The organism is Streptomyces sp. NPDC026377 (genome assembly GCF_055567715.1).
This window is the reverse complement of sequence record NZ_JBVHPV010000007.1, coordinates 278,520-334,994: the sequence shown is the minus strand read 5'-3', so window position 1 is coordinate 334,994 and position 56,475 is coordinate 278,520. Positions and strand designations below refer to the sequence as shown.

Sequence of the window (56,475 nt, the reverse complement as noted above, 5' to 3'; positions counted from 1 at the left end):
GCGGCCGGGTTCACGCCCGAGCCCGCCGAGGCCCTGATGGTGGCCGAGGCCGGGGACCAGCTCCACGACGTGACCCTGCCCGAAGGGGTGGAGCTGGTGCCGGTGACGGACGCGGCGGGAGTCGCGCTGATGGCGCTCGTGCACGAGCGGGCGTTCGGCGGCGACGCCTCCAGGCTCGCCAGGCGCATGGAACTCCAGCTCGCCGAGGCCCCCGAGACGCTGGTCGCGGTGGTGGCGCTGGCGGACGGGGTGCCGGTGTCCGCGGCCCGGATGGAGCTGATCCCGGGGACGCCCTTCGCGGGCCTGTGGGGCGGCGGCACCGCCGAGGCGTGGCGGGGCAAGGGCATCTACCGGGCCCTGGTCGCCCACCGCGCCCGCGTCGCCGTGGAGCGCGGCTACCGCTTCCTCCAGGTCGACGCCTCCGACCGGAGCGAGCCGATCCTGCGCCGGCTGGGCTTCGCCCGGCTGAGCACCACCACCCCGTACGTCCACCGGGGCGCGCCCTCTCGCCGGGGGCCCGGCCGACCCGCACACTGAGGGCCATGGCCGTGAAACGCAGCGCGGGACTCCTCCTCTACCGGACCGTACCGGCCGGCGTCGAAGTGCTGATCGGGCACATGGGCGGCCCGTTCTGGGCCGGCCGGGACGAGGCCGCCTGGTCGATCCCCAAGGGCGAGTACGACCCGGAGGAGCTGCCCCAGGCGGCGGCCCGGCGGGAGTTCGAGGAGGAGCTGGGCCTGCCCGCCCCCGAAGGCACCCAGGTGCCGCTCGGCGAGGCGCGGCAGGCGGGCGGCAAGGTGGTGGCGGTCTGGGCGGTCGAGGGCGACCTCGACCTGGCCGGTGTCGTGCCCGGCACCTTCACCATGGAGTGGCCCCGGGGCTCGGGCGTGCACCAGGAGTTCCCCGAGATGGACCGGTTCGCCTGGCTCGCGCCCGAGGAGGCGTCCGCCCGGCTGGTGGCGGGGCAGCGGGTCTTCCTCGACCGGCTGGCCGCGCACCTGGACGGGGCCGGGCGGACCTGACGGTTCAGGCCGCGCGCGGGGCGCGGCCCAGGTGGTCCGCGATGATCTGCGCGTAATGGCGTCCGCTGCCCTTGACCGTGCGCTTCTGGGTCGCGTAATCGACGTGTACCAGGCCGAACCGCTTGTCGTAGCCGTACGCCCACTCGAAGTTGTCCAGCAGCGACCAGGCGTAGTACCCGGCGAGCGGGGCGCCACGGCGGGCGGCGCGGGCGCAGGCGGCCAGGTGCTCGCGCAGGTACCGCACGCGTTCGGGGTCGTGGACGGTGCCGTCGGGAGTCACGGCGTCGGGGTAGGCCGAGCCGTTCTCGGTGACGTGCAGGCGCCGGGCCCCGTAGTCGTCGGTCAGCCGCATCAGCAGGGCCTCGATGCCGCTCGCGTCGATCTCCCAGCCCATACCGGTGCGCGGCAGCCACGGGCGCGGGACCTGGCGGGCGAAGGGCAGGGGCCCGTGCGGGTCGTCGGCGACGCGCACCCCGAAGTAGTAGTTCAGGCCCAGCCAGTCCAGCGGCTCGGCGATGGCGTCGAGGTCGCCGGGGCGCTCGGGCAGGTCGACCCCGTACACCTCCCTCATGTCGGCGGGGAAGCCCCGGCCGTGCACCGGGTCCAGCCACCAGCGGTTGACGTGGCCGTCCATCCGGCGGGTGGCGGCGAGGTCGGCCTCGGACGCGGAGTCGGGCTCGACGGTCGAGAGGTTGTTGACGATGCCGACCTGGGCGCCGGGGGCGGTGGCGCGCAGCGCCCGGGTGGCCAGGCCGTGGCCGAGCAGCAGGTGGTAGGAGGCACGGACGGCTGCCGCGATGTCGGTCAGGCCCGGCGCCATCCGCCCTTCGAGGTGGCCGATCCAGGCCGAGCACAGCGGCTCGTTGAGGGTGGACCACAGCGGGACGCGGTCGCCCAGCTCACGGGCCGCGACCGACGCGTACGCGGCGAAGTGCTCGGCGGTCTCCCGCACGGGCCAGCCGCCGCGGTCCTGGAGGGCCTGGGGCAGGTCCCAGTGGTAGAGCGTGGCGTTGGGGGTGATCCCGGCCTCCAGGAGGGCGTCGACCAGGCGGGAGTAGAAGTCCAGTCCCGCCCGGTTGACCGGTCCGTCGCCGCCGGGCAGGATGCGCGGCCACGCGAGCGAGAAGCGGTACGAGGTGACGCCGAGCTCCTTCATCAGCGCGATGTCCTCCCGCCACCGGTGGTAGTGGTCGCAGGCGGTGTCGCCGTGGTCGCCGCCGTCGATCTTCCCGGGGGTGTGGGAGAAGGTGTCCCAGATCGAGGGGGCTCGGCCGTCCTCGGCCACCGCCCCCTCGATCTGGTACGCGGAGGTGGCCACGCCCCAGGCGAAGTCCTCCGGCAGGGCGGCGAGGTCGATGGGCTCGGTCACGAAAGTCCTTTCGGGCAGGCGGGATTGACGGCTCGTCACTTCACGGCTCCGGCGGTGAGCCCGGCCACGAGATAGCGCTGGAGCAGCAGGAAGGCGGCGACCACCGGCACGCTGACCACCAGCGAGGCGGCCATGACCTGGTTCCAGTACACGTCGTTCTGGGTGGCGTAGCCCTGGAGGCCCACGGCGAGGGTGCGGGTGGTGTCGTTCGTCATCACGGAGGCGAACAGGACCTCGCCCCACGCCGTCATGAACGCGTACACCGCGACCGCAACGATGCCGGGAACCGCCGCCGGGACCACCACGCGCAGCAGCGCGCCCAGCGGCCCGCAGCCGTCGACCATCGCCGCCTCGTCGAGGTCGCGCGGCACGGAGTCGAGGTAGCCGATGAGCATCCAGATGGAGAAGGGCAGCGAGAAGGTGAGATAGGTGAGGATCAGTCCGCCGCGCGAGCCGTAGAGGGCGACACCGGTGGCGTTGCCGACGTTGACGAAGATCAGGAACAGCGGCAGCAGGAAGAGGATGCCGGGGAACATCTGCGTGGACAGCACGGTCACGGTGAACACCCGCTTGCCGCGGAAGCGGTAGCGGCTCACCGCGTACGCCGCGAGGACCGCGACGACGACGGACAGGACGGTCGCCGCGCCCGCCACGATCAGCGAGTTCACGAAGTACCTGGCGAGCGGGACGGTCTTCCAGATGTCGAGGTAGGGGCGGACGGTGAGGCCGCTGGGCAGCCAGCGGAACCGTCCCGACACGTCCTGCAGCGGCTTGAGGGAACTGCTGGCCATCACATAGACGGGCAGCAGCACGAATCCGGTGAGCAGGGTGAGGAAGACCCGGCGGGCCAGGACGAAGGAGCGGGGCACGGCGGTGGGGCCGGCGCTAGACATCGGCGGACTTCCTTCCCCGGGAGGTCAGCAGGAGGTAGACGGCCGTCACCGCGAGCAGGAAGAGCAGCAGCAGGACCGACATCGCGGCGCCGGTGCCGAAGTTCCAGGTGACGAACGAGGACTGGTAGATGTGGATGGAGATGAGGTCCGCGGCCTTCGGCGCCGAGCGTCCGAACAGGACGTACGGCGTGTTGAAGTCGTTGAACGTCCACAGGAACAGCACCAGCACGAGGACCTGGTTGACCGGCCGGAGCGAGGGCAGGGTGATCCGGCGGATCCGCTGCCACATCCCGGCGCCGTCGATGGCGGCGGCCTCGTACAGCTCCCGCGGGATGTTCTGCAGCCCGGCCGTGACGATGAGGAAGGCGAACGGCCAGCCCTTCCAGACCGAGACGGTCAGCAGGGCGACGAAGCTGTTGTCGCCGATCAGCCAGAAGGAGCGCTCGCCGCCGAGTCCGAGCTGGTCGTACAGGACGTGGTTGACCAGCCCGTTGTCGCGCTGGAACATGAACGCCCAGGTGATGACCGCCGCGTAGACCGGCAGGGCGTAGGGGACGAGGAAGAGGGCCCGCAGCAGGCCACGGCCGCGGAAGCCGTCCTGCATGAAGATCGCCGCGGCCGTGCCGAGCAGCCAGCACAGCGCCACCGAGGCCACCGTGAACAGGCAGGTGGTGACGAAGGAGTCGAGCAGGTCGCGGCCGACCGGCGCGGAGAAGTCGACGGAGATCCCGTAGTTGTCGAATCCGGTCCAGGGCGCGGTGGACCAGTCGCGGATGTAGAACTGGGTGAGCGTCTTGAAGCTCATCACCGCGCCGATGACCATCGGCACCAGATGGACGAGGAGTTCGAGGGCGAGGGCCGGGAGCAGGAGCAGATACGGCAGGCTCGCCCGGCGGACGCGGCCGGGGGCGCGAAAGCCGCGTCGGCCCCGGGCGGGCGACGGCCGTCCGCCGCGCTCCGGCCGCGCCTGCGCGTCGACGGCGAGGGGCGCGGGGGTGGGCGGGGTCACGGGGGCGCTCACTTGGGCATCTGCTGCTGGGCCTTGGCCAGGGCCGCCCTCACGGACTCGGTGGTGACCGCGCGGCCGGCCGCCGCGTCGGCCCACAGGCCCTTGACGGCGGTGCCCACGGCCGTCTCGAACTGGGACTCCTCGGGGACCTGCGGCAGCGGTGCGGCGCTCTTGAGCAGGGTGTCCTTGAGGACGGAGGTGTCGGGGGCGCCGAAGGCGGGGTCCTGCTGGGCGGCCTTGACCGGCGGGATCGAGCCGTACGTCCTGTTGAGGATCTTCTGTTCCTCGTCGCTGGTCATGAACTTCACGAAGTTCAGGGCGCCGTCGCGGTTGCGGGTGTTCTTGAAGACGGAGATGTTGATGCCCGCGACCATCGAGTTGATGTTCCTGGCGGTGTCCGGCGTCCCGGCCGGGACGGGCACCGGTGCCACGCCCCACTGTTCGGGCTTCATTCCCTGGGCGGCGAAGGTGGAGGCGGCGGCCTGCCACAGCACCATGGCGGTCCTGCCGGTGGAGAAGTCGCGCAGCGACTGGTTCTGGGCGTACTCCGCGTTGCCCGGTGCGACGATCTTGTCCTTGGCCATGAAGTCGACGTACTGCTTGACCGCGGCCACCGCGCCGTCCGAGGTGAAGGCGGGTCTGCCGGCCGCGTCGAAGAAGTCGGCGCCGTGCTGCTTGCCCAGGGCGAACACCTGGTGGATGTTGTTGGAGAGGTTGGAACCCTCGGCGCCCAGCCCCCACTTGCCGTCCCTGGAAAGCCGCTTGCCGTCCGCGACGAGCTCGTCCCAGGTCGCGGGCGGTTTGGCTATGCCCGCGTCGGCGAACATCTTCTTGTTGTAGTAGAGCGCGTACGCCAGCGAGTACAGCGGGACGGCCGCCGGGTCCTTGCCCGGGGCCCCGGCCGCGGCGACCGCGGAGTCCGCGAACCGGGCCCGGCCGCCGATCGCGTCGAACGCCGCCCGGTCCCACGGCAGCAGGGCGCCGGTGGCCTGGAGGGAGGCGGACCAGGTGTTGCCGATGTTGAGCACGTCGGGGCCCTGGCCGGAGGTGGTGGCGGCGAGGATGCGGTTGAGCAGGTCGGACCAGGGGACCACCTCCAGCTTGACCTTGATCCCGCTCCGCTGCTCGAACTTCTTCAGCTCGGCGGTCAGGATCTTCTTGTCCGCCTCGATGCTCGGGCCCTGGTTGGACGCCCAGTACGTCAGGGACTTCGGGGAGTCGTTGCCGCCTCCTCCCGTGTCGGAACCGCCGCCGCAGCCACTCGCGGTGGCGGCGAGAGCGGTGACGGTCGCGAAGGCAGCCGCGGCTCGGAGTCTGCGCATGGCGGGATCGCCCCTTTCCGGGGTTCCAGAGGTGGCCGGGTTCAGGTCCTGAACGGACTCACGCCTTAATTTAGGACGTGAGTTAAGACCCGAGAGAAGGTCGCGTCAAGGCCCCGCGCGACGGTATGTTGCACGCAGGGAGGGAGCCATATGGCCATGCCGAACAGACGAACCGTTCGTGACCTGCGGCGCGACAACCGGACCGCGGTATTGCAACGGTTGTATTTCGACGGCCCCACGAGCCGTCAGGAACTCGGCCCCGCCACGGGCCTGAGTTCGGGGTCCATCAGCAACGTGGTCACCGAACTCGCCGCCGAAGGGCTCCTGGAGGACGCGGGCGTCGTCGACTCCGACGGCGGCCGCCCGCGCACCCTGCTCCGCGTCACCCCCGACAGCGGCCATCTCATCGGCGTGGACGTCGGCGAGACCCGGGTCCGCGTCGAGCTCTTCGACCTGGTGATGAGGGAACTGGCCCGCGCCGAACTGACATTGGCGCCCGGCGGATACGACGTGGACCACATCGTGGGGCTCATCCGCGACGGGGTGGCCGCCGTGCTGCGCGACGCGGCCCTGGCCCCCGAGCGGCTGCTCGGCATCGGCGTCGGGGTCCCGGGCATCGTCGACCGCAGCGGCGCCGAGGGCGCGGTGGTGCACGGGCAGACCGTCGGCTGGGACGCGGTCCCGCTGGAGGCGCTGCTGCGCACCGCGCTCGCGGACCGGCTCCCGCCCGGCTTCCGCCTCTTCGTGGAGAACGGCGCCAAGACGCTCGGCCAGGCCGAGATGTGGTTCGGCGGCGGACGCGGCGCCCAGGACGCGGTGATCGTGCTCTTCGGCTCGGGCGTCGGCGCGTGCATCGTCTCCGACGGGCAGATCTACGGGGGCGCGCACAGCAGCGCCGCCGAGTGGGGCCACACCACCGTCCATGTGCGCGGGCGGCGCTGCCGGTGCGGGTCGCCGGGGTGCCTGGAGGCGTACGCGGGCGCGGAGGCACTGGTCGCCCGCTGGCGCGAGGCGGGCGCGGCCCTGCCGCACGGCATCGAGGAGGAGGCGGCGCTGTCGGCGCTGGTGGCCGCGGCCTACCCGGACGGCGCCGGGGCGGACGCCCGTGCCGGCGGGGAACCGGCGGACGGCGCAGGCCGCTCCCCCGACCCCGTGGCCCGGACCGTCCTCGACGAGACCGCGGAGTACCTGGGCGCCGGGCTCTCCGACCTCATCAACCTCTACAACCCCGAGCGCATCCTCGTCGGCGGCTGGGCGGGACTCCAACTCGGCCCGTACATCCTGGAGTCGGTGCGCGCCCACGCCACCGCGTACGCCCTGCGCCACCCCGCCGAGCGCGTGACCATCGAGCTGGGGCGGCTCGGCCCTGACGCGGTCACCGTGGGCGCCGCCACCCTGCCCCTGGCCGACTTCTTCGCGCGCGGCGGCCACCGCGCGCCGGGCGAGTTGGCGCCCGGCGTCCTCCGGCAGCCCGACTGGCGCGCCTCGGTCGAGGAGCGCGCCGCTCGTTGACGACCGCACCGACGCGGCCGCCGGTGCAACGAGGAAAAGGGCTCACCGGATCGCGGCACGGCACCTCGCCGCGCCACGGGAGTGCGTCCCGTGCGCGGACGACGCCGGGCGATGCCACGGGTACACCCCTTGCGCGGCCGCTGCTCCCCCTCGCGAGGCGCCCCGCCGGACCGCGCCCGCCTCCCGGCAGACCTCCCGGGCTCAGCGCTACGCGGACTCCCGCACCACCAGCTCCGGCGCGAAGACGACCGAGGTCACCGGGCGCCCCGGAGTCTCGATGTGCTCCTGGAGGAGCCGCGCCATCTCCGCGGCCATGTCCTCCACCGGCTGGCGCACGGTGGTGAGGCCGAGCCGCCCGGAGGTCGCCGCCGCGCTGTCGTCGAAGCCCACCACCGCCACGTCCTCGGGGATCCTCCTGCCGTGCTCCCCCAGCACCTGGCAGGCGCCCCGCGCCATCACGTCGTTGCCGACGAACACCCCGTCCACGTCCGGGTGTTCGGCCAGGAGCCGCGCCATCGCCTCCTCGCCGCTGCGCTGGGTGAACAGCCCCTCGACGATCGGTACGTACGGCTGGCCCCGAAGCGCCATCGCGTCCCGGAACCCGGTCAGCCGGTCCTGGCCCGCCGGCACGTCCAGCGGACCCGTGATCGTGGCGACCCGACGGCAGCCCCGGGCCAGCAGATGCTCGGCGGCCAGCCGGCCCCCGTCCACGTGGTCGAGGTCGACGTGGGTGAGCGGCACCGGCCGGGCCGGGCGCGCGAAGAGCACGGCGGGCAGCCCGGCGGCCGCCAGCAGCGCGGGCAGCGGGTCCTCGCCGTGCGCCGACACGACCAGGGCGCCGTCTGCGCTGCCCTGGCGCAGATACGCGACGACCTGCTCCCGGTCGGCGGGCGTCTCGGCGAACATCAGCACCGGATGCGCGGAGCGGGGCCGCAGGAAGCCGACGACCCCGGCGACCACGCGCCCGAAGAACGGGTCGGCGAAGACCCGGGCGGCGAACGCGTCCGGCCCGTCGTGTTCGTCGGGCCCGCCGTCCACGCCCGACACCACCAGGGCGATCGTCCCGGACCGCCGGGTGACCAGCGAGCGGGCGGCGCGGTTGGGCGCGTACCCGGTGGCCTCGACGGCCCTGCGCACGGCCTCCTGGATGCCGGGGTCGACATTGCGGACGCCGTTGACGACACGGGACACCGTCGCCCGCGACACCCCGGCGACCCGCGCCACGTCCTCCAGGGTGGGCGCCCCGGTGTGCTCCCGCAGATCTCCGCTCATGACGGAACTGTACGGGGAGAGCGCTCCCCGGGCACGGGCGGCCCGGTCCGTGGACGCTCCCAACAACCGTTCTGTGTACAAGCCTTGACGTGTTCGCATCGCCGGAGAACCATCTGGGGGCAACCGGAGAGCGCTCTCCTGTATCCCCTTGCCCACCCCCACGACCCAGGATCGAGGCTCGATGCACGCTCCCCCCACCGGTTCGCCGGTGCCCCCCGGATCCTTCGCGCACCCTCGCCGGCTAGCCGCCGCCGTGGCCGCCGCCCTGGTGGCCGCGCTGCTCCTGTTCGTCCCCGCGCCCGCCGCCCACGCCGAGCCCCCGCCGCTCTCCCAGGGCCGTCCCGTCACCGCCTCCAGCCAGGAGAACGGCTCCACCCCGGCCGCCGCGGCCGTCGACGGCGACCCGGGGACGCGCTGGTCGAGCGCGTTTTCCGATCCCCAGTGGATCCAGGTCGACCTCGGCGGCCCGGCCGCGCTCGGCAAGGTCGTGCTGAAGTGGGAGGCGGCGTACGCCAAGGCGTACCGCGTCGAGCTCTCCACCGACGGCACCGCCTGGACCACGGCGTACTCCACGGCCAACGGCCCCGGCGGCACCGAGATCCTGCCCGTCTCGGGCACCGCCCGCTACGTGCGGGTCCACGGGACGGTCCGCGCCACCGGATACGGGTACTCCCTCTGGGAGTTCCAGGTGTTCGGCAGCGGCGGGGGCACCCTGCCCGGCGGCGGTGACCTCGGGCCCAACGTGCTGGTCTTCGACCCCTCCACGCCCGACATCCAGGGCAGACTCGACCAGGTCTTCCGGCAGCAGGAGTCGGCGCAGTTCGGCACCGGCCGCTACGCCCTTCTGTTCAAGCCCGGAACGTACAACGGCCTCAACGCCAACCTCGGCTTCTACACCTCGATAGCGGGGCTCGGACTCAACCCCGACGACACCACCATCAACGGCGATGTGACCGTGGACGCGGGCTGGTTCAACGGCAACGCCACCCAGAACTTCTGGCGCTCCGCCGAGAACCTGGCGCTCAACCCCGTCAGCGGCACCGACCGCTGGGCGGTCGCCCAGGCGGCGCCCTTCCGGCGGATGCACGTCAAGGGCGGCCTGAACCTGGCGCCCAACGGCTACGGCTGGGCCAGCGGCGGTTACATCGCGGACAGCAGGATCGACGGCACGGTCGGTCCGTACTCGCAGCAGCAGTGGTACACCCGGGACAGCTCGGTGGGCGGCTGGACCAACGGCGTGTGGAACATGACCTTCTCCGGGGTCCGGGGCGCGCCCGCGCAGAGCTTCCCCAGCCCCCCGTACACCACGCTCGACACCACCCCGGTCTCCCGGGAGAAGCCGTTCCTCTACCTCGACGGCAACGACTACAAGGTGTTCGTCCCGGCCAAGCGCACCGACGCGCGGGACGTCTCCTGGGCGTCGGGCAGCACCCCGGGCAGCTCGCTGCCGCTCGACCGGTTCTACGTGGTGAAGCCCGGCGCGAGCGCGGCGACGATCAACCAGGCACTCGCCCAGGGCCTCAACCTGCTCTTCACGCCCGGGATCTACCACGTCGACCGGCCCATCGAGGTCACCCGGCCCGACACGGTGGTCCTCGGTCTGGGACTCGCCACGATCGTGCCGGACAACGGTGTCACCGCGCTGCGGGTCGCCGACGTCGACGGGGTGCGGCTGGCCGGGCTCCTCATCGACGCGGGTCCGGTCAACTCGCCCGTCCTGCTCCAGGTCGGGCCGCCCGGGGCGAGCGCGAACCACGCGGCGGACCCGACGACCGTGCAGGACGTGTTCGTGCGGATCGGCGGGGCGGGCGCGGGCCGGGCCACCTCCAGCATGGAGATCAACAGCAACCACACCATCGTGGACCACACCTGGCTGTGGCGCGCCGACCACGGCACCGGCGTCGGCTGGGACACCAACCGGGCCGACTACGGCCTGACGGTCAACGGCAACGACGTGCTGGCCACCGGTCTGTTCGTCGAGCACTTCAACAAGTACGACGTGCGGTGGAACGGCGAGCGCGGCCGGACGATCTTCTTCCAGAACGAGAAGTCGTACGACGCGCCCAACCAGGCCGCCGTCCAGAACGGCGGTGTGCGCGGATTCGCCGCGTACAAGGTGGCCGATTCCGTCACCACCCATGAGGGCTGGGGACTGGGCAGCTACTGCTACTACAACGTGGATCCGACGATCGTCCAGGACCACGGCTTCGAGGTGCCGGACCGGCCGGGCGTGCGGCTGCACGACCTGCTGGTGGTCTCCCTCGGCGGGCAGGGGCAGTACGCGCACGTCGTCAACAGCACCGGGGCGCCGACCTCGGGCACCTCGACGACGCCGTCGACGGTGGTCTCGTATCCCTGATGCCGTCCGGAAGGACGCCGTTGGGGAGTGAGGTGTGACGCGCGACTGCGCCGGTGGCCCGCGAGGTCACCGGCGCAGTCGCCACGGGGTGAGCGGGTCAGTGACGGGCCGGGCGCCTGCGGCGCGCGGCCCAGACGATCCCGCCGCCCGCGACGAGCACGGCGCCGCCCATACCGGCGACGAGCGGGGTGGAGCTCGACGAGCCGGTCTCCGCGAGGTTGGGGCTCGGCTGCGGCTGGGGAGCCGCGGGCGCGGACGTGCTCGGCGCCGGAGCGGGCTTGCCGGGCTTGCTGGGCTCGGCCGACGGGGTCGGGGCCGGCTTCGACGGCTTGGACGGCTTGCCCGACGGGGTGGGTTTCGTCGGGGGCACCGTGTCGCAGACGGGAGACGTCCTGGTCTCGTCGCGCGAGTACTGGTCGCCGTCGCCCGCCTTCACGATGAGCCGGAGCGTGAGCTCCTTGTCGTGGGCGGGGAGCTTGAGGTTCTTGTGGAACTCGCCCCTGAACTCCTCGGTGGGGAGCAGGTCCTTGCCGTCCGAGGTCTTGATGGTCACCGTGTTGGTGGCCGAGCGGGAGTAGCTGGTCAGATCGACCGTCACGGCCGAGCAGGTCACCTTCCAGACGGGGGTGTGCGCCTGTGCGGGCAGCGCGCTCAGGCCGACGCCGAGGAGCCCCGCGGCGGCTGCCCCTATCAGCGCTCCACGACGACGCCCCGTTCCTCTGTTTACGGTCACAGAATCCTCCACTGTTCCGTACCGCCCCATTGGCGGTGCGCGCACAGTACCGCTCCCGTCCCACGGCCAAGCAGCGGTCCCCCACTTCACTCCTCTCACCTGTCTTGTTCACGACGGTTCACCCCGCGCCGTACACGCGCCGGGGTCCGGCCCCCGGGGGGAGCCGCCCGGCCCTCGGCTCTCGTACGGTCGAGCCCCATGAACTGGCCCAACGCGGCCCGGCAGGCCTCGGCCGGGTCCCTGGGCGATGCCGACCCGGCCCGGTGCGCGCACACAGTAGGACACCACCGTGCCCCAGGGACCTGGGCCGCCCGCGCCACAGGGGGACGGATAAGGGGGCCTTTCAGGAGCTCAGAGCGTCTCTGTCGGTCCATATCCCGCCTTTTCAGGGAGAGTTGACCATATCTCAACGAATACGGAAAAGGGCGTTCCGCTGCCGCCCCGGCGGGATCCACCAGGAGGACCCCGGGAGAACTTGCGATTCCGTTTCCGGAAGCCGTTGACCGGGTGAACCGTTTCCGGCCGGGCGGCCGAACGCGCCCCTGGAGCGCTCCTTGTCGGACCGCCCGCGGCGAGCGGACGATCGGTCCCCGTTCCCCCTGCGGCGGCCCCTGTCGGCCGCCGTCGCACCTGCCTTCGAGGAGGTTCCCGTGGTCAACGACCGGATGTCCCTCAGCCCCGACGCGGCACGGCAACTCGCGACCGCCACCAAGACCGTGCCGCAGATGCGCGGCATCACCCCGCGCTATCTGCTGCGCGCGCTGCCCTGGGTGGACGTCGAGTCCGGGGTCTACCGCGTCAACCGCCGCCGCACCTTCGTCCTGGGCGACGACCGGATCACCACCTACGCGGACAACGACGGCGCCCACCGGGTCGTCCCCGGAGATCTGCGGGAAGCGGCGTACTTACGCGACGCCGACGAGGCGTTGCTGGCCGAGCTGGCCGGAGCGTTCACCGAAGTCACCTTCGAGGCCGGCCAGGTCCTGGTGCAGAGCGGCGATCTCGCCGACCGGCTGTGGGTGATCGTGCGCGGCCGGGCCGAGAAGCGGATGACCGGACGGTACGGAGAGGAGGCACTCCTCGAGGTCATCGGCGACGGCCAGTTCTTCGACCTCGGCAGCTGGACCCGGTCCGAGCCGATGCCGTACCGCGTGCAGGCGCTCACCCCGGGCGTGGCGCTGGTCGCGGAGCGCGGCGCGCTCGCGGCCCTGACCGACCGGGACGCGGGGCTCCGGGCCGCGATGGACGACTACTGCGCCGGGAACCACCTGGTGCCGGGCGCCGAGGTGCCGGTGGACCTGTCCTCCGGGCATGTGGGCGAGCCCGACCTGCCGGGCACGTACGTCGACTACGAGGACGCGCCGCGCGAGTACCACATGACGCTCGCGCAGACCGTGCTGCGCGTCCACACCCGCGTCGCGGACCTCTACAACGGACCCATCGACCAGACCCGGGCGCAGTCCAACCTCACCGTCCAGGCGCTGCGCGAGCGGCAGGAGGCGGCCCTGCTGAACCACCCGGAGTTCGGGCTCTTCAACAACGTCCCGGCGGGCCAGCGCGTCCAGTCCCGCACCGGCTCGCCCACGCCGGACGACCTCGACGAGCTGCTCGCCAAGGTGTGGAAGCAGCCGGGGTACTTCCTCGCACACCCGCGGGCGATCGCCGCGTTCGGCCGTGAGTGCACCCGGCGGGGCGTGCCGCCGCTCACCGACACCCGCTTCGGCAGCCCGCTGCTCACCTGGCGCGGGGTGCCGCTGCTGCCCAGCGACAAGGTCCGCTTCGACGGCGGCCCGGGCTCCGGGACGACCGGGATCCTGCTGATGCGGATGGGCGAGGCGGAGCAGGGCGTGGTCGGCCTGCGGCCCTCCCGTGTCCAGGACGAGATCGAACCGGGGCTGGGGATGCGGAACATGGGCACCGACCAGAAGGGCATCACCTCGTATCTGATGACCGCCTACTTCAACACCGCCGTGCTCGTGGAGGACGCCATCGCCGTGCTCGAGAACGTCGAGGTGTCCAACTACCATGACTATTCCTGACCTCACCCGGCAGCTCCCGGGGGCGCCGGACCCGGCCCTGCCCGCGATGCCCCGCCCATCCTCCACCGCGCCCCGGCCGCACGGTGCCCACTCCGCCGAGACCGCCCGCCAGGACTTCCCCGTCCTGCACCGCACGGTCAACGGCCGCCCGCTGGTCTGGCTGGACAACGGGGCGACGACACAGAAGCCCCGCCAGGTCATCGAGGCGCTCGCCGCCTACTACGGCGCCGCCAACTCCAACATCCACCGCGGTGCCCACACCATGGCCCGCGAGGCGACGGAGGCGTACGAGGCGGGGCGGGCGGCGGTCGCCGAGTTCCTGGGGGCGCCGGACCCCGGGAGCATCGTGTTCGTGCGCGGCACCACGGAGGCGGTCAACCTGGTCGCCCAGAGCTGGGGCCGCGACAACCTGGGGCCCGGCGACGACATCCTCGTACCGGTCCTGGAACACCACTCCAACATCGTCCCCTGGCAGATGATCGCCAAGGAGACACGGGCCCGGGTGGTACCTGTCCCGCTGACGCCCGAGGGGGAGATCGACCGGTTCGCCTACGAGGACCTGCTCTCCTCGCGGACCCGCCTGGTCGCGCTCAGCCACGCCTCCAACGTCCTGGGCACCGTCCCGCCGGTGCGCGAGATGACCGCGCTCGCCCATCGGTACGGGGCGAAGGTGCTGGTGGACGGGGCGCAGGCGGTGGCCCACTTCCCGGTCGACGTGGCTGAGCTGGACGCGGACTTCTACGCGTTCTCCGGGCACAAGCTGTTCGCCCCGACCGGCATCGGCGCCCTCTACGCCAAGCCGGAGGTCCTGGCGGGCATGCGGCCCTGGCAGGGCGGCGGCAACATGATCGACTCGGTGGACTTCGGCCTCACCACCTTCGCCCCCGACCCGCACCGCATGGAGGCGGGCACCGGGAACATCGGCGGGGTGATCGGGCTGCTGGCCGCGCTGGACTGGCTCGGGTCCTTCGACCGGGACGCCGTCACGGCGTACGAGCAGGGGCTGATGGCCCACGCCCAGCAGGCCATGGCCACCGTGCCCGGTCTGGAGCTGGTGGGCGCCGCGCCCGAGCGGATCGCGGTGCTGACGTTCACGCTGGCGGGCCATGACCCGGCGGACGTCGCGCAGTGGCTGGACCGCGACGGGATCGCGATCCGCGCGGGCCACCACTGCGCCCAGCCGGCGCTCGCCCACTACGGCCTTGAGTCGGCGGCCCGTGCCTCGCTGGCGCTCTACAACACGTCGGAGGAGGTGGACCAGCTGGTGGCGTCGCTGCACCGCCTCCAACAGGCGTCCGGCTGACGGTCCTCGGCCGCCCGCCCGGGCCGGGCCTCCCCGGGGCGACGGGCGACGGGCTGCGGACGGCAGGCGGCGGGCGTCAACACCTGTCGTCCGTCACGCCCTTGACGCCGTCGCCCCGCATCCGCACCGCACGCCACGGCGGCCGGTGCGCCTGCGGCGGCACGGTCGGCAGCGGCGGCGCCGGCGTCCCCGGCGCGCCGAGACGGCGCCGCAGCAGCTGGTTCTCCACGTACAGGTCGGCCAGGACGCGGACCTTGGAGCGCACCGCCCACGGCTCCACCGGCTTCACCAGGAAGTCCGCGACCCCGAGGTGGTAGGCCCGGGCCGCGAGGTCGTCGTCGCGGCCGATGCCGGTGACCAGGATGACCGGCAGGCTCCGGGTGTGGTCCAGGCGTTTGAGGTACTCGACCACTTCGAGGCCGTCCATCCGCGGCATCAGCACATCGAGCAGGATCACCGCTATCCCGCCGCGCAGCACGGTCTTCAGCGCCTCGTCCCCGCCGCGGGCGCACACTATCGGGCGGCCCACGGGACGCAGCACACTCTCCATGGCGAAGAGGTTGTCCTCACGGTCGTCCACCACGAGGATCTTCCATGAACTGTCCACGTCCCAACCACACTCCCCTGCAGCCGGACCTTCACAGTAGTGCGCGCCGGGGCCGGACGCAGGAGGCCCCCGGTACCTGCCAACGGCATCTGCGCCCGCGCCCCAGGGGGCCGGAGGCCGGGGGCGGCGGACGTCTACGGGCGTCCGCCAGCGCAAACGGAATCCGCCGCTGTACCCCCGCGTGACCGGGAGTTCACCGCGGGCGAAAAAACTCGGCCGGTTGTGACCGCTTCTTCCCGGGCGCCCGCGCGGGCGCCCGGCGAATCGGCGGGCGGTGGCCGGGTCCCCTAGCGTGGAGCCATGGACACGACGCGCGGGACGACGGGGCAGGGTGGGGCGAAAGCGGCGGTGGGGCCGGACGATCCGGCGTTCCCCGCGCACCGGGCACCGCACTGCCGCAGTCTCGACGCCCTGGATGCCCAGGTGATCCGCTGCCGGGCCTGTCCACGGCTGGTCGCCTGGCGCGAGGAGGTCGCCGCGACCAGGCGGGCGGCGTTCCGGGAGTGGGAGTACTGGGGGCGGCCGGTGCCCGGCTTCGGCCCGTCGGACGCGGCGATCGCGGTCGTCGGCCTCGCCCCGGCCGCGCACGGCGGCAACCGGACCGGCCGGATGTTCACGGGCGACGCCTCCGGCGACTTCCTCTTCGCCGCGCTGCACGAGGTGGGTCTGGCCTCCCAGGCCGAGGCCACCCACGCCGGGGACGGACTCGAACTGCGGGGTGTGCGGCTGGCCGCGCCGGTGCACTGCGCACCGCCGGACAACAAGCCGACGCCCCAGGAGCGCGACAACTGCCGCCCCTGGCTGGCGGCCGAACTGGAGCTGCTGGGCCCGGGGCTGCGGACGGTCGTGGTGCTCGGCGCGTTCGGCTGGCAGGCGCTGCTGCCGGTGCTGGCCTCGGCGGGCCGACAGGTGCCGCGCCCCCGGCCCCGGTTCGGCCACGGCGTCCAGGTGGTGCTGGAGGCGGCCGAGAAGGGCGGCCTCCGTTGCGGCTGCTCGGCTGTTACCACCCGAGCCGGCGCAACACCTCTACGGGACGGCTCACCCTCCCCATGCTGGTGGAGGTGTTCCGCGAGGCGGCGCGCGTCTCGGGCCTGTGAGGGCGGCTTCGTACGGCCCCGGGTGAGGGCGATTCCGTACGGCCCCGCAAAGGTTGAACGTTGACCGGACAACGGGTCGCGACGGTTCTTCAGGGCTCCCACCTGCCCACATCGCGTCCCTCGCGGCCCGGGTGTGTCATGGAAGGGTTGGTCACGAGGGGCGGGAGCGACGAAAGGAGCCGGTCATGCACACCGGACGGATACGTCGAACGGCCGCCGCGGCCCTGCTGTCGTGCGGTCTCGCCATGGGCGGCCTCGCCACCGCGGCTGCGGCGGCCCCGGCCCACGACCCGGGCGACGGCCACGACCGGAGCCGGGGCAACGGCTGGTCGTGGGACACCCGCATCAGCGGCTGGATCCGTGAGGACCGCGGCGGCGGATGGCGCTGGGACGACCACGGTGACGACCACTCCCGGGACCACCACGACGGCGGCCGGGTCTGGGGCAAGGTCACCTCGCGCATCGAGCTGAACGTCCGCGACGACCCGAGCCTGGACGCCGGGGTCGTCGTCGCCCTCGGCCCGGGCAGCAAGGTCCGCATCGAGTGCAGGACCCACGGCTCGACCGTCGACGGAACCTCCACCTGGTACTGGCTGAGCCGCGCACACGGCTGGGCCAGCGCCGCCTTCGTGCGCGCCCACGGTGACGTGCCGAGCTGCTAGCGGCGCCGACGCCCCCGCGAGGGGGCAGGGCCTGCCCTGCGCGGGTGAGGGCCTGCCCGGCTCCTGGGAATAGCGGCACCGGAAGCCGCCTTGGAGCTGCTGAGAGATCGAGGAGTCAGCAGATGTCCAAGGCGTACGCGTCCACCCGCCCCGGCGGCCCCGGAGCCGGGGCGTTCATCGAGCGCGACCGGCGACGCCCGGGCCCCGGCCAGGTGACGGCCGGGGCGCGGGCGATCGGCGCGAGCGCGGTCGGCCCGCGACCGGGCCGCGGATCGCGCCGCCCCGGGCCGACCGACGGGGCCGCGGCCGAGGTGGCGGCGTGAGCGCACCGCATCCCCTCGACAACCCCGCCCGCTCCTCCCTCACCGGGCCGCACTCCCACTTCGCCGAGCGGCGGGGGCGGGTGCTGCGGTATCCGCCGGAGGTGACGCCGTGGCTGGCGCTCCCGGACGATCCCGGCCCCGGGGACTGGGCCGATGTCGCCGCCCTGGCCGGGCCGGACGGTGAGGTGCCGCTGCTCGGGACCAGCCATCTGCCGCCCCCGGACTGGGAGTTGACGTTCGAGGCGGACGGGGTGCAGCTCGTGGACGACAAGGTGGCCGCGCGAGCGTTCCCCGAGGCGGTGACGCTGACCGCCGCCGACGTGCCCGAGATGATGGACCTGGTGGAGCGGACCCGGCCGGGCCCCTTCCTGCCGCGCACCGTCGAGCTGGGCACCTATCTGGGCGTACGCAGGAACGGCGCCCTGGTCGCGATGGCGGGCGAGCGGCTGCGTCCGCCCGGCTGGACGGAGATCAGCGCGGTCTGCACCGACGACGCCTTCCGCGGCCAGGGCCTGGGCACCCGGCTGATCCTGGCGGTCGCGGCGGCCGTCAAGGAGCGCGGTGAGCGGCCCTTCCTGCACACCGGCGCGGGCAACACCGGCGCCATCCGCCTCTATGAAGCCCTGGGCTTCCGGCTCCGCCGGACCACCCGGTTCATGTCGGCCCGGGTGCCGGACGGCCAACTGGCAAGCGGGAACGCCTCACTTCACTCGATCGAGTGATGAAACGGTCGTGTGAATTGTTTCTGCACTTCCGGCGCTCCCGCGGGCGTCTAACGTTCCCCCCGGCGGCCCCAGCCCCCGGCCGCCACGCCAACCGCTACCTTTGGGGGACGGACAGTGCGCCGCAACGAAGACGTCGACGACAGCCCACGAGAACTGGTGCCGGACTCCCGCCACCACCACGAGCGGCCGCTTCTGCGGGTCCGCACCCAGGCCGGAGTGACCATCGCCGAGCTGCACGGCGAGATCGACATCCAGGCCGTCCAGGCGCTGCGGCCGCGCCTGGACACCCTCACCGGGGACGGGGTGGGCGCGCTCGCCGTGGATCTGCGCCCCATCGGGTTCCTGGACTGCTCCGGCCTCGCCCTGCTGGTCCGCGCCCACCGCCGGGTGACCGAGCGGGGCGGCTCCTGGGCGCTGGTCTGCGACCATCCGCTGACGCTGCGGATCCTGCGGATCACCGCTCTCGCCCCCGTCCTCGGGCCCACTCCCACACTGGAGCAGGCCCTGGACTCCGTCAGGCCGCGGGACGGCTCCGCTTCAACCGGAGAGTGACCAGCTCGAAGGGGCGCAGCTCCAACGACACGGCCCCGTGGGCCAGTTCGGGACCGCGCTCATGGCGGGGGCCCTCGGTCAGCGGACGCTCCAGCAGGTCCGCCGCCACCACCGCGTCCGCCGCGAAGCCCGGGGTGAGCCGGGCCCTCGCCCGGCCGCCGTGCGACTCGTAGAGCCGTACGACCACGTCACCGCTCCCGTCGTCCGCCAGCTTCACGGCGCTGACCACCACCGCGTCCTCGTCGACCGACACCAGCGGCGCCACCTCCGCGCCGCCCTCGATGCGCCGCTCCGGCAGATTGACGCGGTAGCCCTCGCGCACCGCGTCGCCGATGCCGGCCCCCGGCACCAGCGCGTGCCGAAAGCGGTGCAGACCCTGGTCGGTCTCCGGGTCGGGGAAGCGCGGGGCGCGCAGCAGCGAGACACGGACCGTGGTGGTCGTGCCCGCGCCCTCACAGGCGTCGCGCACGGTCCGGGTGACGTCGTGCCCGTACGTGGAGTCATTGACGAGGGCGACGCCCCAGCCGGGCTCCTCCAGGTGGACGAAACGGTGGTTGCACGCCTCGAACTTCGCCGCCTCCCAGCTGGTGTTGGTGTGGGTCGGGCGGTGGACGTGGCCGAACTGGGTCTCCGAGGCGTACCGCTCGGCGTGGATGTCCAGGGGGAACGCGGCCTTGAGGAACTTCTCGGTCTCGTGCCAGTCGACCTCGGTGTCGATGTCCAGGCGCTTGGCGCCGGGGGCGACGCTGAGCAGCTGGGTGACCCGGGAGCGGCCGAAGCGGCGGACGATCCGTACGGCGGCCGCGTCGGTGTCCTGCACCACCGCGAGCTCGTCGAGGTCCGTCAGATCCGTCACCGTGTTGCGGTAGAACGCGTCCACGTCCCACGCGTCCCACATGTTCGGGAAGTCGGGGTGGATCTGGAGGAGGTTGGCGGCCCTGCCGGGGGCGATCGTCTCCCGCGCGGCGCCGATGTCGTAGGCGGACACCACGAGGCCCCGGGCGTCGATCCCCACCGACAGCAGCCCGTTGTCCAGGACGAAGCCGCCGCCCTCGCGCGGGACGGCGCGGGCGGCGCCGGTCCGCACGGCGGGCGCGGCGGCGCCCGCGGGGACGCCGTCGCGCGCGTGGGGCGCGGAGTTGAAGACCAGGGTGGTGCCCGAACCGCTGTCACCGGCGAGTGCCCGCTGCGCGCCCTCGATGATCCCGTTCAGCTCCTCCGCGACCGCCGCGTAGGTCTTCTCCGCCTCCCGGTGCACCCAGGCGATGGAGGAGCCGGGCAGGATGTCGTGGAACTGGTGCAGCAGGACGGTCTTCCAGACCCGGTCCAATTGCTCGTACGGGTACGGGAATCCACCCCGCACCGCCGCCGTCGCGGCCCACAGCTCCGCCTCGCGCAGCAGGTGTTCGCTGCGCCGGTTGCCCTGCTTGGTCTTCGCCTGGCTGGTCAGAGTGGCGCGGTGCAGTTCCAGATAGAGCTCGCCCACCCACACCGGCGCGTTCGGGTACTCCGCCTGCGCCTTGGTGAAGAACTCCGCCGGGCTCTCCCACACGACGGTCGCCGAACCCTCCAGGCTGCGCAGCCGGGCCGCCTTGGCGACCATCTCCCGGGTGGTGCCGCCGCCCCCGTCGCCCCAGCCGGTGGGGGCCAACGAGTGCCTCGCCGCGCCCTTGTCCTTGAAGTTGCGGGCGGCGTGGGCGATCTCGCTGCCCTTCATCGAGCAGTTGTAGGTGTCGACGGGCGGGAAGTGGGTGAAGATCCGGGTGCCGTCGATGCCCTCCCACTGGAAGGTGTGGTGGGGGAACTTGTTGGTCTGGCTCCAGGAGATCTTCTGGGTGAGCAGCCATTTGGCGCCCGCCGCCTTGATGATCTGCGGCAGTCCGGCGGCGAAGCCGAAGGTGTCCGGGAGCCACGCCTCGTCGTTCTCGACGCCGAACTCCTCCAGGAAGAACCGCTTGCCGTGCACGAACTGACGTGCCATCGCCTCCGATCCCGGCATGTTGGTGTCCGACTCCACCCACATGCCGCCCGCGGGGACGAACCGCCCGTCGGACACGGCCTTCTTCACGCGCGCGTAGACCTCCGGCCGGTGCTCCTTGATCCAGGCGAACTGCTGGGCCTGCGACATGGTGAAGACGAAGTCCGGCTCGTCCTCCAGGAGCGCCGTCATGTTGGAGGTCGTCCGGGCCACCTTGCGCACCGTCTCGCGCAGCGGCCACAGCCACGCGGAGTCGATGTGGGCGTGCCCCACCGCGCTGATGCGGTGGGCGGTCGGCGCGGCGGGCACGGCGAGGACGCCCGCGAGCTCGGCACGGGCTGCGGCGGCGCTGCCGCCCACGTCCTGGAGGTCCACGGCGTCCAGCGCGCGCCCCACGGCCCGCAGGATGTCCCAGCGCCGGGCGCCGTCCACCGGCAGCTCGTGCATCAGCTCGCCCAGGACCTCCAGGTCGAGGACGAGCTCCCACACGGTCTCGTCGAAGACGGCGAGGTCCATCCGGGCCAGCCGGTACTGCGGCTCGCTGCCCGCGGTCTCCTTGTCGCCGAGGGCGGTCGGCACGAAGGGGTGGTAGTCGAGGATGACCGGGTTGGACGCGGCCTCGATGTGCAGCCGCACCTCCTCGCCGCCCGCGACGGGCGCGCCGATCCGCACCCACTGGTTGCGCGGGTTCAGGCCCTTCACCGGGGTGCCGTCGGGGCGGTAGACCAGGCCTTCGCACTGGAAGCCCGGCATGTTCTCGTCGAAGCCGAGGTCGAGGAGCGCCTCGACGGTCTTCCCGGCCCACTCGGCCGGTACGGTCCCGGTCACCCGGAACCAGCTGGTGCCCCAGGGAGCCCCCCAGGCGTCCCCGACCGCGATCGGCCGGGGGTCCCGGGCCAGCCCCTCGGCCACCGGGACGGGCTCGCCCGGCGCATGCCACACCGCCACTTCCAGCGGGACGGATTCGGGGTACACGGCGGGACGGATGCGCTCGTCGAGGACGCGCCTGAGACGGGCCTCGACCAGACTGCGGTCGTCATGCATGAGGGTCTGCTCCCTGGGTCGGGGTCGAGCGGGACGCGGGGGCCGCGGGGCGGGCGGTGGTCACCAGGAGTGGACGGTGTCACCAGGAGTGGACGGTGGCGGCCGGTGCGGAGGCCGTGTAGAGCTCGTCGACGGCCCGTATCTCGAACCGTGCCGACCGCTCGCCTCCTTCCGGCTTCAGTGCGGGAACGAAGAAGGCATTCCCGCACGTTCCCCCGAGGAAGCGGCGGCTTCCTCCCGGGAGCACCCGGTGCAGTTCGTAGTGGCGCACCGCGCCCGGCGCCCGGCGCCAGGTGAAGCGCAGCGAGGTGCCCTCGGCGCCGGTCGCCGTGCCGGTGACGCGCAGCCGGGCCGGCCCGGGCACGGGCCTGGGCGCCCGGTCGCGTACCGCGAGCGCGCCCAGGCGCCAGGCGGCCCGGCCGTGCGCGGTGATCCGGACACCGAGCGAACGCAGGGTGGCGGGACGGCCGTTGAGGTGGGGGGTGCCGAGGTGTGCGGTGTGCGGGCGCGGGCTGCTGAGGTGCAGGGTGTTGAGGCGCAGGGTCGAGGTGGTCCATCCGGCGCCGCCCGCCTTCAGCCGGCCCGCCGGGATGTGGGTGTACGGAACCGGCTCGCCCGGTTCCGCGGGCTCGCGCAGGGCGACCGCCAGCTCGACCGTGAGCGTGCCCTCGTCGGCCCGGTGGGTGAGCTCGACGACCGTCGAGCGGGACAGCGGCAGCCGGGTCGCGTGGAGTTCCACGGTCGCGGGCGCGTCGAAGTCGCCGTCCACCAGCAGGCTGGAGCCACCCCGCCACGCGTCGGCGAAGTCGAGCGTGACGGACGGGCGGCGCCCCGCCGAGCGCACCACCCAGCGGCGGCCCGGCAGCCGGTCCTGGAGGCCCAGGTGGTTCCACTCGGCGGCCGAGACCACCTCGCCGTCCTCGTACCAGCGCAGCCCGTGCCCGGTGTTGAAGGAGGTCGCGAACGGCAGCCGGTCGACCGTCGAGCGGTCCGCGACGACCGTCGCCGGGGCGCGCCAGCCGTCCGTGTCGGGCTGGGAGGGATCGAGCGAACGGCCGGTCCAGAAACGGTCGTCGGCCGCGTGGAACTGCCCCGGCGTGCGGCCCGGGGGCAGCTGGTTGCGGGTCCACTCGGGCCGGTACAGACCGTAGGAGACGACATGCGCCCGGTCCCGGGGGACGATGGCGTCCCAGTCCACCGGCGTGTTCCACCCGCGCGCCTCGACGTCGACGCCCGCCCACAGCTCGTAGCGGTCGCGGCCGAGGCGGTGCGCCAGATCGCCCGATTCCGCGAGGCTCCGCGGCGACCAGCGGAAGTCCACGAACATCGCGTCGGCCCTGCGGAAGAAGTCCTGGTTGCGGCTGTTGAGCGCGCCCTGCCAGCCCACCGAGCCGTCGACGGCCATCGCGTCGTACCAGGTGATCCGCAGGCCTGCGGCCTCGGCGCGGCTCTTGAGGTCGCCGACGAAGGCGAGCATGGCGGCGCCGAGGGCCGCGTCGCCGCCGTCGGTCTCGGCGTTGACGAACCAGCCGTCGAAGCCGTACGCGGTGGCGACCTCCACCAGCTTCGCGGCCAGCGGGAAACGGCCCAGCGCGTCCCGGCGCACCAGATCGCGGGTCCATGTCAGATCGCCGCCCCAGGCGGTCGGCGGCAGGAAGACGGTACCGAGCACCGGCACGCCGTTGCGGTGGGCCGCGTCCACGATCGGCGCGTTGGGCGCCAGGATCAGCCCCTCCCCCGCCGAACCGCCCCAGAAGACCAGCTCGTCGAGGTAGGCCCAGTGGGTCAGGGCGTAGTAGTCGGCGGTGGGCGCGCCCTGGGAGGGGTTGCCCGCGGTGTGGTCGAAGGAGACCAGCGCCTGGATACGGGCCTGGCCGCCGCGCGCGGTCCGGTTCACCGGGACCGGGGTGAACCGCGCGGCGAGCGGCACGGAGGCGGCGTTGAAGGCGAGGTCCTCGTCGTCCTCGGCCCGCCAGTCCTTCAGGCTCCGCCAGGTGATGCCGGGACCGGGCGCACCGGACGGGAGGGAGTCCGGGTACCAGTAGGAGGCCTGGGGCTGGAGGTCGGCGGCCTGGCCTTCGGCGGCGCGGGCGGCGACGGACGGGGCCGGGAGCGCGAGGGCGGCGGCGGTCCCGACGCCCGTGAGGACGACGGAACGACGGGTGGGGTGCGGGGCCATGAGGGGGATCTCCGTCTCGGATCGGGGCCTGGAGGGGGAACTGTCAGGGCGCGGGGGAACACGGGCGAACGGGCACGCACGGTCTGCGGCCGATATCTCAGGGACGAGCGGGCGCGTGCGGGGGCGGCCACGCATGGACGGCCACGCATGGGGGCGGCGCCGTAGGGGCCGCCCCGCGCGGGAGGCCACGCATGGGCGGCCACACATGAACGGCCACGCACACACCCCCCACGCACGGCCCCCGGCCCCAGCCCCCGCTCACCGACGCCCGCGCACAGCCGGCGGCTCCACCACCTCCTCGATTCCGCGCAGCGCCAGGTACTCCCTGTCCTTGGCGCGGCCCGCCAGCACGGCGGCGGGCCGGACCCCGTCCGCGACGAGCCGGGCGTACGCCTCGAAGACCGGCCCCCCGGGCGCGCACACGGAGCGGCGCGGTGCGAGCACGTCGTCCCCCGCGTCCACGACGAGCGCCGTCGTCCGGGGCGCGGGCGCGTGCACCCGCCCCCGCCACTCCTCGGCGAGCCGGGCCACCGCGGACCCCGCCGGTTTGACCCGCCCGTCACTGGTCAACAGCCCCAGGCTGTACTCCAGTTCGGGGAAGTCGGCCAGCGAGCGGTCCACGTCGTGGGAGCACCACCAGGTGACGCCCCACAGGTCCGGGCAGTCCAGGGCGTTGACCACGGTCGCCTCGGTGAACGCGGCCGCGTGCGCGGCGGGGATCAGCGGGGCGGGCGCGCCGACCTCCTGGAGCCACACCGGCCGGCGCGGATCGTCGGCCCATGCCTTCGACAGCTCGATCAGGTACGCGGCGTGGTGCTCGGTGGCCGTGCCGGTGCGCCCGTGCGCCTGGGCCGTGCCGTTGAACACCCAGGAGTGCACGGTGGTCATGGCGCCGAGCCGGGCGGCGTGGGCGGGCGTGAAGGGCTGGTCGTCCTGGTACCAGGCCGCGTCGTACTCGGCGTGCACATGCGGCCTGCCGGGCGCGCCCTCCTCGCACGCGGCGAGCATTCGCCCCAGCCACGCCCCGGCCTGCGCCGGGGTGATGCGGTCGGGATCGGGGTGCGGACCGGCCGCGAACTGGTTGATCTCGTTGCCGAGCGTCATCCCGATGAAGTTGGGCCGGTCCGCGAGCGCCCCCGCCAGCGTGCGCAGCAGCGCCGCCTGCCCGTCGAGCACCTCGGGGTCGGTGAAGAGGCCGCGCCGGTGCCAGGTCTGCGTCCAGGCGGGCAGGAAGTCGAAGCTCGACAGATGGCCCTGGAGGCCGTCGACGTTGACGTCGAGGCCGCGTTCGCCCGCCGCGTCGGCGAGCTGGACCAGCTGCTCGACCGCGCGCGGCCGTATCAGGGTGCGGTTGGGCTGGAAGTAGGGCCACACCGGGAAGACCCGGATGTGGTCGAGGCCGAGCGCCGCGACCGCGTCGAGGTCGGCGCGTACGGCGTCGAGGTCGAAGTCGAGCCAGTGGTGGAACCACCCCTGGCCGGGTGTGTAGTTGGCGCCGAAACGCACGGCGGCGGGCCTGGGGGCCTGCGCTGGAGGCATGCGGGTCTGCGCTGAAGGCATGGGGGCCTGTACCGAAGGCATGCGGGTCCGTTCTGTGGGCGTACCGCGGGTGGAGGGGCCGGGGTCGGGGCGCTCAGCCCTTGACGGCTCCCTCGCCGACGCCGCGGAAGAAGTAGCGCTGCAGACAGGCGAAGAGCACGATGAGCGGAGCGACGGCGATGACCGTGCCGGCCGCGACGAGCCGTTCGTCGTTGGCGAAGGTGCCGTGCAGGTAGTTCAGGCCGATGGTGAGGGTGAAGCGGTCCGGGTCGCTGAGGACGATCAGCGGCCACAGGAAGTCGTCCCAGGCGCCCATGAAGGCGAAGATGGCGACCACGGCGAGGGTGCCCTTGACGGCGGGCAGGGCGATCCGGAGGTAGCGCTGCCAGGCGCTGGCCCCGTCGACGTACGCCGCCTCCTCGATCTCGTACGGGAGGCCGAGGAAGGCGTTGCGCATCAGCAGGACGTTCATCGCGCCGATGGAGCCGGGCAGCAGGACCGCGATGAGCGTGTTGTTCAGGCCGAGGTCCCGCATGGTGGTGAACTGGGCGATGATGATGCCCTCGACGGGGACCAGCATGGCGAGGACGAACGCGAGGGCGGCGGCGCGGCGGCCCCAAAAGCGCATCCGGGCCAGGGCGTAGCCGGCCAGCGAGGCGCCGACGCAGTTGGTGACGACGTTGGCGGCGGCGACCTTCAGCGAGTTCAGGGCGTAGTCCCAGACGGGGATGGTGTCGGCCACGCGCGTGTAGTTGCCGAGGGTCGGCTCCGCGGGCAGGAACCTGGGCGGGGAGCTGAAGATGTCCTCGTGCGGGCCCTTGAGCGAGGTGGACAGCTGCCACAGGAACGGACCGATGGTGAGGGCCAGCACCGCCAGGAGCAGGGTGTAGCGCAGCACGAGCTGCCACAGGGGGACGCGCCGCCCCTCCGCGTCGGTGATCCCGCGCGCGCGGCGCGCGGGGGTCACCGGTGGTGTCCGGGGTCCGTCCTGGGTCTCGGTGTTCACCTCTGTCCCGGTGCTCATGTCTCCTCCCTCCGGTCCGCCCGCAGGACGAGCAGCATCAGGGTGACGGTGATGACGAAGACCACGACGGAGATCGCCGAGGCGTAGCCGACGCGTCCGCTCAGGCCGGTGCCGACGCGCTGGACGAGCATCACCAGCGTGGTGTCCTCGCCCGCGGGGCCGCCGCCCGGGCCCGCCATCAGATACACCTCGGAGAAGACCTTGAAGGCCGAGACCGAGGAGAGCGCGGCGACCAGGACCATGGTGGAGCGCAGGGCGGGCACGGTGACGGTGAGGAAGCGTCGCACCGCCCCTGCCCCGTCCACCGCCGCCGCCTCGTGGAGTTCGCGCGGCACGTTGGCCAGCGCCGCCAAGTAAATGATCATGTAGTAGCCGAGGCCCTTCCAGACCGTGACCGCCATCGCGCTGCCCAGCAGCAGCCACTGGTCGCTCAGGAAGCCGACCTTGCCGACGCCCACCGCCTCCAGCACCGAGTTGACCAGCCCCCGGTCGTCGAGCATCCACACCCAGATGAGGCCGACCACCACGATGGAGGCCACCACCGGGGTGTAGAAGGCCGCCCGGAAGAAGGCGATGCCGGGGATGTGGCGCTGGACGAGCATCGCCAGGAGCAGCGGCAGGACGACGAGGGCGGGGACGACGCCGAGGACGTACAGGGTGCTGTTGCGCAGGCCGGTCCAGAACATCTCGTCGTGCCACAGCTCGCGGAAGTTGGCGAGGCCGACGTAGTGGCCGTCCACCAGGGTGCGGCGGTCGGTGAAGGAGTTCAGGACGGTGCTGAGGAACGGGTACAGGCTGAACACGCCGACGACGAGCAGTCCGGGCGCCGCGAACAGCCAGGGGCTGGTGGGCAGATGGCGCCGGATGCGGCGGCCGGGGCGCGGCGGCCCGGAGCGCGGGCTCCGGGGCGCCGGGGCGGCGAGGGTGCCGGGCGGGTGTGCCGGGGAGGCGGCGGGGGCGTCCATCGGAGGGCTCAGCTCTGCTTCAGCAGCTGGTCGCAGGCCTTGACAGCGTTGTCAAGCGCTTCCTTGGGGCTCTCCTTGCCCTGGAGCGCCTTGGCCACCTCGTTGCGCAGCGCGACCTTCATCTGCTCGCTGAAGAGCACCGGTGTGTAGTTGACGGCCGTCTTCAGGGACTTGGCGGCGGCGACCCGCACCCGGGTCTCGTCGGTGCCGTCCTCCTTGGTGAAGTACGGATCGTCCAGGGAGCCCGCGGTGCTGGGGAAGATGGCGACCTTCTTGGCGAACCGCATCTGGCGGGCCGCGTCGGTCACGAAGTGCGCGAAGGCGACGGCCGCGGGCTTCCGGTCGCTCTTCGCGTTCACCATCACGCCCATGACGTACATGTTCGCCTTGCCGGTGCTGCTGATCTGGTCGGTGATCCCGATGTTCTTGTAGAGCGTGGGGGCCTGCTTCTTGAAGTTGGCGAGGTCGAGGGCGCTGCCGGGGTTCATGGCGACCGACTCGGTGAGGAACTTGTGGCCGGTGGACTCGGGGGTTGCCGTCAGCGCCTGCGGGTCGAGCGCCTTGGCGTCGTACAACTCCTTGTACTTCGTCAGCAGTTCGACCCCCTTCGCGTCGTTGAAGGCGAAGCCGTCACCCTTCGTGTTCATCTGCTGGACGCCGTAGCGGCCGAAGTCCTCGATGGTGGGGATATTGGCGAAGGTGGCGATCTTCCCGTTGCTCTGCTTCGCCATCCGCAGGCCGGCCGCGAAGACCTCGTCGTACGTCTTCGGGGGTTTCGCCGGGTCGAGTCCGGCGTCGGTGAACAGCCGCTTGTTGTAGAACAGCGGGCCGGTGTTGAGGTACCAGGGGAAGGCGTACGTCCCCGGCTCACCCGGTATCCGGTGGCTCTCCCAGGCGCCGGGCAGGTACTCCTTGCGGTAGTCGGGGGCCGCCTTGTCGAGGTCGAGCGCGAGCCCGGCCTTGGCGAGCGGGGCGACCAGGTCGGGCGAGACGTTGACGACGTCGGGCAGGGTGCCGCCGGCCGCGTCGGCGCTGATCTTGTCGGCGTAGCCCTCGGCGGGGCGGTCGACCCACTTCACCTCGGTGCCGGGGTACTTCTTGTGGAAGTCCGCGATCACGCCGTTGAAGTAGTCCTTGAAGTTGGCCTGGAGGTTCCAGGTCTGGAAGGTGATCTTCCCTTCGACCTTGCCGGAGGCGTCGGAGGAGTCCGAGCCGGAGTCGCCGGAGCAGGCGCTCAGCGGCAGGACGGTGGCGAGGACGGCGGCAGCGGCGAGTGCCCTGCGGGAGATGCGCACGGTGTACGGCTCCTTTGCTCGGACCAGACGTGCGGACGGCAAAGCCCGGCCGCTCAGGGGGTTTCGGGGCCGCCCCCCGGAGAGATGCGATGCCGGGCGCTCACATCGGCAGACTGTGCGGTGCGTTTCTTCAAAAAGTCAATAGGGCGCCCAAGTTGGCTGGCGTAGACGCAGGTCACCGCTGCGCGCGCGGTAGTTGCGGCGATCTACTAATGCGCTTTAGAGTCGTAGAGCTCAAGCGCATTAGTACGCCGAGGCATTCACCGGCCGCGGACCGGTCAAAAGCAGGGGGAAAGGGGCACTGGTGACGGAGAGCCCGCCGTCCGGCAGGGACACGCAGGCGGCCCGGCGCACACCGGCGCGCCGCCCGACGATGAAGGACATCGCCCAGCGCGCCGGGGTCTCGGAGAGCGCGGTGTCCTTCGCGCTCAACGACCGCCCCGGCGTCTCCGAGGTCACCCGGGACCGGGTCCGCCGGGTCGCCGAGCAGCTGGGCTGGCGGCCGAGCACGGCGGCCCGGGCGCTGTCCGGCGAGGGCGCGGCCACGGTCGGCCTGGTGGTGGCGCGCCCGGCGGAGACCCTCGGCGTGGACTCCTTCTTCCTCCAGCTGATCTCCGGCATCCAGGAAGTTCTGGCGGAGCGTCAGCTCGGCCTGCTCTTCCAGGTGGTGGAGGACGTGGCCGCCGAGTGCGCGGTGTACCGGCGGTGGTGGGCCGAGCACCGGGTGGACGGGGTCCTGGTGGTGGATCCGCGCACCGACGACCCGCGCCCGGAGCTGCTCGACGAACTGGGGCTGCCGGGCGTCGTCATCGGCGGGCTCGCGGACACGCACCCGAACCTGTCGCAGGTACGGGCCGACGACACGGGGGTGATGGCCGCGGTCGTCGGCAGGCTCCACGAGCTCGGCCACCGCAGGATCGTGCACATCGCGGGCCTCGGCTCACTCGCCCACACCGACCGCCGTATCCGCTCCCTGCGCGCCGAGGCCGAGCGCCGGGGACTGGCCGGGGTGCGCTCGGTGACCACGGACTACTCCGACACCGAGGGCGCGGCGGTGACCCGCCGGGTGCTGGCCGGCCGGGAGGCGCCGACCGCGCTGGTCTACGACAACGACGTGATGGCGGCGGCCGGCGCGGCGGTGGTGGCCGGGCTCGGCCTCTCGGTGCCCGGGGACGTGTCGATCGTGTCGTGGGAGGACTCGGTGCTGTGCCGGATGGTCCACCCGTGGCTCACCGCGCTCTCCCGGGACACCGTCGCGTTCGGACGGCTCGCCGCGCGCGAGCTGACGGCGCTGCTCGACGGCGCCGCCGCCCGGTCGGTCCCGATGCCACTGCCCCGGCTGATCGAGCGGGAGAGCACCGCTCCCCCGCCGGTCAGCGGGGCCTGAGCAGCAGGAGCGCCACGTCGTCGCTGCGCCGCTGGGTCTCCCGCACATGGCGTACGAGGGCGTCGGCGACCTCCTCCAGGGGGCGCCCGCCCACCTCGGCGAGGCGGTCGGCGACGGCGGCCACCGACTCGTCGAGGTCCACACCGGCCACCTCGACGAGGCCGTCGGTGTACAGGGCGAGGACCGACCCGGGCGGCAGCGGGACCTCGGTGGTCGGGTAGGCGGCTTCGGCCTCGATGCCGAGGAGCGGGCCGCCCGCCAGGTCCAGCGTGCGCACCCGGCCGTCCGGGTCCCTCAGCAGCGGCTGGGGGTGCCCTGCGCGGGCCAGCAGCGCGCGGCCGCGCGCGGTGTCCAGGTGCAGATAGACGCAGCTGGCGAAGCGCTCGGCGGCGAGGTCGACCAGGAGCCGGTTGGTGGACTCCATGACCCGGCCCGGGGTCTGCCCGACGGCGGTGTAGGCGCGTACGGCCGTGCGGACCTGGCCCATCAGGCCCGCCGCGGTGACGTTGTGGCCCTGGACGTCCCCGATCACGGCGGCGGCCGCGGTCCCGACGGGCAGCAGGTCGTAGAAGTCGCCGCCGATGTCCATGCCCTGGGTGGCGGGCAGATAGCGGGCGGCCACCTCCAGACCCGGCAGGTCCGGCAGGGTGTGCGGCAGCAGGGCCTCCTGGAGGCCGTGGGCGAGCCGGTGCTTGGCGTCGTAGAGGCTCGCCCGTTCCAGGGCCTGGGCGATCAGCCCGCCCACGCTGGTCAGCACCGCGCGCTCCTCGGCCGTGAACGCCCGCTCCTCGGCGTAGCCGAGCACACAGGTGCCCACGGCCCGGCCGGAGGCGATCAGCGGCAGATAGGCCCAGGCGGCCATGCCGTCGGGGGTCGCGTTGCGGAGCGGGTAGAGCCGCTCCAGTTGCGCGCGCGACTCGTAGAACCCGGGTACGCCGGTGAGCAGGGCGCGCACGCCCGGCGTGTGCGCCGTGAGCGGCATCCCGTCGAAGCGGTCCACCAGCGAGGGGTCCTCGTATCCGCGCTGGCCCAGGACGTGGAGCCGCCCGCCGGAGGTGCCGAGCATGACCAGGGTGCGGCTGCCCACCGCCGGCATGATCTCGTCGGCCACCAGCTCGACCACGTCCCGTACGCCCACGGCCTCGGTGAGGGCGCTGGCCAGGCTCAGCACGTGCGAGATGGTCACCAGCCGCCCCGGCCCCTCTCCCTCGTCGCGCTGCGGACGCCCTCCCCGGGGCGTGGCCCGGGCCCGGGTGATGCGCACGCTGAGCCCGGTGGTGCTCGGGTAGAGCCGGAAGGAGAGCCAGTCGCCGGGCGGGCGCAGCGCCACGAACGAGGTGATCTGCTGGCTGAGCAGCGCCGCCCGGTAGCGGTCCTCGTACATCGGGTCGTTCAGCCACGGCAGGGTCACCCAGGGCGGGGTGCCGAGCAGGCGCTCCACGGGGACGCCGAGCAGGTCGGCCGCCGCCTGGTTGGCGTATTCGACCCGGCCGTCGATGTCGAGCGCGCACAGCCCGTACGGCAGCCGGGCGGCCATCCGGGCGGCCTCGGCGGCGCCGGTCTCCCCCGGCGGTTGCTCCACCGGGCGCACACCGGACTCGGGCAGCACCGGTCTGCCCCGGCGGGCGGCCCACTCCATGTACTCGGCGAGCCGGTCGCAGGCGGCGGCGAGGCGTTCGCGCTCGGCGCGGGAGAGGTCCGCCGGGTGCGAGCCGGGCCAGGTCGCGTAGACGGCCCCGTAGACGGTGCCGGCGGTTGCGACCGGGTGCGCGGCCAGGGCGAAGGGGTAGGGCAGCACGACCGCGATCCGCGGATAGCGGCCCGCCATCTCCTCCTCGCCGCCGACCCAGACCAGGCGCCGCTCGCGGGCCGCGTCGGCGACCGGGATGGGGGCGGCGAGCCCCACCCGCTCCCAGGGCGCGGCGAAGACCCGCGGCAGCCCCGCGATCGCCGCCATGACCAGGACGTTCTCCTCGGGATCGAGCACATAGACGGCGCCGGAGTGCGCCTGGACGTCGTCCAGCAGCCCGGTCAGCACCCGGGAGAGCACCGCCCGGTGCGGGGGCGCGCGGTCGGGCGGAGGGCCGGGCGCATCCCGGTCGGGCACGGCGGACCACCTCCTCCCAGGACGCGCGGGGACACCTCTGGAAGATCCAGGCTGCCCGCCCGCGGCCGTCGCCGCACGGCGGGGGGACCCGGCGGGTGGGGCGGGCGCGGCGGGAGCCGACCGGGGGACGTGCGGCGCGGGCATCGGCGATTCGCGTGGAAGATCCCTCCGTCTCCGTTATAAATCGGACGAAATAACTGACGGATCATCAACTGGGGAAGGGACGCCGAGCGCGACACATGCCCCGGTGGGGAGCGCGGAAGCCGTGGTACGACCGGCAGTTGAAGTTCGGCCGGGCCAACTACTTCTGGCCGCCCGCCTCGTTCACTCATCAGTGAGAGTCACTTCATGTGGGCAGCGTGTCACGTATCAGCGCAAGTCATGTCCACACCATCTAATTTTCGACGCACCTTCCCACCCCTGAAGGAAGCCTCATGCGCCGAACCACCCTCGCCACCGCGCTGTCAGCCGCCGTCGCCCTGACCGCCGCGGTCGTCGTCCCGACCGCCGAGGCCGCCCCCCACGGTGCCCTCCGGCCCTCCCTCGAATCGTCCGCCAGACCCTTCCGGCCGCCGCTGCCGACCACCGCGCCGCCGGTGTCCCGGGTCCTCAGTCCCGGTGTCACCCTCACCACGTACACCTTCGGCAGGAAGAACGCGGACGACTTCTGGACCGCGCACGTGTTCCTGCCGGTTGATCCCGGTGGCCGGCTCGACCGGGCCACCACCGAGCTCGGCCCGAAGGACACCGCGGACCGGGTCGCCGAGGCCCTGCGCGAGGAGGGCTTCACGCCGCGGGTCGAAGAGGTCCGCTCGCCCGCGTACGCCGACCTCGCGGCGGGCACGCTGGGCTGGACCGTCCGGGTGGGCGCCTTCGCCCAGCGCTCCGGGGCGAACGCGGAGCTGGCCCAGCTCAAGGCCGCCGGGTTCAGCGGCGACACCCGCTACACCGCGCAGGACGGCACCGACCCCGGGGCCCCGCAGAAGGTCAACGTCATCCGGGTCGACTTCCGCGAGTTCCGCGGCAAGATCGACACCGAGTTCGGGCCCACCCTGCACGGCACCGAACCGGCCACCGACCTCGTCGCCCGGGCGCACGCGGTCGCGGGCATCAACGGCCAGTGGTTCTACAACGACGCCCCCGGCGGGTTCTACGTCAAGGACGGCAAGGTGCTCGCCTCGGCGACCCAGGGCCGGGGCGCGATCCTGATCACCAGGGGCGGCCGCAACGTCCGCGTCGACACCATCAGGGCACACATCACCCTGCGCACGCCGGGCGGCGCCACCCAGGAGATCGACGGCGTCAACCGCTTCCCCGGCGACGTCTGGAACTGCGGCGGGGTCGGCGGCGACACCCCCACCCAGAAGCCGCAGCACGACTTCGAGTGCACCGACCCCAGCGAGCTGGTCCGGTTCACCCCCGAGTGGGGCGCCCCGCCGGCCGGCGCGGGCGCCGAGGCGGTCCTGGACGCCAACAACCGGGTCGTCGAGGTGAACTCCTCGCGCGGGGCCGCCGTCCCGGCCGGGGGCTCCACCCTCCAGGCCATCGGGGACAGCGCCCAGTGGCTGCTCGGCCATGTGCGCGAGGGCGACCGGCTCGGCATCCGCACCCGCGTCAGCGACGGCTACGGCCGCCCGGTCCCGCTCACCCGGGACACCACGATCATGCAGGTCGGCCCGACCCTGGTGCGCCACGGCCAGGTGTCGGTGAACGCGCTGGGGGACGGCATCATCCGGTCCGGCTCCGACCAGTCCTTCACCTACGACTGGACCAACCGCGCCAACCCCCGCTCGATGATGGGCGTGGACGACCGCGGCCGCCTGATGCTGGCGGTCGTCGACGGCCGCCAGGCGGGCTACAGCGAGGGGCTGAGCATCGCGCGGACCGCCGAGCTGATGCGCCAGCTCGGCGCCCGCGAGGCGCTCAACCTGGACGGCGGCGGCTCCAGCGTGATGGCCACGGCGGCCGACGGCGTCATCAACCACCCGTCGGACTCCTCGGGCGAGCGCTCGCTGGGCGACGCCTGGGTCATCAAGCCCTGAGTACCTGGGTCCGGACGGGGGTGACCGGTCCGTGCCGCGGCGCGGGCCGGTCAGTCCTCCGGGGGCTCCTCGGGCGGCACCACCGGCCGCCCGGCCGGCAGCTCCGCGGCCGTGCCCAGGGCGCCTTCGGGCACGAACTCGCACCACACCGCCTTCCCGTCGCCCCGGGGCTCCACCCCCCAGCGGGCCGACACCGCCTCGATGAGCAGCAGCCCGCGCCCGGAGGTCGCCGCCTCCCCGGGCGTCCGGCGGCGCGGGCGGACGCTGGAGCGGTCCTTCACCCACAGCCGTACGCGCCGCACCGGCTCGGGCAGTACCTCCAGGGTGAGGACGGCGCCGCCCTCGGTGTGCAGCAGGACGTTGCCGAGCAGCTCGCCCGCGGCCAGCTCCACGTCGTCGACGAGCTCCGCGAAGCCCCAGTCCTCCAGGGCCCGGCGCAGGGCCACCCGGGACTCGGCCAGGCCCTCGGGGTCGGCCTGGTGGATGTACTGGTGGATCCGGGGGGCCTGTGCCGTGCCGGGGTCGGGGGCGCGGCGCAGCACCAGCAGGGCCACGTCGTCACCGGTGCCCCAGCGCTCCCAGAGGCTGGCGGAGAGGTGGTCCGCGAGCGCGTCCGCCCCCTCGGGTCCGGTCCGCACGGCCGCCGCCAGGGAGTCCATTCCGGCCGTGATGTCCAGGCCCGGCTCCTCCACCAGCCCGTCGGTGCACATCACCATCGTCTCGCCCGGCACCAGGTCCAGACGGGTCTCGGGGAAGTCCTCGTCGTCGAACTCGCTGGCGAGCCCGAGCGGCAGGCCGCCGCGCAGGTTGGGGCGGCCCACCCGGCCGTCGGTGTGCCGGATGAACGGCCCCAGATGGCCCGCGCGCACGGCCCGCACACCGCCGGAGACCAGGTCCACCTGGGCGTACGTACAGGTCGCGAAGCGCTCGGTGTCGAGCTCGGCGAGGAAGCGCGAGGCGCGGGCGAGCACCGTGGCGGGCGCGTGTCCCTCGCCCGCGTAGGCCCGGATCGCGATCCTGAGCTGGCCCATGATCGCGGCGGCGTGGGTGTCGTGGCCCTGGACGTCGCCGACCACGACGCCGACCCGGCCCCTGGGCAGCGGGATCACGTCGTACCAGTCGCCGCCGACCTCCCGGCCGCCCCAGGCGGCGTGGTAGCGCACCGCGATCTCGGCGCCGCTGACCTCGGGCACGTGCCGGGGCAGCATGGACGCCTGGAGGCCGGTGGCGAACTCGCGCTCCTGGTCGAAGAGAATGGCCCGCTGGAGCGACTGGGCGACGATGCCCGCGAGCCCCAGACAGAGGTTGCGGTCCTCGGCGGAGAAGTCGCTGCGGCCCCGGAAGAAGAGCGCCAGGCCGCCGACCGGGCGGGCCTGGGCGATCAGCGGCAGGAAGGCCGCCGCGTCCAGCTCCAGGCGCTGGATGTAGGGGGCGAGCCGGGGGAAGGTGTGGCCCAGTTCGCCCAGCGAGGTGACGAACCGGGGCCGGCCGGTCAGCACGGCCTCGGCCAGCGGCAGCGAGTCGTCCAGGCGGTGCAGCTTCAGCTCGTCGAGCGCCTCCATCGAGTCGCCGGACATGGCGATGACCTTGAGCGCGCCGCCCTCGACCAGTCCGAGCAGCAGCCCGTCGGCGCCGAACCGCTCCCGCCCGCCGCTGCCGGTCAGGACCTCGGCGACGTCGTCGACGGTCACCGCCCTGGAGAGGGCCTCCGTGGTGCCCTGCACCATGCCGGTGATCCGCCGCCGCCCCGCCTCCAGCGGGCTGATCACGGTGAACTCGGTGAGCTCGGTGGAGGCGTTGCGGACGATCCCGAGGACGCGGTACGCGCTGCCCCGGTCGTCGCGCAGGATGCGCCCGCGTACATGGGTCCACTGCCGGTGCCCGTTGCGCCGCCTCACCTGGAAGTAGGCGCCGTAGGAGGAGCGGCCGGTCTGCATGGCCTCGGCTATGACCCCCTCCACCCGGGCGCCCTCCTCGGGCGGCACCCGGGAGGCCAGCGAGTCGGGGTTCCCGTCGTACTCGCCGGGTCTGAGGTCGAAGACGGCGAGACCCGCGTCATCGAACGCGAGGGTGTCGTTCTCCAGGTCCCAGTCGAAGCTGCCCATGCGGTTGAGGGCCAGCCTCTCGCCCGGCCCGATCCGCCGTCGGTCGCGTCCAGCCACTGCGTCAGCTTAACTTCGGGGGTTTTTCCTCCGCATCAGCAGGCGGTGCCCACTGGGCCCCTCGTGGCGCGACCGGCCCCCGGTCACCCGTTCGGCCGCGCGTGGATGGCGGCGGGGGCGGGATTGTGCCGCAGCACCGCGTCGACGAGACCCGAGGTCGCTTCGGGGAAGTCCATGGGGACGATCCCGAGCCCGGTCCGGCCCGCCGCCTCGGAACCGTTCAGGTAGGAGCGCACCTGCGGGTTGAGCCGGGCGGCGTTCCACTCGGGCGGCAGCCCCGCGGCCGTGCTCACATAGTTGACGTAGAGCTTGCCGGGCCGGTCCGCGGCCTTGCGGAACTGGGCCTCGATCTCGGGGTACTTGCCGAAGGGCTCGGCGTTGTAGTCGTCCTGGATGTCGAAGAGCGCCGGGTCGCCGTAGCGCACGCCGGGCAGACCGCCGTTGTCGGCGAGCAGGACCACCCTGCCCCGCGCCTCGCCCAGGGTGGGCAGCGCGGCGTCCAGGCGGAACAGGGGACGCCAGCCCTTCTGGTCGAGGTAGAGGTCGAAGATCCGGCGGAACTCGGCGTCGCTCACCGTCGAGTACTCCTGCTTCACCCGCATCAGCACGGTCTCGCCGGGGTGGGCGGCGAGGAAGTCGCGGCAGGCGATCAGCACATCGCCGAACATCAGGTTCTGGTAGAAGGCGGCGTGGTGGATGGCGAAGGCGTCGCCGGTGGCCCGGCAGCGCACGTCCAGGAAGCGGACGCCGGCGTTCAGCTGCGCGGCGACGACGGCGTTCTGGCACTTGACCCACAGGCCGCCGAAGCGGGCGCCGGTGTTGTGGGTGCCGGGGATCGTCAGCTGCCGCAGGTCGGTCGAGCCGCCCAGACCCGACATCCAGTCGGTGGTGCCCAGGGTGCGGGCCCCGGCGGGCGCGGCGCCCGCGTACGCCAGGAGTCCGGCGGCCGGAAGCACGGCCGCCGCTGTGAGAAATCCCCGCCGGTCCATGCCCACGCTCCCCCTGCCGCTCGGCGGCCCCCGCGGGCCCCACCCGGTCGTCGCTGTGGCATGGAAGCACAGCGGGCCCAAGGAGAACAGACGTCGGACACCACCGACGGCCGCCCGGGCGGTCCCGGGCCCCGCCGGCGCGAAGGCGCTGATTACCGGTTCGGCCCCGTATTCGACAGGATGGGCACATGACCGAGATCCACACCCCCCGTCTGCTCCTGCGCCGCTGGGACCAGGACGACCTGCCCGCCCTGGCCGACATCAACGCCGACCCGGACGTCATGCGCTGGACCGGGGACGGCTCGGTCCTCGATCTGGAGCAGACGGCCGACGACATCGAGCGCTGGGAGGAGGAGTGGGACGAGGAGGGCTTCGGGCTCTTCGCCGTCGAGCTCCTCGGCTCGGGCGAGCTTGCCGGGTTCACCGGTCTGACCGTGCCCGGGTACCTGCCCGAGGTGCTGCCCGCCGTGGCGGTCGAGTGGCGTCTGGGACGGCAGTTCTGGGGCCAGGGGTACGCCTCGGAGGCCGCGCAGGCGTCCCTGGAGTTCGCCCTCCAGGACCGCGGCCTCGACCGGGTCCTCGCCATCGCGCGCGTGGGCGACAGCGCGTCGGAGAACGTCATCCGCAAGTTGGGCATGGTCCCCGAGAAGGTCACGACCGACCCGCGCACCGGCAACCGGCTGGCGGTGCACTCCATCGACCTCACGGAGTACGCCGGCTAGGGCGTGTCCGGCGCCGGGTGGACACCCGGCTGGTACTTGGGCAGCCGGACCGTGATCTTCATTCCGGCCCCGACCGCCGTCTCGATGACCAGGCCGTGCCCGTCCCCGTACACCTGGCGCAGCCGGTCGTCCACGTTGGACAGGCCGATGCCGGTGGACGGGCCGGCCTCGTCCGCCAGGATGCGGCGCAGCCGGTCGGGCTCCATGCCGACGCCGTTGTCCTCGATGACCACCAGCGCCTCCGACCCGGCGTCGCGCGCGGTGATGCTGATGTGGCTCTTGTCGGTCTTGCCCTCCAGGCCGTGTTTGACGGCGTTCTCCACCAGCGGTTGCAGGCACAGGAACGGCAGGGCCACCGGCAGCACCTCCGGGGCTATCTGGAGGGTCACCGAGAGGCGTTCGCCGAAGCGGGCGCGGACCAGGGCCAGGTACTGGTCGATGGCGTGCAGTTCGTCGGCCAGGGTGGTGAAGTCGCCGTGCCGGCGGAAGGAGTACCGGGTGAAGTCCGCGAACTCCAGGAGCAGTTCGCGGGCCCGGTCCGGGTCGGTGCGGACGAACGAGGCGATGACGGCCAGGGAGTTGAAGACGAAGTGCGGGGAGATCTGCGCCCGCAGCGCCTTGATCTCGGCCTCGATGAGCCGGGTGCGGGAGCGGTCGAGGTCGGCGAGCTCCAGCTGGACCGACACCCAGCGGGCCACCTCCCCCGCCGCCCGCACCAGCACCGCCGACTCGCGCGGCGCGCAGGTCACCAGGGCGCCGTGCACCCGGTCGTCGACGGTGAGCGGGGCCACGACCGCCCAGCGCAGGGCGCAGCCGTCGTCGTCGCACCGGATGCGGAACGCCTCGCCCCGGCCGGTCTCGCGGATGCGGCCGAGCCGTCCCAGGATCTCCGCGGCGTGGTGCTCGCCCGCCCCGTCCCAGGTCAGCACCGAGGACCCGTCGGTCAGGCACAGCGCGTCGGTGCCGAGCAGGGTGCGCAGGCCCCGGGCGGCGCGGCGCGCGGTGTCGGGGGTGAGCCCGGCACGCAGCGGGGGCGCGGCGAGGGAGGCGGTGTGCAGGGTCTGGAACGTGGCGTGCTCGACGGGCGTGCCCAGGTCGCCCAGGCCCTGCGGGCGCGCGGTGCGCCGCCCGGCCCAGAAGCCGGCCGCGACCAGGGGCAGGGCGGCGGCGAACATCCCGGCGAGGAACCCGTTCACGCGCGCTCCCGCCGGGGGGCGGAGTGCGCCGGTCCGCCGCGCTGACCGGCGTACAGCGCCTCCGGCAGATGGAACCGGGCCAGCGTCGCGGCCGTGCCGGCCGGGATGCGGGACGCGGTCGCCAGGGACACCAGGACCATCGTCAGGAAGCCGAGCGGCACCGACCACAGGGCGGGCCAGGCGAGCAGGGCGTGCAGCGGGCCGCCGCCGGGCAGCCCCGCCATGGTGGTGGTGACCGCGAGCAGCGCCGAGCCGCCGCCCGCGACCATTCCGGCGACCGCGCCCGGCGGGGTGAGCCCGCGCCACCAGATGCCGAGCACCAGGAGCGGGCAGAAGGAGGAGGCGGAGACCGCGAAGGCCAGGCCCACCGCGTCGGCCACCGGCAGCCCGCCCACCAGGGCGCTGGCCGCCAGCGGCACCGCGACCGCGAGCAGGGTGGCGAGGCGGAAGTGCCGCACGCCCCGGGTGGGCAGCACGTCCTGGGTGAGGACGCCCGCGACCGCCAGGGTCAGCCCCGAGGCGGTGGACAGGAACGCCGCGAAGGCGCCGCCCGCGAGCAGCGCCCCGAGCAGGTTGCCGCCGACCCCGCCGATGACCAGGTGCGGCAGGACGAGCACGGCCGCGTCCGCCTGTCCGGTGAGGGCGAGTTCGGGCGCGTACAGCCTGCCCAGGGCGCCGTAGACGGGCGGCAGCAGATAGAAGGCGCCGATCAGGCCGAGGACGACGACCGTGGTGCGGCGGGCGGCGACGCCGTGCGGACTGGTGTAGAAGCGGACCACGACGTGCGGCAGGCCCATGGTGCCGAGGAAGGTGGCGACGATCAGTCCGTAGGTGGCGTACAGCGGGCGTTCCTTGCGGGCGTGGGCGAGCGGGGTGGACATGCCCGTGCTGCCCGCGTCGCTGCCGGGCACCCGGTCGCCGGGGGCGAAGACGAGCCGGGTGCCGCGTTCGACGCGGTGGACGCCGCTGGGCAGGAGCACGCGTTCGCCCTGGTGGCGGGTGCCGTCGACGGTTCCGGTCGCGGTGACGGTGAGCGGGGCGGCGAGGGTGAGGTCGAGGGTGTCGTCGACGCGTACCGACCGCTGCTCGCGGAAGGCGGCGGGCTCGTCGAAGGCGACGCGCGGGGCGCCGTCGCCGTGCCAGGCGAGAACCAGGAAGAGGGCGGGCACCAGGAGTGCGGTGAGTTTGAGCCAGTACTGGAAGGCCTGGACGAAGGTGATGCTGCGCATGCCGCCCGCGGCGACGGTGGCGACGACGACCACGGCGACCAGCACGCCCCCGAACCAGCGCGGCGCCCCGGTCAGCACGTTGAGGGTGAGCCCCGCGCCCTGGAGCTGCGGCAGCAGGTAGAGCCAGCCCACCCCGACGACCAGGGCGGCGGCGAACCGCCGCACGGAGCGCGATTCGAGGCGGGCCTCGGCGAAGTCGGGAAGGGTGTAGGCGCCGGAGCGGCGCAGCGGGGCCGCGACGAACACCAGCAGGACCAGATAACCCGCGGTGTAGCCCACCGGGTACCAGAGCATGTCGGGGCCCTGGACGAGGACGAGGCCCGCGATGCCGAGGAAGGAGGCGGCGGAGAGGTACTCGCCGCTGATCGCGGCGGCGTTGAGGCGGGGGCCGACGGTGCGCGAGGCCACGTAGAAGTCGGAGGTGGTCCGGGATATGCGCAGGCCGAGCGCGCCGACGAGGACCGTGGCGAACACTACGAGGGCCACGGCCGGTACGGCGTAGTTCTGGTTCACGTGTCCACGTTCCTGGGCGGCGCCGGGCGGGCGCTCAGCGGTCCTCGACGAGGCGGGCGAAGTCCTGTTCGTTGCGCTCGGCCCGCTTCACGTACCAGCGGGCGAGCAGCACGAGCGGCGGATAGACACCGAAGCCGAGCACGCCCCAGACGAGCCCGGGGTTCTGCGGTCGCACCGCGAACACCAGCGGCAGCGGCCCGACCAGCAGCACCAGCACGGCGAACACGGTGAGACCGGCGAGCAGTTGGCTGCGCATCAGCGAGCGCACATAGGTGTGGCCGAGGGTGGTCTGCTCGTCGATCTCGGTCCGGGGCCGGTAGCCGGCGGGTCCGCGGGTGCGCCGGGGCACCCCGGTGACGACGACACGGCGTTCCGTCGGATCCTGCGGCACGGCTGCCTCCCCAAGCTGTGTGTCGCCAGAGACTAGACCCACCGGACAGGGCCCGGTCCAGGCAGTACGGGAGGAGTACGCCCGCGCTGTCGCGATGTGGATGAGCGGCCCACGTACCTATGTACCCTAGGTTTTAACCTAGGCATCCTAGGTTGGACGCGGCTCCGGGGGGGCCGGACACCAAGACGGAGGTACGGACGCATGGCGCGCGCGGGACTGACAGCGGACCGGATCACGGCCGCCGCGGCCGATCTGGCGGACGAGGTGGGGTTCGACCACGTCACCCTCTCGGCGCTGGCACGGCACTTCGGCGTCAAGGACGCGAGCCTGTACTCGCACATCAAGAACGCGCGGGAGCTGCGCACGCGCGTCGCGCTGCTGGCCGGCGGCGAGCTGATCGACGAGATCGCCGTCGCGGTGGCGGGCCGCTCGGGGCGGGAGGCCCTGATGGCGTACGCCGACGCCTACCGGACGTACGCGCGGGCCCACCCGGGCCGGTACGCGGCGACCCAGATCAAGGTCGACCCGGCGCTGGTCGCCGACGCGCCCGCGATGCGGCGGACCGTGGAGATCACCTACGGGATGCTGCGCGGCTACGGGCTCGCCGAGCCGGACCTGACCGACGCGGTACGGCTGCTGCGCAGCACCTTCCACGGCTATCTCAGCCTCGAAGCCCAGGGCGGCTTCAACCACGTACGCGACGTGGACACCTCCTGGCGGCGAACCGTGGCGGCCCTGCACGTCGCCCTCACCCACTGGCCGGCCCCGTCCCCCGAGGAAGCGAACGAGGAAGCGAACCATGCCTGAACTGTCCGTACCGGGAGCGACCCTCTACTACGAGAAGCGCGGCACCGGCCCGGTGCTGCTGATGATCCCCGGCGGGGGCGGGGACGCCGCCTCCTTCGGCCCGGTGGGGGCGGACCTGGCCGACCGGTTCACCGTCGTCGCCGTCGACCCGCGCGGCAAGTCCCGCAGCGCGGCCGGTGAGCGCGGCCGCGACCAGCGGGTGCGCACGCACAGCGACGACATGCGGCGGCTGCTCGACCAGGTCTCCCCGGATGAACCCGCGTTCGTCTTCGGCAGCAGTTCGGGCGCGGTCATCGCGCTCGACCTGCTCGCCCGCCACCCGGAGCGGCTGCGCCCGGTGGTGGCCCACGAGCCGCCGACGCTGGGGCTGCTGCCCGACGCGGACCGGTGGCGGGCGGTCTTCGCGGGGGTCGTCGAGGCGTACGGCCGCGAAGGGCTCGACGCGGCGATGGCCGCGCTGGGCGCGGCCGCGGGCCAGGAGCGCGCCGACGAGCCGGACGACGCGGCCGAGCAGTCCGCCGGAACGGCCGCCCCGGACGACGCCGCGCGCCTGCGGCGGATGCGGGAGAACATGCCGCAGTTCCTGGAGCGCGAGCTGCGGCAGTTCAGCGGCCACATGCCGGACCTGGAGGCGCTGGCGGCGCACTCCGCGCAGTTGGTCCCGGCGTGCGGGCGGGCCTCGCGGGGGCTGCTGCTCGCCCGTCCGGCGGCGGTGCTGGCCGAGCGGTTCGGGACCGGGCTCGTCGAGTTCCCGGGCGGCCACGTGGGGCTGAGCACCCATCCGGTGCGGTTCGCGGCGGTGCTGCGGCGCACCCTGGTGGCGGCCATGGCCGGGGAGGGCGTGTAGCGAGGGCGCCGAGGGGGCGGTGGAGCCGCCGGGACGGGCCCGCGGCACCGGCGCGAAAAAGGACCGTCGTCCCGCTCGGCGGAGACGCGCCGGGCCCCGTGCGCTAGCCGGTGCTCCGGAAGGCGAGCACCGCGTTGTGTCCGCCGAAGCCGAACGAGTCGCTGAGCGCGATGTCCCCGTCCAGCGGCAGGGAGCGCGGACTGCCACGGACGACGTCGAGGGCGATCCCGTCCTCCACGTCGTCGCACCCGGCCGTCGGCGGGACCAGCCCGTCCCGCAGCGCCAGGACGGTGGCGACGGCCTCGACACCTCCCGCGCCGCCCTGGAGGTGGCCGAGCGCGCCCTTGTTGGCGGTGACGGGGACGTCCGGGGTGTGGGCGCCCAGGACCCGGGCGAGGGCCCGTGCCTCGGCCCGGTCGCCCTCCGGGGTGGCGGTGGCGTGGGCGTTGACGTGGACCACGTCCGCCGCGGCGGCCCCGGCGTCCGCGAGTGCCGCCCGCAGCGCGGCCTCGATGCCGCGTCCGCCCGGTTCGGGCGCCGCCATGTGGAAGCCGTCGGCGGACAGGCCCCAGCCGGCGGCCTCGCAGTAGACGCGCGCGCCACGGGCCCGGGCGTGCTCCTCGGCCTCCAGGACGAGGACGCCCGCGCCCTCGCCGAGGACGAACCCGTCCCGCCTCCTGTCGAACGGACGGCAGGCGGAGGCCGGTGTGTCGTTGCGGGTGGAAACGGCCCTCATCGCGGCGAAGGCGGCCAGCACGGCCGGGACGATCACGGCCTCGGTGCCGCCCGCCACCACCAGGTCGACATGACCTTCGCGGATGCGGTCCACGGCGCGTCCGATGGCCTCGGCGCCGGAGGCGCAGGCCGACACCAGGGTGCTCGCCTCGCCCAGGATGCCGAGGCCGATGGAGATCTGGGCGGCGGCCGAGGACGGCACCAGCATCGGCGCGGTGTGCGGCGAGACCGCGCGCGGGCCGCGCTGCTCCAGCCGCCGCTGGGCATCGACGAGCACCGGCGCGCCACCGAGGATCGAGCCCATCGACACCCCGGCGCGGTCGGGCAGCAGTCCGCTGGGCCGGGCGCCCTCCGGGTCCAGGCCCGCGTCCCGCCAGGCCTCACGGGCGGCGAGCACGGCCAGTTGCGCGGACCGGTTCATCCGCCGCGCCTGCGGCCTGGGCAGCAGTTCGGCCGGGTCCACCGCGGCCCGCGCGGCGAGCCGCACCGGAAGCGCGGCGAACTCCTCGCCCTCCAGCAGGCCGACCGCCGAGCGCCCCGAGAGCAGCCCCTGCCAGAGCCCGGGCACATCGGGGCCGAGCGGGGTGAGCGCGCCGAGCCCGGTCACCACGACCCGCCGCCGGCCCGTCCCCGTACCCTCCGGGCGTCCGGCCTCGGCGGGGTCCACCCGGCCCGCCCGCACCACCTGGCGCTCGCGCCGGCCGAGCAGGCGCTCCTGGTCGGGGCCGCCGCCCAGCGGGCGCAGCCCGAGCCGGGTCCGGGCCTCACCGGCGGGCGCGGTGCGCAGCACGACGTGCCAGCTGTCCACGCCGGTCGCGACGACGTCGCCCGGCATCAGCTCTCCGGTGGTCAGGAGCCGGCACTCCCCGCCCATGACCGACTCTTCACTCATCGACGCTTCCCAGTTCGCACAGTTCGCACAGGTGAACGACTTCTGGGCTTCATCTCGGCCCCATGAAGTCGATAAAGCGATCTGGGAACATCTTGCCCGTGCCCCGGGTCTGCGGCCACGCGAGCCCGTTCCGGCCCCGTCCGCCACGGGTGGGGAAGGTCAGGGGCGGCCCGCCTCGGGGATCGCCTCCCCGCGCCGCACCGGGCCGGGCGGGGTGCCGTCCCCGAACGGCCGGCCGCCCAGCTCCTCGCGGTGGTGCGGGCTCAGCCAGCCGGACAGGTCGGGGCCGACGGGCACGATGCCGGTCGGGTTGATGCCGGAGTGGACCAGGTAGTAGTGGCGCTTGATGTGGTCGAAGTCGACGGTGTCGCCGAAGCCCGGGGTCTGGAAGAGGTCCCGGGCGTAGGCCCAGAGCACCGGGTCCTCGGTCAGTTTGTTCCGGTTGCACTTGAAGTGGCCGTGATAGACGGCGTCGAAGCGCACCAGCGTGGTGAAGAGCCGGATGTCCGCCTCGGTGAGGGTGTCCCCGACCAGGTAGCGGCGGTTTGCCAGGCGCCCCGAGAGCAGGTCGAGCCGGCGGAACACATCGCGGTGGGCGGCCTCGTACTCCCCCTGGTCGGTGGCGAAGCCGGCCCGGTAGACCCCGTTGTTGAGGTCGCGGTAGACCCCGTCCATGACCTCGTCGATCTCGTCGCGCAGCCGTTCGGGGTAGAGGTCGGGCGCCCCCGGCCGGTGCAGCTCGCGCCACTCGGTGGCGAGGTCGAGGGTGATCTGCTGGTAGTCGTTGGTGACCAGCTCCCCGCTGGGCACGTCCACGATCGCCGGGACGCTGACTCCGCCCGAGTAACCGCGCTCGCGCGCCTCGTACGCCTCGGCGAGAAGGCGGATGCCGAGCACCGGGTCGCGGCCGTCGGGCTGGAGGGTGAAGCGCCAGCTGCGGTCGTCCTGGATCGGGTCGGCCACCGCGAGCGAGAGCGCGTCGTCGAGGCCGAGGAGACGCCGCGAGACCAGGGCGCGGCTCGCCCAGGGACAGGCCCGGCTGACGACCAGCCGGTAGCGGCCGTACTCGACGGGCCAGCCGTCGCGTCCGTCGCGGGTGACACGGTCCACGAAGTGGCTGCGCGAACGTTTGAAGGGCTTGCTCCCGTACCCCGCGTTGCCCCCGGCGCCCTCCGCTTCCGCCGTGTCGCTCTGCTCGGAGCGGCTCATCCCGGTCTCCTTCCGGCTGGACTCGCGTGACTGGCGTACTGCCTGCGAGCCTTCCCCCGGAACGGGAGATCTCCCACGGGATGAGCCGCCCGGTCGAACGGCCGTCCCCCGTCGGGACGGCCCGGGGCCTCGTCGAACCGTGTCAGGGCCTGGCCGACGGGACCTGGCTCAGCGGGTCCAGCGTCAGATACGCCTGCCGGGGGTCGCCGTCGTTCACCAGTGACTCGTGGTGGCCCACGTCGTCGAAGGCGAAGGCGTACGCCCGTCCGTCGGCCATCCGGGCGTGGAGCTCACGGGCGTACTGGTTGGTCACCGCGTCCTGGTAGAAGGCGGCCGTCCCGGTGTCCGGCTGGTTGGGGTCGACCAGCAGCGTGGAGCGGTTGTACCCGGCGCACAGCGTGCGCGAGATCGGGCCGCGCACCAGGTCGTTGGGGGCGTCGAGCAGTTTGTAGCAGCCGAACACGCTGTCGGAGTCGGGCTTGAGGAAGCGGGTGACGACCGCGCCCGCGCTGTTGGTGAAGTCCATGGTGGAGCCGGAGACCCGCCCGTAGTACTTGGTGTTCGGCTGGTCCGCGAACGGGGTGACGGTCAGCGTGGAGGTGCTGTACTTCTGCCACACCCGGTCGATGTAGTCGTCGAGCACGCTCCTGGGCAGTGCCCCGGTCTCGATGCCGTGGCCGGGGGCGAGTGCCCGCAGAATCGATCCGTCGGGGCGGGTCTGGACAAGGCCGGCCCAGCCGCCCGGCTTGCCCCGCAGCGCGCCGAAGAAGCCGCTGTATCCGCCCGGCTTCAGGTGCCCGGTGGATCGGACGGTGCCGTCGGCCGCCTTCACCCCGACCGCGTACGGGGCCGAGACCATGTCCACCTGGGTGCTGTTGATCCACAGCCCGGCGTCGTTGAGCGTGTACTCGGACCAGTTGAAGAGGATGTTCCGGTTCGGGTCGCTCGGGTTCTGCACCGCGGGCTGCACCAGGCCGCCGGTGGTGAGCTTGAAGACGAGCTTCTGACCGTACGAGAAGTAGACGCGTCCGGAGAACTTGGGTATCCGGATGGTCCTCGACTGCCCGTTGGCGGGGCCCGCGATCGAGGCGTCGGGCGCCGGGATGGGCGGGTTGCCCCCGGCCGGCCAGGGGTGGAAGGTGCCGTCGGCGTCGGCCCAGCCCTGCCGGCCGGTCGAGAGCAGCGTTCCGAGGTTGTAGAGGTAGAGGGGTTCACCGCGGCCGGAGTTGTTGGTCACGGTGAACGGAATGGTCGAGGGCACGGCGGCGGTGGCGGGGGTGGCCGCGCCGGTGGCGGTGAGCCCCGTTGCCAGCAGCAACGCGGCCACCAGGGGCGCCAGCAGCCTTCCTTGGACGGGCACGCTCCAACTCCTCATCGGATTCGGCGGTTCACGTGGGGGGGGCGCCGCGAGGAGGAATCTTCCCTTCCTCCTCGTGAGAGCGCTCTCAGAATCGTGGTCCGGACCAGAGGTGTCAATGCGTCGCGCGTCAATTTTCTTGACGGCAAAGGGGTGTTGGCGGGGCCTCACCGTTCATTTGGTGTGGCCCAGCCGGGAGGCGCCGGTCGCCTGGTCACCGCTTCGCGGCCGCCGAGATCACCGGGCCGCGGTCGGTCCAGCCGCCGTGGCCGTCGCCGCCCGCCCAGGCGCGCACGGACGCCTCCGTGGCCGGGTCACCGGCCAGGATGTAGTCGGCGTTGCCGTCGCCGGTGAAGTCGGCCAGGGACACACGGTCCGCCTCGGGGGTGGAGCCGGTCGTGATGGTCCCCAGGTCGACCCAGCCACCCCGGCGGTCACCGCCCCGGTTGAGGAAGCCGCGCACGGCCCCGTCCTGGCCCAGCACGCTGTAGTCGGGGCGGCCGTCGTCGTCGAGGTCGGCGAAGCGCACCCGGCTCGCGTCGGCGGTCACGCCGGTGGCGACGCGCCCCCAGTCGGTCCAGCCGCCGTGCCCGTCGCCGCCCCGGTTGAGAAGGACCCGCACCTCGCCGCCGGAGCCGAGGGTGACGTGGTCGGCGCGGCCGTCGCCGTCGAAGTCCGCGAACACCACCTGGTCCGCGTCGGCCGTGGTGCCCTCGGTGACGCGCTCCGGCGGCTGCCACCGGCCGTGGCCCGCACCGCCCCGGTGCAGCCGTACGAAGACGGCGCCGTCGGCGTCCAGGGTGAGGCAGTCGGCGCGGCCGTCGCCGTCGAAGTCGGCGAAGCGCACCCGGGCCGGGTCGGCTGGCAGACCACCGAGGACCCGGCCGAGCGGCCACCAGCCGCCGCGCCCGTCGCCGCCCCGGTTGAGCCGGACGAGGACGCCGCCGTACCCGTCGAGCGTGAAGTGGTCCATGCGGCGGTCGCCGTCGAGGTCGGCCCAGCGCACCGGGTTCGCGCCGCCCGCCTCGGTGCCGGCGCCGAGCGCGGGGCCGCCGGACTCCCAGCCCACGCGCCACACCCCCTCCAGGGGCCTGAAGAAGGACCAGGCCATCCGCCGGAACCCGGCGTCGTTGGGGTGGAGCTGGTCCAGGAACTCTCCCGAGGTCAGCGCGGGCGGCTCCACATAGCGGAACTTCCGCCCGGCCCCGCGCTCGGTCTCCTCCAGCTCCCTGGCCCGTACGTTGAACTCCTCGGCGGGCTTCTCCAGACCGCTCGTCGTGGGGATGAGGCCCATCACGAGGACCGTGACGTCCGGCTTGTCGGCGTAGATCCGGTCGACGAGGGCGGCGAGGCGGTCGGGGGCGTGCGGCAGGTCGATGCCCCGGGCGATGTCGTTGATCCCGATGTGCAGCAGCACGACGTCGGGGCGGGCGCCGGCCATCCAGCCGTCGATCCCGGCGGTGAGCTGGTCGATGACGTAGCCGCTGTGGCCCTCGTTGGAGAAGTCGGCGAAGCTGCCGGAGGCCTTGGAGCCCACGAACCGTACGGTGTAACGCCTTTCCAGCCGCATGATCTGCCACAGCGGGCGGCGGTAGGAGGAGAGGGTGGGGCTGCCGCCGCCCCAGGTGATGGAGTCGCCCAGCGGCATCACCCGCAGGACGGGGGTGCCCCTGTGCTCGGCGGCCGAGGGGCTCGCGGGCAGCGTCGCCAGAGAGAGCGCGCCCGTGAGAGCGAGGAGACAGCGGGTCAACCGGATACGTCTCATGATCTTCCTCCAGCCGAAAAGGCGCCGGAGGCGCCTTGTCTTGACGGGGCATCAGTTGCCACGGCAGTCATGGGATCACTCCCGACCACCGTCTCGCGCGTTCTTGTACAGCAGGAGAACCCGGCCGGAGCAGTGGACGGCGCCCGTGTTGACGCGCGCTGGACAAATAACGAGGGGCGGAGAACACCCCCTTGCCCCGCATGACACGCGGCGCGCACGGTACTCGCAGGACGAGGACGCGCGGACCCCGCGCACCCGACTACCGACCCCCAGGAGGTGGCTTCGGATGACGGAGCCGATCAGCCCGGCCGTGGAGAAGCCCGAGAGCCCCGACATCGACGAATACCGCAGCGGCACTTCGGGCACCACCCTGCAGACCGCGCGCAGCGGCGCGGGTCAGCCACCCGCGACCCGGGGCCGCACGACGATCGCCGGGGGCGTGGTGGAGAAGATCGCCGGGCTCGCCGCGCGCGAGGTGCCGGGCATCCACGCGCTGGGCGGCGGGTTCGCCCGCACCATCGGCGCGATGCGCGACCGGGTGCCGCGGGCGCGCGGCGCCTCCGTCAGCCGCGGTGTGAAGGTCGAGGTCGGCGAGCGGCAGACCGCGATCGACCTGGACGTGGTGGTGGAGTACGGCGTGAGCATCACGGCGGTCGCGGCCGAGGTGCGCGAGAACGTCATCGCGGCGGTGGAGCGGATGACCGGCCTTGAGGTCGTGGAGGTCAACATCTCCGTGGACGATGTCCATCTGCCGGACGAGGGCGCCTCCGAGGGCTCCGAGGTCCGCGTGCAGTAGCGGGAGCGGGGGCCTTCGGGCCCGGCTCATCCGTTCGGGGGCCGCCGAGGCGGCCCGGCGGCCCCCGACCCGACCGGCCCGGGAGGCTGGGCAGGACTCCCACCGCCCGTCCTGTCCGGACCCGGGCTCGGGCGGCCCCGAGAACGACCTCACCGACCGCGACACGTCCTCATGAGCTGGAACCTGAGGCACCTGGCGGCGATGCTCGAACGGGCGGGCGGCATCCCCGCCCACGGCAATGAGCGCTCGGCGTGGGACGCGGGCTGTCGGGACGTCTTCCCCCGCCCCCGAGCGCCGGTGGGCCGGGGTGTGCCCCGGCGCGCCCGCCCAGATCGTCCGAAACCGAGCGGTGCGGCGCCGCCGGCCGGCCCCCGAAAGGCCGCTCTCCGGGCTCAGCCGAGCCGGACCGGGATCTCCTGGTAGCCGAAGGCGATGAACGACGGCACCTGGGCGAGGTCCTTCGGCTCCGCGGCCAGGCTCAGGCCGGGGAAGCGGTCGAAGAGGGCGGGCAGCGCGGTGAGCGCCTCCATCCGGGCCAGCGGGGCGCCGATGCAGCGGTGCACGCCGATGCCGAAGGCCAGGTGGTCGTCGGCGGCGCGGGTGGCGTCGAAGGACCCGGCGTCCTCGCCGTAGTGGGCCGGGTCGTGGCCGGCCGCCGCGTAGGTGGTGACGATGGCGTCGCCCGCCGCGATGGTCACCCCGTCGACCGTGATGTCACTGACGGCGAACCGCAGCGGCAGGGTGGCGATGGACGGATGGACGCGCAGCACCTCGTCGATCACGTTGTCCCAGCCGATCTTCCCGGAGCGGACCGCGGCGAGCTGGTCGGGGTGGTGGAGCAGGTCGACGACGGCGTTGCCGATGAGGTTGACGGTCGTCTCGAAGCCCGCGCCGATGACGAGCAGCAGCGTGTAGACGAGCTCCTCGTTGCTCAGCCGGTCGCCGTCCTCGTCGCGGACCTTGATGAGCTCGGTGGTCATGTCGTCGCCGGGCACCTCGCTCTTGAACGCGATGAGGGCGGGCAGCACGTAGGCGATCTGCTTCTGGACGGACTCCGCGTGCTCGGGGCTCGGGTCCGAGGTGTCCATGATGGCCGCGATCAGCCGGGCCATGTCGTTGACCAAGTAGCCTGGTACACCGAAGAGTTCGCAGATCAGCCGCATCGGCAGGGGATGCGCGTAGGCGGCCTTCAGATCGACGGGTTCGCCGGAGGCGCCCGCCTCGGCCAGCGAGTCGAGCAGTTCGGCGGTGATCTGCTCCACCCGGGCGCGCATCGCCTCGGTGCGCCGGGCGGTAAAGCTGGGGGCGACGAGTCTGCGCAGCCGGGTGTGGTCGGCCCCGTAGGTGGAGAGCATGTTGATCACGCCGACCCAGCCCAGGATCCAGCCCCAGTCGGGGTGCTCCCCGAGCTCGGACCACAGCCCCCAGTGCCGGCGGGGGTCCTTGCTGACCCGGGGGTCCAGGATGAGGGACTTCAGGGTGTCGTAACGGGTGGGCGCCCAGGCGGGGATCCCTCCCGGCAGCTCGACCGGCACCACCGTGCCGAGCGCGCGCAGCCGGGCGCTCTCGGCGGGGATGTCGGCGCCGAACGGGTCGAGGGGCACTCGCGTGGACGGGGTCATGCTCGTTCTCCTGGCTGGTCGGGGGTGCGCGGGGTGAAGCGGACGGGCAGCGCCGTGAGCGAACGGTGGAACGGGCCGGGGCGCCAGGTCAGGCGCCCGCGCTCGGTGGTGGGGGTGAGGTCGGGCAGCCACTGGGTGAGCCGCTCGATGGCCTCGGTGGCGATGAGCAGGGTGTGCTGCTTGACGGGACAGCCGTGGTTCCCCGCCGACCAGGACAGATGGGAGGCGTCGTGCGGGTGGTGCGCCCCGGAGTACTCGTGCTCCGCGAAGTGGCCGATGGCGCCGTAGGAGACGACGACCGGCACGGCGGCCTGGATCCACACGCCGTGGAAGCTCAGCGACTGACGGGCGAAGTGGATGCCGTAGTTGGACAGCGGCGTCTCGTACCGCAGCACCTCGGCCACCGCGTCCGTCACCGGCCGCGAGCCGCTGGTCAGGGTCGAGTAGTAGGCGGGGTTGCCGAGGATGCGCGAGAGCGCGTTGGAGACGAGGTTGGCGGTGGGCTCGTGGCCCGCGCCGAGGGTGAGGAACACCTGCCAGGTGACCTCCTCGGGGGTGAGCCCCGCCGGGTGGTCCAGGAGGCGGCTGGTCAGGTCGTCGCCGCGCCGCTCGCTCTTGGCGGCGATGAGTTCCAGCACGTACCGGCCGTACTCGGCCTCGCCCCGCGCGGCCTGCTCGCCGCCCTCCATCATCTGGCCGAGGGCGTCGTTGAGGCGTCCGCTCTCGCTGTCGGGCAGCCCGAAGAGGTTGTTGAAGACCAGCGCCATCAGGGGCCGGGCGAACTCGGTGACGAGGTCGGCCCGCCCGGCGGGCCCGAACCGGCCCACCAGGATGTCCACCGCCCGGTGCACCCGCTCGCGCAGGTCGTGCGGCTCGACCAGGTCGAAGGCGTCGAGCAGGGTGCGCCGGTAACGGATGTGGGCGTCGCCGTCCGCGAAGAGGGCGTTGGGCCGCCAGCGCATCATGCCGAGGATCGGCGAGTCCGCGGCGACCGTGGCCTCCCAGGGCCTCGGGTCGTGGGACCAGGTCTCGCTGTCGTGCAGCAGGTCGAGCGCGGCGCGCCGGTCGGTGACGACATAGGCGGGGACGCCCGGGGCGAGTTCGGCCCAGCCGACCGGGCCCTGGGCACGCAGCGCCGCGTAGTAGGCGTGCGGGTCGGCGGCGAAGCCGTCCTCCCACAGCCGCACCGGCGCGGAGAGCGAGAAGGCGGCTGCGGGGGCGGGATAGGCGGGGTGGGCGTTCACCGGGTCTCCGGGCGGTTGCGGGCGATCAGGTGCTGGACGAGCGCGAGGAGGGCGTCGACGGAGGAGTTGGTGTCACGGGCGTCGCACGTCACCATCGGGGTGCCGGCCTCCAGGTCGAGGGCGCGGCGCAGCTGCTCCTCGGTGTACGGGCGGGAGTCGGGGAAGGTGTTGAGCGCGACCGCGTACGGCAGTCCGGTCTCCTCCACCAGGCCCAGTACGTCGAAGGAGTCGTCGATGCGCCGGGTGTCCACCAGGACGAGCGCGCCGAGCGCGCCGTGGGCGATGTCGGCCCACAGGGAGCGGAAACGTTCCTGCCCGGGGGTGCCGAAAAGGTAGAGCACCACTCCCCCGCCCAGGCTGATCCGCCCGAAGTCGATGGCGACGGTGGTGGTGGTCTTGTCCCGGACTCCGGCGAGGTCGTCCACCGAGGCGGACGCCTCGCTCAGGTGCTCCTCGGTGTGCAGCGGGCGGATCTCGGAGACCGAGTCGATCAGGGTGGTCTTGCCCACCCCGAACGGCCCCGCGACCAGGATTTTCACCAGCTCGCGCGCGGTGTCGGGCAGATGGATCGCCCGGGCCCCGGTGGCGCCGGGGCTACTGCTTGAGGGCGCGGAGGCCATCGGCCACTCTCTTCAACAGATCGGGTGCGGGCAGGGCGGCGACGGGAATCGGCGGGCGGGCGCTCACCAGCCCCTGGTCGATCAGGGCGGCGGCGAGCACCCGCACGGCGGAGACCGGCAGTTCGAGCAGCGCGGCCGTCTCGACGACGGTGAGCGAGCCGCCGTCCAGCACGTCCAGCAGCGCGTGCTGGGCGGCGGGCAGCCCGGCGGGCTCCGGGCCGCCCCCGCCGGTCAGCACGGACAGCCGCTCCAGGCTGTTGCGGCTGGGCCGGGCGACTCCGCCGGTGGACAGATAGGCGGGAACCAGCGGACGGCCGCCGCGGCGGCCCGTCATGCGTGGGTGGCGCCGTCGGCTCCGCGCGGCGCCGCCGCCATGGTCTTCTCACCGAGCCGGGCCACCTGGGAGTGGACGCGGTGGGCGAGCAGGTCGAGCCGGACCTCCGGGTCGCCGAAGGCGGCCACACAGGTGCCGTGGGCGGTCGGCGCGAGAAGGATGTAGCCGTGGTCGGACTCGATGACGACCTGGCGGATGCGGGCCTCCTCCCGGTCGGCGAAGGCCGCCGCCGCGGTGCGGCAGGCGCCCTGCACGGTGCTCATGATGGCGGCCGTGCGCTCGGCGGACGCCTGGGACAGGGCCTGGGTGTAGCCGGAGACGAGACCGTCCCGGGTGAGCAGGACGGCGGCCTGGACGTGCGGGATCTCCAGGATCGCGTCCAGCACCCACGCCGTCTCGCCGGTAGTGCCGCTGGTCATCGCGGTTCGTTCCCTTCGGTGGGGGCGGCGGAGCGGGCCGCGGCGGTACCGGACTGCAGTGCGCCGAGCGCGGCGGCCGACTCCTCGGGGGTACGGGCGGGCGCCGCGGCCGTCTCGGCGGGCAGCGCGGCCCTGGCGCGGCGGCGGCGCTGGGGCAGCGCGTCGCCGTCGGGCGCGGGCTCGTGCGTGGGCGCGCCGAGGGGGTGTCCGGCGGCGGGCTGGGGCACATGGGGCAGGACGGGCTCCAGGGCGTGTTCCGGCGTCGGCTCCGCCCCGGGTGTGCGGGTGGAGCGGGGGGCCGCCGCGGCCGGTGGGCGGTGGGCCGGGTCGATCCGGCCGAGCAGGTGGTTCTTGACCAGCAGCACCGCGCGGACGCCGCCGTAGGGCGAGGGCGAGGAGAGGTCGACCGAGAGGTCGAACTGCCGGGTGAGCTGGCCGATCGCGGCCAGTCCCATACGGGGCGGGTCGCCGAGCTCGGAGAGCAGGATCGCCTCGGTGCCGGCCACCATCCGCTGGGCGTAGGCCCGTTCGTCGCGGCTCATGCCGACCCCTGCGTCGTCGATGGTGACCGAGACTCCGTGGTGGGCGCGTTCGAGGTTGACCACGACCTCGGTGTCCGGGGCGGAGTGGCGCAGCGCGTTGTCGAGCAGCTCGGCCACGATGATCGCCACGGGCTCCACGGCGTGCGAGACGAGCGCGGTGCCCGGCTCCAGGTGGTTGTGGACGCGCACCCGGTGGTAGCCCACCAGCCGGGACTGACCGCCCGTCACCGCGTCCACCAGGTGCGACTCCTCGCGGGCCAGGCCGACCCAGGCGCCGCACACCACGGCCGTGACCTGGGCGCGCCGCAGCGACTGCTCGTTCTCGTGGTCCAGGGCGAAGAGCGTCTGGGCCAGCTCCGGGTCGTCGTAGCGCTGCTGGAGTCCGCGCAGCTGGTCCTGGAGGCGGTAGAGCCCGGCCTGGATCTCCCGGGTGGCGCCGCGCATGCCCGCGCGGGCGGCGGCGTCCACCCGCTTGCGCTCCTGCGCCACGGCGGTGGCGACCCCTTCGAGGACGTCGTCGAGGCCCGCGCCGAGCTCGGTGCCGGCGAGATCCGGGTGGAGGGGGCCGGGCACCCGCACGTGCGGATGCGCGGCCCTGGTCGCCTCGGCCGGAACGCGGCGCTGGGCGAGATGGGCGACCTCGGCGGCGTACGCCCGTGAGAGGCGGGCCACTTCGGCGCGGGCGCCCTCCCCCTGGGAGCGCAGCTCGGCGATCTCCTCGTGCTGCCGGGCCGCCCGGCGCCGGGAGCGCAGCAGCCCGCCGCCCAGCACGAACGCGGACAGGGTCCCGGCCGCCAGGCCTCCGGCGGCCAGGTCCGGTATCTCAATCATCTGATGGGCCTTCGGGGGAGATCGGGAGAAGGGCATGTGGACGACCGCCCCGGAAGGCGAACGTGGCCAGTACACACTGTCATTGACCGGTCCCGCACTGTTTTACACGAAGATCCTTTCGAACCTGAACGCGGAAGTCCGAATCTTGACGAAACGTCGGTGTGTCAACGCGGGTGCGCGCTCAGGGACTGTTGAAGAAATCGCGGACCCGGTAGCGGCGCCGCCTCCTTGGGGCGCCGTACTCGTCGTCGTCCTCGTCGTCGTCCGGGTGGTGCAGCACCGTCCAGCTCACGGCCGAGACGGAGGGCTCCAACGACAGCCTGCTCACCGCCTCTTCGAGGAGGCTGTCGTCGCGGCGCTCGGTGGTGAGCTCGGCGGTCACCGTCACCTTCCCCGGAGCGTCTGTGCCCTGACCGTCCTGACTGTCCCGGCTGTGCACCGAGCGCAGCCTGAACCCCGGCCGCGTCAGGGACTGGACGGAGAGGATGCGCACATGCGCCTCCTCCGCTTCGGTGCACACCACCTCGAACAGGTAGTCGGTGCCGATCTCGACGCCGCCGTGCGGCTCGCGGTCCAGACGCCGCCCCAGCGGCCGCAGCAGCAGGTTGGCGCCGACCACCCCGGCGGTGCCGAGCGCGGCCACCCCGTAGAGCCCGGCCCCGGCGAGCGCGCCGACGGCCGCCGAACACCACAGGGTGGCGGCCGTGTTCAGGCCCCGGACGCTCAGGCCGTCCCGCATGATGACACCGGCGCCGAGGAAGCCGATGCCCGAGACGATCTGCGCGGCCACCCGGGAGCCGTCGTAGCCGCTGGTGCTGGTGGCGTCGACGAAGCCGTACGTCGAGAGCAGCACGAAGAGCGCGGACCCGGCCGCCACCAGCGCGTTGGTCCGCA

General features: G+C 73.3%; 46 protein-coding genes and 2 pseudogenes (2 of these 48 running past the window's edge). 18 read left to right on the top strand and 30 right to left on the bottom strand.

What is annotated here, in order from left to right; genetic code table 11:
* Together ACZ4MU_RS17930 and ACZ4MU_RS17925 are read left to right on the top strand one after the other, a co-directional pair.
* A protein-coding gene (locus ACZ4MU_RS17930) for a GNAT family N-acetyltransferase (protein ID WP_467877094.1) crosses the window boundary here: on the top strand, positions 1-537 show its 3' portion. Its footprint begins 276 nt before the window's first position; 537 of the gene's 813 nt are visible here — the last part of the coding sequence; the start codon falls outside the window, past its left edge; its stop codon occupies positions 535-537.
* A 5-nt stretch (positions 538-542) separates the two neighbouring features.
* Entirely contained in the window at positions 543-1,022 is a 480-nt protein-coding gene (locus tag ACZ4MU_RS17925) for an NUDIX hydrolase (protein ID WP_467877092.1), read from the top strand.
* 4 nt (positions 1,023-1,026) lie between these two features.
* Here ACZ4MU_RS17925 and ACZ4MU_RS17920 read toward each other — a convergent pair whose 3' ends face one another.
* Genes ACZ4MU_RS17920 through ACZ4MU_RS17905 form a run of 4 tightly spaced genes read right to left on the bottom strand, consistent with a single transcriptional unit; the run spans position 1,027 to position 5,615 of the window.
* Positions 1,027-2,391 (bottom strand): GH1 family beta-glucosidase, encoded by a 1,365-nt coding sequence (locus ACZ4MU_RS17920; protein WP_467877089.1) that lies wholly within the window; start codon positions 2,389-2,391, stop codon positions 1,027-1,029.
* A gap of 35 nt (positions 2,392-2,426) precedes the next feature.
* Positions 2,427-3,284 (bottom strand): carbohydrate ABC transporter permease, encoded by an 858-nt coding sequence (locus ACZ4MU_RS17915; protein WP_467877087.1) that lies wholly within the window; start codon positions 3,282-3,284, stop codon positions 2,427-2,429.
* Complete coding sequence (locus ACZ4MU_RS17910; RefSeq protein ID WP_467877084.1) at positions 3,277-4,305, bottom strand: carbohydrate ABC transporter permease; 1,029 nt, start codon at positions 4,303-4,305, stop codon at positions 3,277-3,279. Before ACZ4MU_RS17910 ends, ACZ4MU_RS17915 begins: the two co-directional genes overlap by 8 nt.
* Positions 4,302-5,615, bottom strand: coding sequence for an ABC transporter substrate-binding protein (locus ACZ4MU_RS17905; protein ID WP_467877081.1), 1,314 nt, complete (start codon positions 5,613-5,615; stop codon positions 4,302-4,304). Before ACZ4MU_RS17905 ends, ACZ4MU_RS17910 begins: the two co-directional genes overlap by 4 nt.
* Positions 5,616-5,765: 150 nt before the next feature.
* Here ACZ4MU_RS17905 and ACZ4MU_RS17900 point away from each other — a divergent pair, with 150 nt between their 5' ends.
* Entirely contained in the window at positions 5,766-7,127 is a 1,362-nt protein-coding gene (locus ACZ4MU_RS17900; protein WP_467877078.1) for an ROK family transcriptional regulator, read from the top strand.
* A gap of 207 nt (positions 7,128-7,334) precedes the next feature.
* On the opposite strand, the gene ACZ4MU_RS17895 is transcribed toward ACZ4MU_RS17900, so the two are convergent.
* Entirely contained in the window at positions 7,335-8,399 is a 1,065-nt protein-coding gene (locus tag ACZ4MU_RS17895; RefSeq protein ID WP_467877075.1) for a LacI family DNA-binding transcriptional regulator, read from the bottom strand.
* Positions 8,400-8,580: 181 nt separating this feature from the next.
* On the opposite strand from ACZ4MU_RS17895, the gene ACZ4MU_RS17890 reads away from it, so the two are divergent.
* On the top strand, positions 8,581-10,758 hold the full coding sequence (locus tag ACZ4MU_RS17890; RefSeq protein WP_467877073.1) for a discoidin domain-containing protein: 2,178 nt from the start codon (positions 8,581-8,583) through the stop codon (positions 10,756-10,758).
* Between the two features lie 97 nt (positions 10,759-10,855).
* Here the strand turns inward: ACZ4MU_RS17890 and ACZ4MU_RS17885 are convergent, their stop codons facing one another.
* Complete coding sequence (locus ACZ4MU_RS17885) at positions 10,856-11,491, bottom strand: LAETG motif-containing sortase-dependent surface protein (protein WP_467877070.1); 636 nt, start codon at positions 11,489-11,491, stop codon at positions 10,856-10,858.
* A 665-nt stretch (positions 11,492-12,156) separates the two neighbouring features.
* On the opposite strand from ACZ4MU_RS17885, the gene ACZ4MU_RS17880 reads away from it, so the two are divergent.
* Both ACZ4MU_RS17880 and ACZ4MU_RS17875 read left to right on the top strand, forming a co-directional pair.
* Entirely contained in the window at positions 12,157-13,530 is a 1,374-nt protein-coding gene (locus ACZ4MU_RS17880) for a family 2B encapsulin nanocompartment shell protein (RefSeq protein ID WP_467877225.1), read from the top strand.
* A complete protein-coding gene (locus ACZ4MU_RS17875) occupies positions 13,517-14,833 on the top strand; it encodes a SufS family cysteine desulfurase (protein ID WP_467877067.1) in 1,317 nt (438 codons plus the stop codon). Before ACZ4MU_RS17880 ends, ACZ4MU_RS17875 begins: the two co-directional genes overlap by 14 nt.
* 76 nt (positions 14,834-14,909) lie before the next feature.
* Here ACZ4MU_RS17875 and ACZ4MU_RS17870 read toward each other — a convergent pair whose 3' ends face one another.
* Entirely contained in the window at positions 14,910-15,440 is a 531-nt protein-coding gene (locus ACZ4MU_RS17870) for a response regulator (protein WP_467877064.1), read from the bottom strand.
* 300 nt (positions 15,441-15,740) lie between these two features.
* On the opposite strand from ACZ4MU_RS17870, the pseudogene ACZ4MU_RS17865 reads away from it, so the two are divergent.
* The 5 genes and pseudogenes from ACZ4MU_RS17865 to ACZ4MU_RS17845 all read left to right on the top strand — a co-directional run bounded on the left by ACZ4MU_RS17865 (position 15,741) and on the right by ACZ4MU_RS17845 (position 18,799).
* Positions 15,741-16,537: pseudogene (locus tag ACZ4MU_RS17865) on the top strand (uracil-DNA glycosylase).
* 185 nt (positions 16,538-16,722) lie between these two features.
* Positions 16,723-17,199: a hypothetical protein gene (locus ACZ4MU_RS17860; RefSeq protein ID WP_467877061.1), complete on the top strand. Its 477-nt coding sequence runs from the start codon at positions 16,723-16,725 to the stop codon at positions 17,197-17,199.
* A 122-nt stretch (positions 17,200-17,321) separates the two neighbouring features.
* The gene (locus tag ACZ4MU_RS17855) at positions 17,322-17,522 is read left to right on the top strand and encodes a hypothetical protein (RefSeq protein ID WP_467877058.1); all 201 of its coding nucleotides are present in this window, start codon (positions 17,322-17,324) and stop codon (positions 17,520-17,522) included.
* Positions 17,519-18,244, top strand: a complete 726-nt coding sequence (locus ACZ4MU_RS17850) for a GNAT family N-acetyltransferase (protein ID WP_467877055.1) — start codon at positions 17,519-17,521, stop codon at positions 18,242-18,244. The genes ACZ4MU_RS17855 and ACZ4MU_RS17850 overlap by 4 nt, the downstream gene beginning before the upstream one ends.
* A gap of 117 nt (positions 18,245-18,361) precedes the next feature.
* A complete protein-coding gene (locus tag ACZ4MU_RS17845; protein WP_467877052.1) occupies positions 18,362-18,799 on the top strand; it encodes an STAS domain-containing protein in 438 nt (145 codons plus the stop codon).
* On the opposite strand, the gene ACZ4MU_RS17840 is transcribed toward ACZ4MU_RS17845, so the two are convergent.
* The 6 genes from ACZ4MU_RS17840 to ACZ4MU_RS17815 all read right to left on the bottom strand — a co-directional run bounded on the left by ACZ4MU_RS17840 (position 18,762) and on the right by ACZ4MU_RS17815 (position 28,823).
* Positions 18,762-21,821 (bottom strand): alpha-mannosidase, encoded by a 3,060-nt coding sequence (locus tag ACZ4MU_RS17840; RefSeq protein WP_467877050.1) that lies wholly within the window; start codon positions 21,819-21,821, stop codon positions 18,762-18,764. The two genes, ACZ4MU_RS17845 and ACZ4MU_RS17840, sit on opposite strands and share 38 nt — an antisense overlap.
* A 79-nt stretch (positions 21,822-21,900) precedes the next feature.
* Positions 21,901-24,000 carry an endo-beta-N-acetylglucosaminidase gene (locus ACZ4MU_RS17835; protein WP_467877047.1) on the bottom strand — a complete coding sequence of 700 codons (2,100 nt, stop codon included), beginning with the start codon at positions 23,998-24,000 and terminating at the stop codon, positions 21,901-21,903.
* A gap of 258 nt (positions 24,001-24,258) precedes the next feature.
* Complete coding sequence (locus ACZ4MU_RS17830; RefSeq protein WP_467877044.1) at positions 24,259-25,539, bottom strand: glycoside hydrolase 5 family protein; 1,281 nt, start codon at positions 25,537-25,539, stop codon at positions 24,259-24,261.
* A 94-nt stretch (positions 25,540-25,633) separates the two neighbouring features.
* Entirely contained in the window at positions 25,634-26,563 is a 930-nt protein-coding gene (locus ACZ4MU_RS17825) for a carbohydrate ABC transporter permease (RefSeq protein ID WP_467877041.1), read from the bottom strand.
* Positions 26,560-27,528 (bottom strand): carbohydrate ABC transporter permease, encoded by a 969-nt coding sequence (locus ACZ4MU_RS17820; protein ID WP_467877039.1) that lies wholly within the window; start codon positions 27,526-27,528, stop codon positions 26,560-26,562. The genes ACZ4MU_RS17825 and ACZ4MU_RS17820 overlap by 4 nt, the downstream gene beginning before the upstream one ends.
* Positions 27,529-27,536: 8 nt before the next feature.
* Positions 27,537-28,823, bottom strand: coding sequence for an ABC transporter substrate-binding protein (locus ACZ4MU_RS17815; protein WP_467877036.1), 1,287 nt, complete (start codon positions 28,821-28,823; stop codon positions 27,537-27,539).
* Positions 28,824-29,196: 373 nt separating this feature from the next.
* On the opposite strand from ACZ4MU_RS17815, the gene ACZ4MU_RS17810 reads away from it, so the two are divergent.
* Positions 29,197-30,210: a LacI family DNA-binding transcriptional regulator gene (locus tag ACZ4MU_RS17810; RefSeq protein ID WP_467877222.1), complete on the top strand. Its 1,014-nt coding sequence runs from the start codon at positions 29,197-29,199 to the stop codon at positions 30,208-30,210.
* Here ACZ4MU_RS17810 and ACZ4MU_RS17805 read toward each other — a convergent pair.
* A complete protein-coding gene (locus ACZ4MU_RS17805) occupies positions 30,197-32,317 on the bottom strand; it encodes a SpoIIE family protein phosphatase (protein ID WP_467877033.1) in 2,121 nt (706 codons plus the stop codon). The genes ACZ4MU_RS17810 and ACZ4MU_RS17805 overlap by 14 nt on opposite strands.
* A 434-nt stretch (positions 32,318-32,751) precedes the next feature.
* On the opposite strand from ACZ4MU_RS17805, the gene ACZ4MU_RS17800 reads away from it, so the two are divergent.
* The gene (locus ACZ4MU_RS17800; protein ID WP_467877031.1) at positions 32,752-34,359 is read left to right on the top strand and encodes a phosphodiester glycosidase family protein; all 1,608 of its coding nucleotides are present in this window, start codon (positions 32,752-32,754) and stop codon (positions 34,357-34,359) included.
* Between the two features lie 50 nt (positions 34,360-34,409).
* On the opposite strand, the gene ACZ4MU_RS17795 is transcribed toward ACZ4MU_RS17800, so the two are convergent.
* Both ACZ4MU_RS17795 and ACZ4MU_RS17790 read right to left on the bottom strand, forming a co-directional pair.
* A complete protein-coding gene (locus tag ACZ4MU_RS17795) occupies positions 34,410-36,464 on the bottom strand; it encodes a SpoIIE family protein phosphatase (RefSeq protein WP_467877219.1) in 2,055 nt (684 codons plus the stop codon).
* A 140-nt stretch (positions 36,465-36,604) separates the two neighbouring features.
* On the bottom strand, positions 36,605-37,510 hold the full coding sequence (locus tag ACZ4MU_RS17790) for a phosphatidylinositol-specific phospholipase C (RefSeq protein ID WP_467877028.1): 906 nt from the start codon (positions 37,508-37,510) through the stop codon (positions 36,605-36,607).
* 188 nt (positions 37,511-37,698) lie between these two features.
* Here ACZ4MU_RS17790 and ACZ4MU_RS17785 point away from each other — a divergent pair, with 188 nt between their 5' ends.
* Positions 37,699-38,232 (top strand): GNAT family N-acetyltransferase, encoded by a 534-nt coding sequence (locus tag ACZ4MU_RS17785; RefSeq protein WP_467877026.1) that lies wholly within the window; start codon positions 37,699-37,701, stop codon positions 38,230-38,232.
* On the opposite strand, the gene ACZ4MU_RS17780 is transcribed toward ACZ4MU_RS17785, so the two are convergent.
* The 3 genes from ACZ4MU_RS17780 to ACZ4MU_RS17770 are packed head-to-tail and all read right to left on the bottom strand — an operon-like array spanning position 38,229 to position 41,561.
* Positions 38,229-39,428, bottom strand: coding sequence for a sensor histidine kinase (locus tag ACZ4MU_RS17780; RefSeq protein WP_467877024.1), 1,200 nt, complete (start codon positions 39,426-39,428; stop codon positions 38,229-38,231). The genes ACZ4MU_RS17785 and ACZ4MU_RS17780 overlap by 4 nt on opposite strands.
* Positions 39,425-41,170 (bottom strand): sodium/solute symporter, encoded by a 1,746-nt coding sequence (locus ACZ4MU_RS17775; protein WP_467877021.1) that lies wholly within the window; start codon positions 41,168-41,170, stop codon positions 39,425-39,427. The genes ACZ4MU_RS17780 and ACZ4MU_RS17775 overlap by 4 nt, the downstream gene beginning before the upstream one ends.
* A 34-nt stretch (positions 41,171-41,204) precedes the next feature.
* Positions 41,205-41,561: a hypothetical protein gene (locus tag ACZ4MU_RS17770; protein ID WP_365101350.1), complete on the bottom strand. Its 357-nt coding sequence runs from the start codon at positions 41,559-41,561 to the stop codon at positions 41,205-41,207.
* 201 nt (positions 41,562-41,762) lie between these two features.
* Here ACZ4MU_RS17770 and ACZ4MU_RS17765 point away from each other — a divergent pair, with 201 nt between their 5' ends.
* Both ACZ4MU_RS17765 and ACZ4MU_RS17760 read left to right on the top strand, forming a co-directional pair.
* Positions 41,763-42,368 (top strand): TetR/AcrR family transcriptional regulator, encoded by a 606-nt coding sequence (locus tag ACZ4MU_RS17765; RefSeq protein WP_467877018.1) that lies wholly within the window; start codon positions 41,763-41,765, stop codon positions 42,366-42,368.
* A complete protein-coding gene (locus tag ACZ4MU_RS17760) occupies positions 42,361-43,215 on the top strand; it encodes an alpha/beta fold hydrolase (RefSeq protein ID WP_467877017.1) in 855 nt (284 codons plus the stop codon). The genes ACZ4MU_RS17765 and ACZ4MU_RS17760 overlap by 8 nt, the downstream gene beginning before the upstream one ends.
* 103 nt (positions 43,216-43,318) lie before the next feature.
* Here the strand turns inward: ACZ4MU_RS17760 and ACZ4MU_RS17755 are convergent, their stop codons facing one another.
* From ACZ4MU_RS17755 to ACZ4MU_RS17740, 4 genes are all read right to left on the bottom strand, one after another.
* A complete protein-coding gene (locus ACZ4MU_RS17755) occupies positions 43,319-44,842 on the bottom strand; it encodes a beta-ketoacyl-[acyl-carrier-protein] synthase family protein (protein ID WP_467877015.1) in 1,524 nt (507 codons plus the stop codon).
* Positions 44,843-45,001: 159 nt separating this feature from the next.
* Positions 45,002-46,051 carry a glutathione S-transferase family protein gene (locus ACZ4MU_RS17750; protein WP_467877013.1) on the bottom strand — a complete coding sequence of 350 codons (1,050 nt, stop codon included), beginning with the start codon at positions 46,049-46,051 and terminating at the stop codon, positions 45,002-45,004.
* A 142-nt stretch (positions 46,052-46,193) separates the two neighbouring features.
* A complete protein-coding gene (locus tag ACZ4MU_RS17745) occupies positions 46,194-47,411 on the bottom strand; it encodes a glycoside hydrolase family 64 protein (protein ID WP_467877010.1) in 1,218 nt (405 codons plus the stop codon).
* Positions 47,412-47,622: 211 nt separating this feature from the next.
* Complete coding sequence (locus tag ACZ4MU_RS17740; protein WP_467877008.1) at positions 47,623-49,173, bottom strand: FG-GAP-like repeat-containing protein; 1,551 nt, start codon at positions 49,171-49,173, stop codon at positions 47,623-47,625.
* Positions 49,174-49,459: 286 nt separating this feature from the next.
* Here ACZ4MU_RS17740 and ACZ4MU_RS17735 point away from each other — a divergent pair, with 286 nt between their 5' ends.
* Together ACZ4MU_RS17735 and ACZ4MU_RS17730 are read left to right on the top strand one after the other, a co-directional pair.
* Entirely contained in the window at positions 49,460-49,969 is a 510-nt protein-coding gene (locus tag ACZ4MU_RS17735) for an Asp23/Gls24 family envelope stress response protein (protein WP_467877006.1), read from the top strand.
* A 106-nt stretch (positions 49,970-50,075) separates the two neighbouring features.
* Positions 50,076-50,239, top strand: a pseudogene (locus ACZ4MU_RS17730) (flavodoxin family protein); the annotation flags it as partial.
* 122 nt (positions 50,240-50,361) lie between these two features.
* Here the strand turns inward: ACZ4MU_RS17730 and ACZ4MU_RS17725 are convergent.
* The 7 genes from ACZ4MU_RS17725 to ACZ4MU_RS17695 form a co-directional block, all read right to left on the bottom strand.
* Positions 50,362-51,591, bottom strand: a complete 1,230-nt coding sequence (locus ACZ4MU_RS17725) for a cytochrome P450 family protein (RefSeq protein WP_467877004.1) — start codon at positions 51,589-51,591, stop codon at positions 50,362-50,364.
* Positions 51,588-52,835, bottom strand: a complete 1,248-nt coding sequence (locus tag ACZ4MU_RS17720; protein WP_467877002.1) for a cytochrome P450 — start codon at positions 52,833-52,835, stop codon at positions 51,588-51,590. The genes ACZ4MU_RS17725 and ACZ4MU_RS17720 overlap by 4 nt, the downstream gene beginning before the upstream one ends.
* Complete coding sequence (locus ACZ4MU_RS17715) at positions 52,832-53,455, bottom strand: GTP-binding protein (protein WP_467877000.1); 624 nt, start codon at positions 53,453-53,455, stop codon at positions 52,832-52,834. Before ACZ4MU_RS17715 ends, ACZ4MU_RS17720 begins: the two co-directional genes overlap by 4 nt.
* A complete protein-coding gene (locus ACZ4MU_RS17710) occupies positions 53,430-53,789 on the bottom strand; it encodes a DUF742 domain-containing protein (RefSeq protein ID WP_406557337.1) in 360 nt (119 codons plus the stop codon). Before ACZ4MU_RS17710 ends, ACZ4MU_RS17715 begins: the two co-directional genes overlap by 26 nt.
* On the bottom strand, positions 53,786-54,208 hold the full coding sequence (locus tag ACZ4MU_RS17705; protein ID WP_467876998.1) for a roadblock/LC7 domain-containing protein: 423 nt from the start codon (positions 54,206-54,208) through the stop codon (positions 53,786-53,788). Before ACZ4MU_RS17705 ends, ACZ4MU_RS17710 begins: the two co-directional genes overlap by 4 nt.
* Positions 54,205-55,581: an ATP-binding protein gene (locus tag ACZ4MU_RS17700; RefSeq protein WP_467876996.1), complete on the bottom strand. Its 1,377-nt coding sequence runs from the start codon at positions 55,579-55,581 to the stop codon at positions 54,205-54,207. The genes ACZ4MU_RS17705 and ACZ4MU_RS17700 overlap by 4 nt, the downstream gene beginning before the upstream one ends.
* A 181-nt stretch (positions 55,582-55,762) precedes the next feature.
* On the bottom strand, positions 55,763-56,475 hold the 3' portion of the coding sequence (locus ACZ4MU_RS17695; protein ID WP_467876994.1) for an MgtC/SapB family protein. It continues 100 nt past the right edge of the window; 713 of the gene's 813 nt are visible here — the last part of the coding sequence; its start codon lies off the right edge, out of view; it ends in the stop codon at positions 55,763-55,765.

Bases quoted from the DNA above. Each gene is read 5' to 3' on its own strand.
- ACZ4MU_RS17710 (WP_406557337.1), bottom strand. From the start codon at position 53,789: ATGACGGGCCGCCGCGGCGGCCGTCCGCTGGTTCCCGCCTATCTGTCC.
- ACZ4MU_RS17790 (WP_467877028.1), bottom strand. From the start codon at position 37,510: ATGGACCGGCGGGGATTTCTCACAGCGGCGGCCGTGCTTCCGGCCGCC.
- ACZ4MU_RS17725 (WP_467877004.1), bottom strand. From the start codon at position 51,591: ATGACCCCGTCCACGCGAGTGCCCCTCGACCCGTTCGGCGCCGACATC.
- ACZ4MU_RS17835 (WP_467877047.1), bottom strand. From the start codon at position 24,000: ATGGCCCCGCACCCCACCCGTCGTTCCGTCGTCCTCACGGGCGTCGGG.
- ACZ4MU_RS17800 (WP_467877031.1), top strand. From the start codon at position 32,752: ATGCGCCGAACCACCCTCGCCACCGCGCTGTCAGCCGCCGTCGCCCTG.
- ACZ4MU_RS17750 (WP_467877013.1), bottom strand. From the start codon at position 46,051: ATGAGCCGCTCCGAGCAGAGCGACACGGCGGAAGCGGAGGGCGCCGGG.
- ACZ4MU_RS17925 (WP_467877092.1), top strand. From the start codon at position 543: ATGGCCGTGAAACGCAGCGCGGGACTCCTCCTCTACCGGACCGTACCG.
- ACZ4MU_RS17740 (WP_467877008.1), bottom strand. From the start codon at position 49,173: ATGAGACGTATCCGGTTGACCCGCTGTCTCCTCGCTCTCACGGGCGCG.
- ACZ4MU_RS17760 (WP_467877017.1), top strand. From the start codon at position 42,361: ATGCCTGAACTGTCCGTACCGGGAGCGACCCTCTACTACGAGAAGCGC.
- ACZ4MU_RS17905 (WP_467877081.1), bottom strand. From the start codon at position 5,615: ATGCGCAGACTCCGAGCCGCGGCTGCCTTCGCGACCGTCACCGCTCTC.
- ACZ4MU_RS17700 (WP_467876996.1), bottom strand. From the start codon at position 55,581: ATGATTGAGATACCGGACCTGGCCGCCGGAGGCCTGGCGGCCGGGACC.
- ACZ4MU_RS17855 (WP_467877058.1), top strand. From the start codon at position 17,322: ATGTCCAAGGCGTACGCGTCCACCCGCCCCGGCGGCCCCGGAGCCGGG.
- ACZ4MU_RS17840 (WP_467877050.1), bottom strand. From the start codon at position 21,821: ATGCATGACGACCGCAGTCTGGTCGAGGCCCGTCTCAGGCGCGTCCTC.
- ACZ4MU_RS17715 (WP_467877000.1), bottom strand. From the start codon at position 53,455: ATGGCCTCCGCGCCCTCAAGCAGTAGCCCCGGCGCCACCGGGGCCCGG.
- ACZ4MU_RS17890 (WP_467877073.1), top strand. From the start codon at position 8,581: ATGCACGCTCCCCCCACCGGTTCGCCGGTGCCCCCCGGATCCTTCGCG.
- ACZ4MU_RS17755 (WP_467877015.1), bottom strand. From the start codon at position 44,842: ATGAGTGAAGAGTCGGTCATGGGCGGGGAGTGCCGGCTCCTGACCACC.
- ACZ4MU_RS17880 (WP_467877225.1), top strand. From the start codon at position 12,157: ATGTCCCTCAGCCCCGACGCGGCACGGCAACTCGCGACCGCCACCAAG.
- ACZ4MU_RS17765 (WP_467877018.1), top strand. From the start codon at position 41,763: ATGGCGCGCGCGGGACTGACAGCGGACCGGATCACGGCCGCCGCGGCC.
- ACZ4MU_RS17825 (WP_467877041.1), bottom strand. From the start codon at position 26,563: ATGAGCACCGGGACAGAGGTGAACACCGAGACCCAGGACGGACCCCGG.
- ACZ4MU_RS17830 (WP_467877044.1), bottom strand. From the start codon at position 25,539: ATGCCTCCAGCGCAGGCCCCCAGGCCCGCCGCCGTGCGTTTCGGCGCC.
- ACZ4MU_RS17705 (WP_467876998.1), bottom strand. From the start codon at position 54,208: ATGACCAGCGGCACTACCGGCGAGACGGCGTGGGTGCTGGACGCGATC.
- ACZ4MU_RS17795 (WP_467877219.1), bottom strand. From the start codon at position 36,464: ATGGGCAGCTTCGACTGGGACCTGGAGAACGACACCCTCGCGTTCGAT.
- ACZ4MU_RS17820 (WP_467877039.1), bottom strand. From the start codon at position 27,528: ATGGACGCCCCCGCCGCCTCCCCGGCACACCCGCCCGGCACCCTCGCC.
- ACZ4MU_RS17895 (WP_467877075.1), bottom strand. From the start codon at position 8,399: ATGAGCGGAGATCTGCGGGAGCACACCGGGGCGCCCACCCTGGAGGAC.
- ACZ4MU_RS17915 (WP_467877087.1), bottom strand. From the start codon at position 3,284: ATGTCTAGCGCCGGCCCCACCGCCGTGCCCCGCTCCTTCGTCCTGGCC.
- ACZ4MU_RS17875 (WP_467877067.1), top strand. From the start codon at position 13,517: ATGACTATTCCTGACCTCACCCGGCAGCTCCCGGGGGCGCCGGACCCG.
- ACZ4MU_RS17860 (WP_467877061.1), top strand. From the start codon at position 16,723: ATGCACACCGGACGGATACGTCGAACGGCCGCCGCGGCCCTGCTGTCG.
- ACZ4MU_RS17810 (WP_467877222.1), top strand. From the start codon at position 29,197: ATGAAGGACATCGCCCAGCGCGCCGGGGTCTCGGAGAGCGCGGTGTCC.
- ACZ4MU_RS17735 (WP_467877006.1), top strand. From the start codon at position 49,460: ATGACGGAGCCGATCAGCCCGGCCGTGGAGAAGCCCGAGAGCCCCGAC.
- ACZ4MU_RS17900 (WP_467877078.1), top strand. From the start codon at position 5,766: ATGGCCATGCCGAACAGACGAACCGTTCGTGACCTGCGGCGCGACAAC.
- ACZ4MU_RS17785 (WP_467877026.1), top strand. From the start codon at position 37,699: ATGACCGAGATCCACACCCCCCGTCTGCTCCTGCGCCGCTGGGACCAG.